This window comes from Flavobacterium johnsoniae (genome assembly GCF_001879205.1).
Classification (GTDB): Bacteria; Bacteroidota; Bacteroidia; order Flavobacteriales; family Flavobacteriaceae; genus Flavobacterium; species Flavobacterium johnsoniae_A.
Genome location: NZ_MLFK01000008.1, coordinates 57,672 through 115,342 on the forward strand (window position 1 = coordinate 57,672; position 57,671 = coordinate 115,342).

A 57,671-nucleotide genomic window follows, 5' to 3' on the forward strand; every position below is an offset into this window, starting at 1 on the left:
ACTGGATCCGGTTATTGGCCGTGACGAAGAAATCCGTCGTGTATTGCAGATTTTGACCCGTAGAACAAAAAATAACCCAATGCTTATTGGTGAGCCCGGAGTGGGTAAAACTGCAATCGCAGAAGGTTTAGCACATAGAATTGTGGATGGCGATGTGCCTGAAAACTTAAAAGATAAAATCGTTTTCTCATTAGATATGGGAGCTTTGATTGCGGGTGCAAAATTCAAAGGAGAATTTGAAGAGCGTTTAAAATCAGTAGTAAAAGAAGTTACAGCTGCCGAAGGTGATATCGTTTTGTTTATTGATGAGATTCATACACTTGTTGGTGCAGGTGGAGGTGAAGGCGCAATGGATGCGGCTAATATACTTAAACCGGCTTTGGCTCGTGGTGAGTTAAGAGCTATTGGAGCAACGACTTTAGACGAATATCAAAAATATTTTGAAAAAGATAAAGCGCTTGAAAGACGTTTCCAAAAAGTACTAATCGATGAACCGGATACTGAAAGTGCTATTTCAATTTTGCGTGGAATTAAAGAGAAATACGAAACGCACCATAAAGTACAAATTAAGGACGAGGCCATTATTGCAGCTGTCGAACTTTCGCAGCGCTATATTACCAACCGTTTTTTACCAGATAAAGCGATTGACTTAATGGACGAAGCAGCTTCGAAACTGCGTATGGAAATCAATTCAAAACCAGAAGAACTTGATGTTTTGGATCGTAAAATTATGCAGCTCGAAATTGAGATCGAAGCCATAAAACGTGAAAAAGAAGAAAGCAAGTTAAAGATTCTGCACATGGAATTGGCAAACCTGAAAGAAGAACGAAACGAAATCTACGCAAGATGGAAATCTGAAAAAGATATTGTAGACGGAATTCAGGCTGTAAAATTAGAAATCGAAGACTTTAAATACGAAGCAGAACGTGCAGAACGTGATGGTGATTATGGAAAAGTAGCCGAAATTCGTTACGGAAAAATAAAAGAAGCACAGGAACGCCAGGATGCATTGCAAAAGCAATTATTAGAATTTCAATCGGGAACTTCTTTAATTAAAGAGGAAGTTACAAGAGAAGATATTGCTGAAGTTGTGGCAAAATGGACAGGAATTCCGGTTATGAAAATGCTTCAGACTGAAAGAGAAAAACTATTGCATTTGGAAGACGAATTACACAAACGCGTAGTAGGCCAGGAAGAAGCAATCGAAGCGGTAAGTGATGCAGTTAGAAGAAGCCGTGCCGGTTTACAGGATATGAAAAAACCAGTTGGAACATTCTTGTTTTTAGGAACAACAGGAGTGGGTAAGACAGAGTTAGCAAAAGCTTTGGCAGAATATCTTTTTGATGACGAAAATGCCATGACCCGTATCGATATGAGTGAGTATCAGGAACGTCACAGTGTGAGCCGTTTGGTTGGTGCGCCTCCGGGATATGTTGGTTATGATGAAGGTGGTCAATTAACAGAAGCTGTTCGTAGAAAGCCTTATTCTGTAATTTTGTTAGATGAGATTGAAAAAGCGCATCCGGATACTTTCAATATTTTATTGCAGGTTTTAGATGAAGGTCGATTAACGGATAACAAAGGCCGTTTAGCCGATTTCAAAAACACAATTATTATTATGACTTCGAACATGGGAAGCCATATTATACAAGAGAAATTTGAAAATCTAAAAGGAAGTGTTGAATCTGCAACGGAAGCAGCAAAAACGGAGGTTTTAGGATTGTTGAAACAAACCGTTCGCCCGGAATTCATAAACCGTATAGATGAGATTGTAATGTTTACGCCATTAACGGTAGATAATATTTCTAAAATTGTAAGTCTGCAGTTAAAAAGCGTTACAAAAATGCTGGCACTTCAAGGTGTTACTATGGATGCAACGCCAGAAGCAATTGCTTACTTGTCAGACAAAGGATACGATCCGCAGTTTGGTGCCAGACCTGTAAAACGTGTGGTTCAGAGAGAAGTACTGAATCAATTGTCAAAAGAGATTCTGGCAGGAAATATTACAACAGACAGTATTATTTTGTTAGATGCTTTCGATGGGAAATTGGTTTTCAGAAATCAAACCCATATGGAAAAATAATTTTTTAATTTATTTTTTTGAGATAAAACACCAGTCGAAAGGCTGGTGTTTTTTTTATATCTAAAATCCGTGAATAATGAAACTTTTTTCAAAATTCATATAAACCAAATTCTCAGTTTAATTCTCAAATTTACATAACATAAAAACAAACTATCATGAATAATATATTTAGAGGACTAATTGCCGGATATGGCGCAAAAAAATTAGGCGGCGGGTGTTTTGGAACTATATTCGTATTTGTAATTATCTGGCTGTTATTAGGACAATGCAGTTAATTTTTAATCGGAAATTAAATCAAAAGTGTTAGATTCGCACAACCAAAATAAATTGGTATTTAAGAATTAAAAACATATATAATGGCATCAGGTTTTTTCGTACTATTAGACGATATCGCAGCAATTATGGACGACGTTGCAGTAATGAGCAAAGTTGCAGCAAAAAAAACAGCAGGAATTTTAGGTGATGATTTGGCAGTAAATGCAGAGAAAGCTTCGGGTTTTGCATCATCAAGAGAGCTTCCTGTATTGTGGGCGATAAGTAAAGGTTCGCTTCTTAATAAAATAATTATTTTGCCAATAGCCTTTTTGTTAAGTGCCTTTTTACCCGTTGCTATCATTGTAATTTTGGTTCTTGGAGGACTTTTTCTGGCTTATGAAGGAGCCGAAAAAATCTTTGAATTTTTCTTTCCTCATGAGCATGAAGAATCAGAAGGAATAACAAATGAAACTTTTACCGAAGAACAAATTCTGGAGGCTGAAAAAGGCAAAATAAAATCAGCTATAGTAACCGATTTTATACTATCCGTAGAAATCGTAATTATCGCTTTAGGAACCGTTATCGGTCAGCCCCTTACACAGCAGATAATCGTTACTTCAATAATTGCCTTAATTGCAACGGTAGGAGTTTACGGTATAGTAGCTCTTATTGTTAGAATGGACGAAGCAGGCTATAAGCTTATAAAATTTAGCAAAGGAGAGAAAAGCATATCTAAATTTATTGGTAATATATTAGTTAAAGCTCTTCCGTTGGTTATTAAAGGTTTAACAATAGTAGGTACAATTGCATTATTATTAGTTGCTGGAGGCATATTTGTACATTATATTCCGTTTTTTCATCATTTAGTGCCTAAAATCAATATCCCATCTATTATAAAAGAATTTGTAATTGGATTAGTATTAGGACTGATAGTTTTAGGAATTGTAAATCTATTTAAAAAGATTTTTACCAAGAAAAACTAGCAGACATATATCAAAAAAATATAAAAAACACCAGTCTTCAGATTGGTGTTTTTTTTGTTTTATAAGAATCATAATTCATTTTCAAAACAACAGTTTTTCCATTCCAAATTGTTATGCAGCTATGCTGAAATTTTTAAATTTATAAGAAATTACGGGTCTTTTGAAAAATATTTTTATTAAATAAGTTGTTTAATTTCAGTGTTTTAATGATTTTGTTGAAATAATTAACAAAATTAAAAAGCAACCATCTAAGCTGTGTCACATCTTCATAGTAATTAACAATTAATTATTATTTTATATGAAAAGTTTTAGATTAAAATCAGTTTTAGTAGTATTATTTTTAGCAATAGCATTTGTTTCATGCAGCAGCGATGATGATAAAGAACTAGAAACTCCGGTAACAACAAAAACTGCATTTGTGACAGAGGTTAAAGGACCAGCAACAGGAAAAGTAAATGAAGAATTAAGTTATGATGTAACTTATATTGTAGACAACGCTTGCGCAGAATTCGTTAAAATCAGTGATGCAGCGATTGGTTCTGAAAAGGGATTGCAAGTTGAAGTAAAGTATCCAACAGGTGTTTGCACGCAACAAGTTCCAGATCCTAAAAAAACAGTTTACAAATTTAAATCAGCGGCAAAAGGAACTTTTGAAATCAAATTCAAAAAATCAGAAAAAGAATTCTTAACTCAGAAAGTAGTTATTGAATAAGCTTTTTTAGGGATATATTTTTAGGTTATGAAAACCATTTTGCAAAGATTTAATTTTTTAAATTGATGTAAAGTGGTTTTTTTTATGCTTTATTCATTTCAATGTTTTGTTCGATGTTATATAAAAGTTATAGGCTTTGCCATTCCTTTAAAAAATGTTATTTTTGCACTCTAAATTTTATGTCATGTCTAAAAGAAAATATAAAATAGCGGTTATTCAGTTAAATCTGAATGATGTAGCCGAAAACAATCTTAAAAAATGTATCAGCTGGGTAAGAGATGCTGCCAAAAAAGGAGCAGAGGTTATCTTACTTCCTGAATTATATAGCAGTCATTATTTCTGCCAAAGTGAAGACGTAGATAATTTTGCATTAGCAGAGCCGCTTTACAGTACTTCATTTATTGCTTTCAGCGAATTGGCAAAAGAATTAGGAGTAGTGATTATTGTTCCTTTCTTCGAAAAAAGAATGGCCGGAATTTACCACAATAGCGCATATATCATCGATACAGATGGTACAGAAGCTGGTTTGTACCGAAAAATGCACATTCCGGACGATCCTCATTTCTACGAAAAATTCTATTTTACTCCGGGTGACTTAGGTTTTCAGGCAATTGAAACAAAAAAAGGAACGGTTGGAACATTAATCTGCTGGGATCAATGGTATCCGGAAGCAGCACGTATAACAGCTTTAAAAGGTGCTGAGGTTTTATTTTACCCAACAGCAATTGGCTGGCATCCAAAAGAAAAAGAACAATACGGAGAAAATCAATACGGCGCTTGGATGAATGTAATGAAAGGCCACGCAGTTGCAAATGGTGTTTTTGTTGCAGCAGCAAACCGAATTGGTCTTGAAAAATATATTGAAGGTACAGAGGGAATTCAATTCTGGGGAGCTTCTTTTATTGCAGGTCCTCAAGGAGAAATTTTGGCTCAGGCATCTCACGATCAGGAAGAAATCTTAATTGCTGAAGTTGATTTAGACTTGCAGGAAAATGTTCGTCAAAACTGGCCATTTTTCAGAGACAGGAGAATTGATGCTTTTGGAGATATTACAAAAAGAGCGATTGACAGATAATCAATTTATCTAAATATAAAAAAAGGACAAAGCTTAAAAACTTTGTCCTTTTTTGTTTGAAATAAAAAGGCGGTTCTGAAATTTTCAGAACCGCCTTTTCTATATAATTTTCAGAATTATTTTACTTGGAAAGTAACTCTTCTCACGATTTGACGTGCTTCTTTAGAACTTTTGTTCACAGAAGTGTCTTCACCGTTAGCAATTACGTTCAATCTTGAAGCGTCTATTCCAGCATTTACAGCTACTTTTTTCACTGCTTCAGCTCTTTTTCTAGATAATTCAGTATTGTAGTTTGAGTTTCCAATTTCGTCAGCATAACCAATGATGTCTGCAGATTTTCCTGGATTATTTTTCAAATATTTCACTAAGAAATCAACACCAGATAAAGAAGCATTTGTTGGTTTAGATGAATTAAAGTCGAAATACACATTTACATATCCGCCGTTAATTAACTCTTCAACAGTATTGTTTGTAGCGCCGCCACTGCCTTTCTTTTCATAAGTTTTATCTAAATAGCTTTCTAACTCATCTGGCACACCGTTTTGATTAGTGTCAATAGATTGTCCTTTAGTATTAACAGCTACACCTGCGATTGAATTTGGTTCTAAATCGTATAAATCGGCAACACCGTCTTTATCAGTATCTAAAAGACCTGTTTCAACTAAGTCCACTCTTTTTTCCAATTCGCTGATTCTGTCTTCTTCACCAACCCAGTCAGCATGTTTTTCATTTTTACCTAAGTAGAAAGTCAAACCTACAGATGCGTTTAATAAAACTCCGTCAAAAGAACCAGTAGTGGTGTTACCCATTCCATCAAAGTTCCAGTTTTGTCTTCCATTAACAATTCCCGTAAGGTCACCTGTCAATGCAACTCTGTTACTCAATTTAATTTGTCCTGTAATACCTGCGATTCCGTGAGCCATATAATCCTGCCCTCCAAAACCAGTTTCAGTACTAATTTGTGAAACTCCAAAACCACCATGAGCTAAAATACCAATTGTATTTGTCCATGTTTCAAAATTTAAAGCACGTCCTACGTTAATAACCCCTTGTAAACTTGCTCTTACGTAACGGCTTTCAAAATCAGGAGTATTTTTTTTCTCTTTAAATTGATCGTAACCAACATCTAATTTCACCCCAAACTTTGGACTGAACATATATCTTACACCCAAATCACCGTGAAAGAAATTTGCACTTTCGGTAGTATAACCTGGAGTCATAGTTCTGGTAGGTTTGTTAACACCACCATTTAGTTCGATAGACCATTTATTGTACTCTTGATCAACAGATGGTTTAGTAGAAGTTGTAGCCATATTTTGTGCACCTGCGGTAAGTGCTAATAGTAAAAGGGATACGGAAGCTAATTTCTTTTTCATGATATCAAAAATTTAATTTAGTTTTTATTTTTAAACTCTTGACAAATTTATGGCTCGTGTTTCGGAATGTGTTCTATTTGGTCTTACATAATTCCCACTATTTAACTTACAATTCTGAAAATGTGTTAATTAAATTTAAAATTTGAACATAAAAAAAGGGTAAAGTTTAACCTTTACCCTTCTGAAATCTTAAAAATACTGGTTATTTTAAGTCTGGCTGATAGATTTTTATTGTTCCGTCTCCTTCACTGCTTACTACTACTAAGCTCCTTTTTGTAGGACTTTTAGAAGCAGGAATAAAAAGAATTCCTTCTGGGGCGTCACCTGTTTTTACAGTTTGTAAATATTGTGGAGAGGCTGGGTTTGTTACATCATAAGTCATAAAGGCATCTGATCTTTCAAGACCCACAAATAAAATATTTTGATTTCCCATTTTAGCAGCAACTACTGCTTCTGGCTCAGAACCTTTATCATCGCTGCGTTTATCATCATAAGTTCCTAATTCGTTTGTTTTTTTGTCAACATCATTTTTGCTGTCATAAACGATTTTTCCAGTGTTTCCGTTCCAGATAGAAAATGATCTTGCGCCAAAACTTACCATTTCGTCTAAATCTCCGTCACCGTCTGTATCTCCCATATCAGTAACTAGATTTAGTCTCCCTAAATTAGAATCTAGTTTTAAAGTAGCGGCATCAGGAAAAACTGTTGCATCAAGTTTTAAACTTTTCATACGTTTGATGTCTGTATAGGCAGTGTATTCTCTTGCATCGCCTTCATTTGCTGTAACAAAATAAGGAACGTTATTGGCAGAAAAATGACTGATAGCGTCCGGCATAAACATTCCTTTTACCTTCCATGGGCTGAAAGCTACCTTATCGTCACTATCGCTTACATCAATTGCATTTTCGGCAGTATTAAAATCTTTTAAACCTAAAGGATAAATTGCAGTAATAGTTTTTGATGTTAAATCAACCTTTGCAACACCATTATTTTCCTGTAGAGTTACCCAGGCAGTTTTAGAATCATCCGAAATGGTAATGTATTCTGGTTCGATATCCTGAGCAAAGCTATTTGCGAACTTTGAAATTCTAAATCCGTCTTTTGCTAATGTTGCCGCCTGGCCGCTGAAAGAAGCAAAATCAAGAGTCGTAACTGTATAACTGCTGGTGTCTATAATAGAGATAGTTCCGTTAGGATCTTGCGAATAATCTGTATTTGGTTCACCTTCGTTAGCCGTCATAATAAATTTTCCGTCAGGAGAAAATGTAATCATGTCTGGTAAAGCGCCAACTGTTACTTGTTTTATTAAGCTGTAATCGCTTGTGTTGAAAATAACCACTTTGCCGTTTCCTTGTTTGTTTACTGTCGATTCTAAAGCAACAGCCAGTTTTCCGTCAAAAATAGAAACACTATTCGATGCACCTTGATATGTAGTTAAATCAATCTGGCCAATTTTTACCGGTTTTGTAGGGTCGGCTAAATCAATTACATCAATTTGATTGGTTCCACTGTTGTTTACGGTAAAAAGTCTTTTTGTTTTTTCGCAGTAAGCAGAAATTTCCGCTGCCGCTTCTCCGCCAATTTTAATAGAGCCAATTTCTTTAAAAGTGCCCGGGTTTTCATTTACAATAACTTCTGGTTCTTCGTTTTTAGAGTTTTCATCGTTATTACAGCTTGCCATTATCAATAAAGCTGTTAATAATGTGATACTTAATTTTTTCATTTGTTAGTTTTTTAGTTTTGCCAAAAGTAATTAGACGGTTTCGGTCGAATATTAAGCCTTTATTATTTAATCTTTAACTTAATTTTTGGAAGATATTATTTGTGAAATAACAGAGGTTTTTTGTGCAAATGTTTTATAATCCTAACGAATGCTTATCTTTGTACACTTTCAAAATTAGAACCTATTTATGTCAACAAATAATAGAAGATTTCCAGCAGAATGGGAAAAACAGCAAGGGATTGTATTATGTTTTCCGCATAATGGTAATGACTGGCCGGGAAAATACGAAGCTGTTCAATGGGCTTTTGTCGAATTTATTAAAAAAGTAGCTGCTTTTGAAACCGTTTTTTTGGTCGTAGCCGATGAAAAACTAAAAGAAAAAGTGGCCGAAATGCTTGAAAGAGCGCGTGTAAATATCAAAAACGTTTCTTTTATTATTCATAAAACCAATAGAAGCTGGATGCGTGATTCCGGACCGATTATTGTAAAAAATGGTTCAAAAAGAGAAGCTTTAAACTTCAATTTTAATGGATGGGCAAAATATAAAAATTATCAGCTGGATAAATTTGTTCCGGGCAAAGTTGCTGATTTTATTGATGTTCCTCTAACTCAGGTTACATACAAAGGAAAACCGGTAATTGTAGAAGGCGGCGCAATTGATGTAAACGGAAAAGGAACTTTATTAACTTCTGAAGAATGTTTGATGCATCCAACTATTCAGGTTCGAAATCCGGGTTTTACAAAAGAAGATTACGAAGCTGTTTTTAAAGAATATCTGGGTGTAACAAATGTTATCTGGCTTGGAGATGGAATAGAAGGAGATGATACGCACGGACACATCGACGATTTATGCCGATTTGTAAACGAAGATACTATCGTAACCATTGTTGAAACGGATAAAAACGATTCAAACTATAAACCTTTGCAGGATAATTTGAAACGCCTGCAGAATGCAAAATTAGAAAACGGAAAATCTCCTGTAATAGTAGCACTTCCAATGCCAAAACGTGTCGATTTTGAGGATTTAAGATTACCTGCAAGTTATGCTAACTTCTTAATTCTGAATAATTGTGTTTTGGTTCCAACATTTAACGACAGCAACGATCGTGTTGCATTAAATATATTATCAGAATGTTTCCCTGACAGAGAAGTAATCGGAATCAGCTGTATTGATTTTATCTGGGGATTTGGAACTTTACATTGCTTAAGCCAGCAGATTCCTGCATAAAATATAGTAGTCACATATTATAAACAACTTTGGTTTTTTAATCTGTGATGAAATTATCAGATATACAGAGACTTTCTTATATCATTTGAGCTGTCACCAAAAGTGGCAGCTTTTTTTTTATTGTATATTTAACAGACAGATTTGCCATGTGTCGTAACATCCTTCTTATATTCGTATGTTCAACAATGCAGAAATGCAGATTTAATTTTTATATGAAGAAAATATTTTTTATCCTTTCCGTGCTTTCTTCCGGAGCTCTATTTTCGCAGTCTGAGTCGCAGGAAAAACCAGAACTTACATTTGCTACCTACAATGTGAGTATGGAATCTGATAATTATTCTCCGAAAGGCGCAATGGGAAAATCGGAGCAAATATTGATTTATCAGCTTAATTCAGGGCATAATACTCAAATCAGAAATATTGCCCAGATTATTCAGACCGTTAGACCAGACGTTATTCTGTTAAATGAATTCGATTACATTAAAGACCCTGAACTTGGAGTGAAGGCATTCATCAAAAATTATTTAAAGGTAAGGCAGCGCGGAGCAGCGGCTATTGATTATCCTTATTACTATTATTCAACAGTGAATACTGGCCAGCCAAGTCCTTACGATTTGAACAATGATGGAAAGTTGAATAATTTTGGAAATGATGCATGGGGATTTGGTATGTATCCCGGGCAATATGGGATGATGCTTTTATCTAAATATCCTATTGATGTCAAGGCAGTTCGTACTTTTCAACATTTTAAATGGAAAGATATGCCAGGAGCATTGCTTACCAAAAAAGCGGATGGATCGGATTGGTATAGTAAGAAAGCATGGAAGGAATTTCCATTATCTTCAAAATCTCATTGGGATGTTCCTGTAGAGATTGGTGATAAAATAGTTCATGTTTTAGTCAGTCATCCAACTCCTCCTACTTTTGATGGTGATGAAGATCGAAATGGGAAAAGAAATCATGATGAAATCCGATTCTGGAGAGATTACATTTCAGACAATTCGGCTTCGTATATTTATGATGATAAAGGGGTAAAAGGCGGTTTGTCTCTTGATTCTCGATTTGTCATATTGGGTGATCAAAATGCTTCACCAGTTGAAGGAAACGCTATTAGAGAAGGTATAAAGTCTTTGATAGACAGTCCGAAAATTAATAGCGACTTTACACCTGCCAGTAAAGGCGGCGCTGAATATAGTCCTGAAAACACTTTTGGAGTTAATCATACAGCCTTTTGGAGAATGCGAGCTGATTATGTATTGCCATCAAGAGTTGGCTTTAAGGTTCTCGACAGTGGTGTATTCTGGCCTGCAAAAGGTGAATCAATGTCAGAATTAGTTGAAAAACGGGAATCAAGTTCAGATCATCGTTTGGTTTGGATAAAAGTGATTTTGGAATAAAATAACTTTTTCTTTCGATTTCTGGTTAAATATAAAGCATAAAAAAAACCTTGGCTCTCACCAAGGTTTTATATTTTTAGATCTCTTCAGATGCTGTATCTGCTCTTCACTGTCTGATAAATGGAGGCAGAAGCTGACTTGCTACTTCTCCAAAACCAATTCGAACTTCTGCATTTTCGCAAAAACCTCTGATGATTACCGTATCATTATCTTCGATAAATTTACGCTCGCTTCCGTCATTTAATTTCAAAGGATTCTTTCCTCCCCAGGTTAATTCCAGCATAGAGCCGAAACTGTCGGGAGTTGGTCCTGAAATAGTTCCGGAACCCATCATGTCTCCGGAATTTACGCGGCATCCGTTTGAAGTATGATGTGCTAATTGCTGGGCCATTGACCAATACAAATATTTAAAATTGGATTTAGAAACTACAGTTTCTTCCTGTTCTTCAGGCTTTATTGAAACTTCTAAATGAATATCAAAAGCTTTTTTTCCTTTTGTCTGTAAATAAGGCAGAGGCGATGGATCTTGTTTTGGTCCTTTTGTTCTAAAAGGTTCTAAAGCATCCATAGTTACTATCCAGGGAGAGATTGATGTAGCAAAGTTTTTTGCCAGAAATGGTCCAAGAGGCACATATTCCCATTTTTGAATATCGCGTGCGCTCCAGTCATTCAGTAAAACCATTCCAAAAATATAATCTTCTGCTTCATACGTTGGGATATTTTCTCCCATAATATTTACATCAGTAGTAATAAAAGCAGTTTCCAGCTCAAAATCGACTAAACGAGACGGGCCAAAAACAGGATATTTTTCGCCTGCCGGCAGCGTTTGTCCCATTGGTCTGTGAACCGGAATTCCAGACGGAACAATCGTAGAACTTCTTCCGTGATATCCAACCGGAATATGCAGCCAGTTTGGAAGAAGCGCATTCTCTGGGTCGCGGAACATTTTGCCAACATTTGTAGCGTGTTCTTTGCTTGAATAAAAGTCAGTATAATCACCAATTAAAACCGGTAATTGCATTTCGACATCGTCGATATTAAAAATAACAATATCGCGGTCTTTTGTTGAATCTCTAAGCTGTGGATTAGTTTCGTCAAAAATATCAGCGATACGATTTCGAACTAAACGCCATGTTTTTTTTCCATCAGAAATAAAATCATTAAGCGTATCCTGCATGAACATATCATCGGTTAAATCTATTCCTTCAAAATAGTTTAATTGTTGTAAAGCCCCTAAATCTATAGCGTAGTCGCCAATTCTTGTTCCTACAGTAACGACATTTTCTTTGGTAAGAAATACACCGAAAGGGATGTTTTGAATAGGGAAGTCACTATTTTCTGGTACTTCTAACCATGATTTTCTTTTGGTATCGTTGGCGGTTATTGGCATGTGAGGTGTTAATTATTTGTTGAAAAATTACATGTCAAATATATCATAATCTAACAGTATCACAAACGTTTTTTTGTATTTTTGCAGGAAATTAACGAAAAACGAAAAAATGCAACGCGACGAACAAATTTTTGATCTTATTCTAGAAGAAAAAGATAGACAAATTCACGGATTAGAACTAATCGCTTCAGAAAATTTTGTAAGTGATCAGGTAATGGAAGCAGCTGGTTCTGTTTTAACTAACAAATATGCAGAGGGTTATCCTGGCAAAAGATACTACGGCGGTTGTGAAGTAGTTGACGTTATCGAGCAGATTGCTATTGACAGAGCTAAAGAATTATTTGGTGCTGAATATGCAAACGTGCAGCCTCACTCTGGTTCTCAGGCAAATACTGCAGTGTATCATGCTTGTTTAAATCCTGGCGATACTATTTTAGGTTTCGACTTATCTCATGGTGGCCACTTAACTCACGGTTCTCCTGTAAACTTCTCAGGTCGTTTATACCGTCCTGTTTTTTACGGTGTTGATGCTGAAACAGGTCGTTTAGACTATGATAAAATCCAGGAAATTGCAACTAAAGAACAACCAAAATTAATCATCGCCGGAGCTTCGGCTTATTCTCGCGATATGGATTTTGCTCGTTTCAGACAAATTGCTGACAGCGTAGGAGCAATCTTATTTGCTGATATTTCGCACCCTGCAGGTCTTATCGCAAAAGGATTATTAAATGACCCAATTCCACATTGCCATATCGTTTCTACAACGACTCACAAAACATTACGCGGACCTCGTGGAGGTTTGATCTTAATGGGGAAAGATTTCGAAAACCCACAAGGTTTAAAAACTCCAAAAGGAGAAATCAGAATGATGTCTTCTTTATTAGACTTAGCTGTTTTCCCAGGAAACCAAGGAGGACCTTTAATGCATATTATCGCTGCTAAAGCAGTTGCTTTTGGTGAAGCACTTAAAGATGAATTCTTTACTTATGCTATGCAATTGCAGAAAAACGCAAATGCAATGGCTGATGCTTTCGTAAAAAGAGGTTACAATATTATCTCTGGCGGAACAGATAACCACATGATGCTTATTGACTTAAGAAATAAAAATATTTCTGGTAAAGAAGCTGAAAACGCATTAGTAAAAGCTGAAATTACAGTAAATAAAAACATGGTTCCTTTTGACGATAAATCACCATTTATCACTTCAGGAATCCGTGTAGGAACAGCTGCAATCACAACTCGTGGTTTAGTTGAAAAAGATATGGAAACTATCGTAGCCCTTATCGATAAAGTATTAACTGATCATACAAATGAAGACGTTATCGAAGAAGTTGCTGAAGAAGTAAACGAATTAATGAGCGAAAGACCAATTTTTGCTTACTAAGAAATAGTTTCAAGTTTAAAGTTTCAAGTTTAAAGTTTTACGCTGTCTGAAAGACAGTTTGAAACTTTAAACTTTTTTCGTTTAGAAGAGAAAACCTGAAACTTGAAACAAACAAAAAACAAAAAAACATGGGCGTACTAAGATTACAATTGCCAACTGACCCAAGATGGGTAAATATTGTTGAGAAAAACATAGAAGAAATCTTAACAGATCACGCTTGGTGCGAGCAAAAAGCAGCAACAAACGCGATTACGATTATTACCAATAACTCTGAACATCAGGATTTGGTAAAAGATTTATTGGCTTTAGCCAAAGAAGAAATCGATCATTTCGAGCAAGTTCACAATATCATCATTAAAAGAGGATTAAAATTAGGACGCGAGCGTAAAGACGAATACGTAAACGAGCTTTATCAGTACATGAAAAAAAGCGGCGACGGAAGTCGTGTTTCAGGTCTGGTAGAAAGATTATTATTTTCAGCCATGATAGAAGCCAGAAGCTGCGAACGTTTTAAAGTGCTTTCTGAGAATATTCAGGATGAAGAATTAGCCGTTTTCTACAGAGAATTAATGGAAAGCGAAGCAGGACATTATACCACATTTATAACTTACGCAAGAAAATACGGAACAGGAATTGACGTTGAAAAACGCTGGAGAGAATGGCTGGAGTTTGAAGAATCAATTATCAAGAATTACGGGAAAAACGAAACGATTCACGGGTAGTTTTTTAGTTTTCAGTCGCAGTTTTCAGGTTTGTCACGTTGAGCGCAGTCGAAACGCGCTCCAATTGGCTTTTATCTGTGAAATAAAAAAATCCGTTTTAATCCGCGTTTTCGCAAAGCGAATCCGTTTAATCCGTGTTCTTTTTACGCAATAATTTAAATCTAAAAATCTATCCCGAAGCTTCGGGACTAAAATCTAAAATTCTTACATTTGAAAGTAACCAAAATTCAAAGCAATGAGAATAGAAACTGACCTGAAATTAGGATTTAAAGACGTAATGATTCGACCAAAAAGATCAACGCTGAAAAGCAGATCGGAAGTTTCTTTGGAACGAAATTTTAAATTTTTGCACAGCACGACAGATTGGACAGGAATCCCAATTATGGCCGCGAACATGGATACAGTGGGGACTTTTGAAATGTCTCAGGTTTTGGCAGAAGAAAAGCTTTTTACTGCCATTCATAAGCATTATAGTTTAGAAGAATGGAATAATTTTTTAAAGAATGTTTCTCCAGATTTCTACAATTATATCGCAATCAGCACCGGAACCGGAAAAGAAGATTTTGCAAAAATTGGAACTATAATTACTGCAAATCCGCTCCTGAAATTCATTTGTATTGATGTTGCCAACGGTTATTCAGAACATTTTGTTCAGTTTCTAAAACAAACCCGAAAACAATACCCGGATAAAGTAATTATTGCCGGAAATGTAGTAACAGGCGAAATGGTAGAAGAATTACTTTTGGCTGGAGCCGATATTGTAAAAGTGGGGATCGGACCGGGATCGGTTTGTACAACACGTGTTAAAACAGGAGTTGGTTACCCGCAGCTTTCTGCTATCATTGAATGTGCCGATGCCGCTCACGGTTTAGGCGGACATATTATAAGTGATGGTGGCTGTACCACTCCGGGAGACGTTGCTAAAGCCTTTGGAGCAGGTTCTGATTTTGTTATGCTGGGAGGCATGCTGGCCGGACATACTGAAAGCGGAGGAGAATTAATCGAAATAAACGGCGAAAAATACAAGCAATTTTACGGAATGAGTTCGGCAACAGCAATGGAAAAACATGTTGGCGGCGTTGCAGAATACAGGGCAAGTGAAGGAAAAACGGTTAAAGTTCCGTTTAAAGGAAATGTTATCGCTACGGTTTTAGATATTTTGGGCGGTTTGCGAAGCACTTGTACTTATGTAGGCGCATCAAAATTAAAGGAACTTACAAAACGAACAACCTTCATACGCGTAAGCGAACAGGAAAATCAGGTTTTTACAAATTAAAATATACTTCAAAATCAATATGATTAGCATTTCAGAAGCAGGCTTAAACGATATTAAAACAATTCAGGAAATTACAAACATTACCTGGCCAATTACTTACGGCGAAATTTTATCGCAGGCACAATTAGATTATATGCTCGGTTTATTTTATTCTGATGAAGCTTTATCGAAGCAGATCGAGAATAAGGAACAATTGTTTTATTTAATCTCAGATTCAGAATCTATGATTGGTTTTATCGGAATTGAGCATCGTTATAAAAATGAAGCTGTTACTAAAATCCATAAAATCTATCTATTGCCGGAAACACAGGGAAAAGGCTACGGAAAAAAGGTTTTTGAATTTATTGAAGAATTGGCTTTAGAAAACAATTCAAAACAACTTTTATTAAATGTAAACCGCTTTAATACCGCCCTAAATTTCTATAAAAAGCTAGGTTTTGAAATTAAAGAAACAGTTGATATTGAAATCGGCAATGGATATTTGATGGAAGATTATGTGATGGGTAAAGATTTGTAACCAATTTATAATCAGATAATTTTAGTTGAAAGATTATGAAATTTAAAATCACAACTTTTGTGATTTTTTTTATTCTGAAACAAAATAGATAACTCTATCTATTTTAGATTATCTTTGGTAAAAAAGGAAAAATGGACAAAAAAATCAGTGTAAAGGAGCGAATACTGGATACAGCATCTCGTTTGTTTTATCATCAAGGATTTAACAGCACCGGCATTAACCAAATTATTGCCGAAGCTGGTATTGCAATAGGCTCTCTTTACAAACATTATCAATCTAAAAATGATTTGTTGTTTCATTATCTGGAACAGCAGGAAATAGAGTATTTTACTAATCTTGATGATTATTTAAAAGAAGAAAAGCAGCCGCTGCAAAAACTTTTTAAATTAATAGATTACCGTATCAAAGTTCAGGAGCAGGCAAATTACGCCGGCTGTCATTTTATTAAAATTAATGCTGAAATTGGACGGCAAGATAAAAAGATAGAGCAGTTTATTATCTCACATAAACAAAAACAGCGTGATTATATCAATAAGCTGATTGCAGAAATAGGCGCGGTACAAAATCTTCCGATAGAAATAGATGCTTTAGAAAATAGTATCTTTTTGATGATAGAAGGAGCTGTAGTAACGGCGAGTATAAATGGAAATACTAATGATTTAAGGGCTGTAAAAAACATTATTAAACAACTTTTTTAATTTTTTTTAACCTAAAATAGATAGATCATTCTATATATTATGAAAAACAAAAAATACATTTCACTGCTTATTCTTTTACTGGCACATTTGCTTACCATCTTAGATATATTCATTGTTAATATTGCTATTCCGTCTATGCAGCGCGGACTTAACTCCAGTAATGGAAAAATCCAGCTGGTAGTGGCTATGTATATGGTTGGGTTTGCTTCTTTTTTAATAATTGGCGGTAAAACAGGAGATTATTTCGGTAGAAAAAAAGTTTTTATTTTAGGACTGCTGCTGTTTATGATAAATTCCGCAGGTTGTGGTTTTGCTGTAACAACTGACCAGCTTATTACGTTGAGGTTTTTTCAGGGCATGAGTGCAGGGTTAATGTCACCCCAAGTATTATCTTATATACAAGTTCTTTTTACAGATCACAAGGAGCGTACTTATGCGATGGGCTGGTACGGAATTGCGATTGGAATTGGTACTATGCTGGGGCAGTTTTTAGGCGGTTTTTTTGTAGAGTTGGAACCGTTTTTAATTGATCAATCCTGGCGGTATATATTTCTTATTAACATTCCTATTTGTGTTACAGCAATTTTGCTGGCCATTCCTTATCTTGATCATTCCAGAGATGATTCTTCTTCGCAGATGGATTATGGGAGTGCTTTTATATTAGCCATAGGGCTTGCTGTCCTGGTGTTTTCTTTGGCTGTAGGTTTAGAACAAATCAGTCTGGTTAAAATTACACTTCCTGTGTCGATCTTATTTCTTTTTGTTTTTATTTTCAGACAGCTAAAAAGAAAATCAAAGAAAAAAGAACCTTTATTAAATATGGAACTTTTTAGAAACAAGAATTTCAATATGGCCGTGTCAGCATCGGCTCTTTTTATGTTGATGCTGGATGCTTATTTTTTTATACTTGCGGTTTTTTTACAGGACGGAATTCAACTTTTGCCCCTACAGGCAGGCTATTTTATTGTATTTCAGGGAAGCGGTTTTATTCTGGCCTCGTTTTTCTCAGCTAAATTAGTACTGCGTTTTGGAAAAAACGTATTGATTTTCGGCATTATGCTACTGATGTCTGCCCTGATTCTACAGCTTGTTCTTTTTTATTATCAGATAATTGATTACAGAGGATATATTGTAATGCTTTTACACGGTGTTGGTGTGGCACTGGTTTTACCCTCATTTGCTACTATTGCGCTGAAAAATTTGCCTAAAAACAGTATTGGAAATGCATCAGGAGTTTATTCTACTATACAACAGTTATTCGGGGCTTTAGGAATTACCGTTACAGGAAGTATATTTTATTACCTGGTAAAAGCAAATAAAGACTTTGCACACTTTTATAATGCTTTTTTCTATGGAACCTGTATTCATTTATTTTGTTTGATTGGTGTATTGTTGATCTTATTGCTTTTGCCAAAGTCAATACTTCCAAAATATCAGAAAAAGGGCAATGAAGAATAAGGCTGATTGCTAGCTTACAATGACATCATGTTTAAACAAAAGCCCTTTTACTTCATTCAAAGCGAAGACAGCTTTTTTGAGTTTCGTTTTTGATGGATCAATTGTATAATTGTAACTTGTTTTAAAGTCGGCTTTGTTGGCTGTGGCTTTGTCGAATTCAGATCGGTATAAGTCACAGTTTTCAAAAAGAACACCGGTTAGGTCGGCGGCCATAAAATCTACAGCTATTAAACTGCAATTGGTAAATGGAGTTCCTTTTAGTTTTAAAGTATAAAATTTTGAAAAATCAAGAATACAATCGTTAAAGCGAACTTCAAAAATCAATTTATCGCACATGGCAAAATTTACTTCCTTAATCTCGCACCGATTAAAAGTAACGGTTCTAAAAGCCACATAATTAATCTTTGATTCATTAAAAATGCAGTCGTTAAAAATGCAATCTATAAAAGTAACGGCCAAAAAAGTGCAGGCAGAAAAATTACAATTATTAAAAACACAGCATTCAAAATCTTTAAAGTTAAGATCGTCTTTTGCATAAATAATCGTATCGTATTCTTTATCAAGAAAATATTCGCTCTCTTTTTTCAAGTATATTTTGATAATTGTTTGAGGGTGAAAAGATAATAATTTACATTAAAATATGCTTCGTAAATCGCAAATCATTTTTGATTTCATTCACATTTTTAATGCATAATTTGATGTAGCTTTACACTTATTTTTTAAGTTAAAACAGATCAATTTTATCATATGGAATCAACAAGAAAGGAGCATGATTTTTTAGGAGAATTAGAAATTCCTAATCATTTATACTACGGAATCCAGACTTTTAGAGCAGTAGAAAATTTTAATATTACAGGAATTCCTATTTCAAAAGAACCTTTGTTTATCAAGGCTTTAGGATATGTAAAAAAAGCTGCAGCTCTTGCAAATAAAGACTGTGGAGCGCTTGATGCTAAAATTGCCGAAGCGATTTGTTACGGAAGCGATCAGGTAATTTCCGGAAAATTTAACGGAGAATTTGTCAGCGATCTGATTCAGGGCGGAGCGGGAACTTCAGTAAACATGAATGCCAATGAAGTTATTGCCAATATAGGGCTTGAATATCTGGGGCATAAAAAAGGAGAATACAACTTTTTGCATCCTAATAATCATGTCAATTGTTCTCAATCTACAAATGACGCTTATCCATCGGCATTTAGAATTGCGCTATATTTAAAAATGGAAAGTTTTATTAAAACGCTTTCCGGTTTAGAAGTCGCTTTTGCCAAAAAAGGAGAGGAGTTTAAGGAAGTTTTAAAAATGGGAAGAACACAGCTTCAAGACGCTGTTCCTATGACTTTAGGTCAGGAATTTAAAGCCTACGCTACAACAATTGGAGAAGATATTATAAGATTAAAAAATGCGCAGGAACTATTATTGGAAATCAATATGGGAGCAACAGCTATTGGTACAAAAGTCAATGCACCGGAAGGTTACCCTGAAATTTGTGTTTCCTACTTAGCAAAAGAAGTCGGAATTCCATTAACGCTTTCACCAGATTTAATTGAGGCAACGGTCGATACAGGAGCGTATGTGCAGATTATGGGAACTTTAAAACGATCTGCGGTTAAAATTTCTAAAATTTGTAACGATTTAAGACTTTTAAGCTCGGGACCAAGAACAGGTTTAAACGAAATTAATTTACCGGCACGTCAGCCAGGTTCGTCGATTATGCCGGGGAAAGTTAATCCCGTAATTCCAGAAGTGGTAAACCAAACTTGTTTTTATGTAATTGGCCAGGATTTAACCGTGACAATGGCGGCAGAAGCAGGTCAATTGCAATTGAATGTAATGGAACCGGTTATCGCTTTTGCAATGTTTACTTCTTTGGATTATCTTTCAAATGCCATTCAAACTTTAATCGATAAATGTATCAACGGAATTACGGCAAATGTTGATCACTGCTATAATATGGTCATGAACAGTATAGGAATCGTAACACAGTTAAACCCAATTATTGGATACGAAGAAAGCGCCAGTATTGCCGGCGAAGCTTTAAAAACAAATAAAAGCGTGCATCAAATTGCGGTTTTAGAAAGAAAGCTGATTACGCAGGAAAAATGGGATGAAATCTATTCACTTGAAAATTTAATCCATCCAAAATTTATCACAAAGTAGTTTAGGTATTAAAAATATAATAACAAGCCGTCAGTTAATTGATGGCTTTTTTTTGTTATTGATAAAATGAAGTTGTGTAAAGTCTTGAAAATGAATTATATTTACAAATAGGTTTGAATCTGATTTAGTAGAAATTAAAACTTTTGTAAAGTGAAATTCTTAAAAAGCAATTATTTTCAGCATAAAATAAAAACAGCAGTTTTGCTTTTTTATATTTCAATCTGCCTTAATGCTCAAACCGGGAAAGATGCTGAAAATCGAGAAATTTGTCCGCCCAAAACTATTTTTGAAATCTTTAAAAAGAGTGATACAGCCTTAGTTGCTAAACCTGCAAAAAACAACTTTTTTTTGGTAATTCCGGCCATTGGTTCACAGCCTGCAACCGGATTTTTTTTTGGTGCAGTTGCGCAGTATACTTTCAAAGGAAAAGGAGAATCAGATAAATATTCTGTCGCCAATCTCGGAATAACGTATACCCTGAAAAATCAATGGCTGGTTAATGTGAAGAACAATATTCTGCTAAAAAACAATAAGATTTTTTTAAGCGGAGACTATCGGCTTTATATTTTTTCGCAGCCTAATTACGGTTTAGGAACAAATATAGTTCCGCCTCGCCGCGATCAGGAACCGGATTTTAGTATCGATTCGCTGGCTCAGGCCATGGATTATAACTACTTTAAGTTTCATCAAACGGCGTCTTTCGAGGTAAAAAAGAATTTTTATGTGGGTGGGGGTATTAATATAGATTGGTATACCAATATTGATGATAAAGAATTAGATGTTGAAAACGGAAACCTTACGTATCATTATAATTACAGCCAGAAACACGGCTTCGATAACTTAGAATATTTTTTAACCGGAGTCAGTTTTAATGTAGTTTACGATTCACGTGATAATCAGGTTAATTCATCGCGGGGCTGGTTTGCCAATATCAATTATCGCTTTAATCCGGTATTGTTTAAAAATCAGGAATACAGCAATGTTCTGTTTGCAGAATATCGCCATTTTATTCCGCTTTCGCATAAAAATGAACATTATATTTTAGGAATTTGGGCTTACGGTCAATTTGTAACCAGAGGAAAGGTGCCCTATTTAAATCTCCCTGCTATTGGCTGGGATCAGCGAAGCAGGAGCGGAGAAGGCTACACACAAGGACTATTTAGAGGAAACGGGCTTATTTACCTTTCTACAGAATTTAGATTTCCTATTACCTGCAATCAAATGTTAAGCGGCACCGTTTTTACCAATTTTGTAACGGCAAGCAATTCAGATGCAAATACTTCACTTTTTCATGCTATTCAGCCGGCGGCGGGACTTGGCCTGCGATTATTAATCGACAAAAAAACACGAACCAATCTGGTTGTTGATTATGCATGGGGAAACAGTTCAAGAGCTTTTTATTTAAATGCAGGTGAAACTTTTTGATACTTACTTTGTTTAAATGTTTGATTGTTTGAATTTTACGTTTTAAAATGTAGGAAATTACGATAGGAAAACTTAAATTTGAATATCATTTAACTTTCAAACACATAATTTATGAAACAGTACAGTTTATTATTAGTTGTATTTCTGTCGGCGATAGGAATGCAGGCTCAGGATGCAAGGTCTTTTTCGTTTAATTTGTATGGCGGTTATAATTTTTCAGATGAGCTAGATTACGACGGTTATTCTGCAACAATAGAAGATGGTTTTCAATACGGTGCCGGATTTGAGTACTTTTTTATCGAAAACAATTCAATCGAAATAAAATATTTAAGAGCAGATACTAAAATTCCATTTTATGGTCCGGCAGGGAATCAATTGAATGCTGGTGATGACAAAGGAGCGTTCAATTACATATTAGCTGATTATACATATTATTTTGATACAGGTTCTAATCTCTTACCCTATTTAGGTGCGGGTGCCGGGGTTGGGATTGTAGAAACACCTCAAAGTGGGAACGGTACTTATTTTGCCTGGGATGTAAAAGGTGGTGTCAAAATTAAAACCGCTTCATCTGTATCTGTAAATATAAATGCGTATCTAGAATCGATGTCAGCGGCCGTTGGAAACAGTTATTACTGGACATATTGGGGTCCCGTTGGAGTAGAAGATTATGTTTCTACTTTCCAGTTTGGACTGGGGGCTGTAATAAGCTTTAATTTTAAAAATTAAGAATGGAATCAAAACAAATCAAATTAGATAATCGTATAAAAGCAGCTAAATTTTAGTTGCTTTTTTTATTATTGAATTGGAAATGTTCATAATTAAATCATAATTTATAACTGTTATGAATAATATTTTTCATCTCAATCCTTATTTTTGTTGTATATACAAATTAATATGAAGTTACTAATAGTCGAAGACGAACCGAATCTTTTGTCCATTCTGCGTAAAGGATTTGCCGAAAACAACAACGAAGTAAGTGTGGCTCTGGATGGTAAAACAGCCCTCGAGATGATTCATAATTATAACTTTGATGTTGTAGTTTTAGATGTTATGTTACCGGATATTAACGGAATAGAGATTTGCAGAAGACTTCGTGCCAGCAAAAACTTTGTTCCAATTTTGCTTTTAACAGCTTTAGGAACTTCAGAAAATATTGTAACAGGGCTTAACTCCGGAGCTGATGATTATTTGGTAAAACCTTTTAAATTTGGAGAGCTTGATGCTAGGGTAAATGCACTGCACAGAAGAGCGCATCAGGAAACTGATAAAATTGACGTTATTACAATTGGTGATTTAGAAATAAACGGACGTGCGAAAACAGTAAAGAGAGACGGCGAATCGATTATTTTAACCGCGAAAGAATTTAAATTATTATATTATTTAGGAAAAAATGCCGGCAGAATTGTATCTCGGGACCAGATTTTAGATAACGTTTGGGATATTAATTTTGATATGAACACCAATGTGGTAGATGTATATATTACCTATTTGCGAAAAAAAGTAGACAAACCTTTTAAAACCAAACTTATTCATACTATGAAAGGTTTAGGTTATGTTATAAAGCCATAGAATGGATATTAGAAAAAGAATTACTTTTACTTATGTAACGCTTTCTACCTTTAGTACATTGCTATTGAGTATAATAGTATTTGTTTTATTTAGAGAGAATAACCGCTACCACTTTTTAAAGAGACTGGAAGATCGTGCTAAAATTGTAGCCTCGATCCATTTTCAGCACGATCCTGAAAAAATAAAATATTACAGGAATTTAAAGAAAAACGGACTCGAAGAACTTATTGAAGAAGAAGAATATGTTCTTAAAATAAACAGCGCCAATAGTTTTGATTACAATACAAAGCTAAATCTTCCAAACAAATTTTACTCAAATATCCTGGCAACCGGAGAAGATTATTTTGAAGTAAACAGCAAATATTATCTGGGGCAGGTTTTTACAGAAGGCAGTCAAAAATACATTGTAATTGTGGGTGCCCGCGACCGAAGAGGAAAAACGACCACAGTTTATATTGTAAAAATATTGGTTTTTGGCGGTATTGGTTTTATACTTCTGGCATTCTTTTTAGGGCGTTTTCTGGCCAAAAGAGTTATTAATCCGGTAGCCAGAATTACAAAAGAAGTAAATAGAATTAGTGCTTCGAACTTGCATAATCGATTACCAGCCGTTAAAAACTCTGATGAGATTTCAGATCTTACGGAAACTTTTAATGATATGCTGGACAGGCTCGAAACTTCATTTGAAATTCAGGCGAACTTTATTAATAATGCTTCACACGAATTAAAAACCCCTATAACCACTATTATTGCCGAAGCCGAAATTATGCTGCTGAAAGAACGTGACGTGGCAGAATATATAGAATCGTTGCAAAATATCTACAGCCAGGCTTCTAGATTAGGAAACCTGACCGAAAGCTTATTAAAACTTACACAAACCGGTTATGATGGCAATAAACAAGTTTTGGATATCGCCAGAATTGATGAGTTATTATTAGATGTAAAATCAGATTTAGATAAAATTTTTCCGGATAACCGGGTGAGCATCAAACTTAATTTTGCTCCAAAAGATTCTAATCTGCTTTTAATTCCATGTAATAAACCGCTTTTGGAACTTGCAATTAACAACATCATTACAAATGGTGTTAAATATTCTGATAACAATGAAGTATTTGTAACGCTTTCGGCTAATCAGGATGCGATCAAAATTTCGATTAATGATATCGGAATTGGGATTCCGCCCGAAGATATTCCGCATTTGTATGAACCTTTCTTTAGAGGGAAAATTGCGGCTAAATATATAGGTTACGGTTTGGGGCTTCCGTTGGCCTCAAAAATCATCCGCATGCACGATGGTGAGATACAGGTACAATCTGAGCAAAACAAAGGCACAATTGTAACAATCATTTTTAAAAAAGCAAATACTAAAAAGATCAACATTAAAAATTCTAATGTTAGATCTTAGAAAAATCTAATTTAAGATTAAGACCCTTCTAATTTTCAGGTAGTTATTTTGTCTGTATAAACTAAAAGATTATACATATGAAAAATTTCCTGATACCTACTACTTTAAAAGATGATACGATTTCGGCTGTAAAATCAGCAATCAGACAAGCCAAAGATTCAGACTGCGAAATTGTTTTAATGATGGTTTCTGATACTCCAGATGCTTTTTCATCATCTAATTTTTTACGCGAAATGAGAACCGGACTTACCAAAAGTCAGGAAGAAGTTATGGAAACCTGCAGGTATATGATCGATCATACCAAAAACTGCAAAATTAAAATACACAATCAATACGGACTTTCATCTCCAATTTTTAGAGGAATTATTCAGCATTTCTCTGTAAAATTAGTCATCCTGACGCATTCTTATAAACAGGAAACAAAACGTATTCATCAATATTTAGTACAATTGGCAGCAAATCAAAAATGCCCGATTTTACATTTAGGAAACGAGCAGTTCAAAGAAGATTTCACTAAAGCACTTTATATCGAAAACAGCAGCGCTAATATCCATGTAAAAGATGTACAGCAGTTTTTGAACGAAAATTTCTCTTATGAAATCGTGAGCCAGACTTCAAAAATTGATGATAATTATGAGGATGCAGCTCCTTATTTAACCGAAGCGATTTCAAAATATGAAATTGATTTACTGGTAGAAACCCGAAAAGGAGAAAAAATCAAATTTAAAAAAGTAAAAAAACAAAATATAAATGAAAAATTAGGGCTTCCGGTTCTTTCATTATATGAAGAGCTGGTTTAAAGCTTTTTACTTTTTAGTAACTGTTCCTGCTTCTTGTCGACACAATGAATCGATTTTGTAAATCTAAAACTTCATCAATATAGTTTAAGATTATTTATTGAATCTCAGACTAATCCACCAGGAACAAATTACGAAATACTAAACACTAAGAACTAATTGCTAAGAACTAGTAACTAAGTACTAAACATAAGTAATATTAATTAAAACCGAAAATATGTTATTAAGGAAAAGAATACCAATGAAGTACGTTCTCGGGAAAATTAAAGTAGAAGTCACTCTGGTTTTGGCTTACACCATACTATTTGAAATCTTTCATCACTATTTTGTGACCCTTCCCGTAGATATTCCAATTGCAATTCCAACAATGATTGGAACCATTATTTCTCTATTATTAGCTTTTAAGTCTAATCAGGCTTATGACAGATGGTGGGAAGCGCGAATCGTTTGGGGAGCAGTTGTAAACGATTCAAGAACACTAATACGACAAGTACTAACGTTTTATAAAGACCCTGATTTTTCTGTTGAAGCAAGCGAATTCAAGGAAAATTTCGCAAAAAGACAAATCGCATGGTGTTATAGTTTAGGTCAGGCACTTCGAAATAAAGATGCGATAAAACCGCTGAAAGGTTTAATGAGCGATGATGAAATTAAATACATCAGCAATCATCAAAATGTTCCAAACGCCATCTTAATGCTCCACGCACGTGATCTTAGAAATGCGAAAAATGAGAAAAAAATAAACATGTACCAACAAGTTGAAATCGATAATACTTTATCAAGATTATGTGATGAGATGGGAAAATGTGAAAGAATTAAAAACACGATTTTTCCAACAACGTACAGCATGTACATTAGATTGACCTTGTGTTTGTTTATTTTCTTACTGCCTTTTGGCTTAACTAGTGTGTTGAGCTGGTTTGCAATTCCATTAATTACAGCAATTGCCGCTGCTTTTTTTCTGATAGAAAGAATGGCAATTCATTTGCAGGATCCATTTGAAAACAGACCAACGGATACGCCTGTTACGACGATTGCCAATACAATCGAAAAAAATATCAAGCAAATGCTGAACGAATACCAAAGCGAATTTGATATTTTGAAAGAATTTGATTTAAACGATGAGCCTAAGAAAGTCGAAAAAGACGCTTATTTCGTTTTGTAACTTTTTAATTTTGGCCTCTTTAATTAATTGTTGGCCGGACAGTGTGTAGTTGCGCTGTCCGGCTTTTTTATGTCATTCCTTGCAAAGACAAACTTTACAACTGTTTTGCTGCCAATTGTCCTAACGTTTGTATTGACTGGCGCAATTCATTTGTCCATGGAAGGCCAAAACTCAAACGCATGCAATTAGAAAATTGATTTTGAAAAGAGAAAATTCTTCCTGGTGCAATGCTTATGTTATGTTTCATTGCCAGATGATAAAATGCAGCAGTATCGATTTTTTTATCTAATTCGACCCATAGAAAAAAGCCGCCTTGGGGCTGACTCACTTTTGTTCCCGCTGGAAAAGATTCTAAAACTGTATTGATATAATTATTGCAATTGCGATTCAGGATTTGACGAATTTTTCTAAGATGATTTTCGTAACGTCCGTTTTTCAAAAAATCACCCACAACTTCATGCGTAATAGTAGGAGAGGAGAGTGTGTGGTAAATCTTATTTCGAAGAATTTCTTTTTTAAATTTTCCTGGTGAAACCCAGCCCGCACGATAACCTGGCGCCAAAGTTTTAGAAACAGAACTGCAGCAAAGTACAATACCGCTTTCGTCATAGGTTTTACAATTAGTCGGACGACTGGAGCCAAAATACAAATCACCATGAATATCGTCTTCTATCAATGGGATATTATAAAATTCCATCAATTTTACGACTTCCTTTTTATGTTCAACTGGCATCATGCTTCCAGAGGGGTTGCTGAAATTACTCATTAATAAACAAAGGGTAACTTTTTTAGAAGAAAGTGCTTTTTTCAACGCATCTAATTCTATTCCGGTTGTCATATTAGTGGGTAATTCCATAATATAAAGCCCCAAAGATTTAGCCAATTGCAGTATTCCAAAATAAGCAGGACTTTCTGTAATAATAGTATCTCCCGGTTTTGTCAATGTCATTAAACAATGCGATATGGCGCTTGTACAGCCGGGCATGGTTATAATATCGCGTTCTGTTAAAGAACCGCCCCAGCTAAAAGACCAGCGCGCAATTTCTTTTCTTAAGTTCAGATTACCTTGTACTTCTTCATAACTCGTACCGCTGTTGGGCAGTTGCCGCATGGCCTGTACCATTCCTTTGTTGAGTTTTGCAATAGGAAGAAGTTCATTTGAAGGAAAACCTAACGACAGCATTGTAATATCCTTATCCATCATATTACCGTAGACCTGATCGATTAAATCTTCGCGATCAATGTTTTCACATTTTAATATCGGACTGCTGGGCGAAGGTTCCGGAATTGTCCTGGCCGAAATATTACTCACATAATAACCTGACTGAGGACGTGATTCGATCAGAGATCTGCTTTCTACCTCATAATATGCCTTGCTTACCGTACTCATGCTGTAACCCGTTTCGGCACAAACTTCTCTAATCGAAGGCAGTTTGTCACCAACGTTTAAAAGACCTGTCTTGATCTGTTTTTCAATTACATCTGCGAACTGAAGATACAAGTAATTTGAGTTTTTCATAAAATAAACTGTTATGCTGCAATTTACAAAAACTGTATCTGTATTGCTATTTTATTTTTTAGAAATTTGTTTCATAGAAAATTAAACAAACTAAAAATTCGTGAAAACAACAAAATACTACATAGCTGCGATTACCTGTTTTGTAATCTGGGGATTTTTTAGTTTGGTTTTAAAGCCAATACACGACTATGCCTCTTTAGATATTTTATTCTATCGTGTTTTCAGCTGCAGTATTTTAATGCTTCTGATTGCGTTTACATTTCGACGAAAAAAAGTCAACGAAGCCATCCTGACTTTTAAGTCATTGTCTAAATCTGAAAAAAGAAAATCGGCTTTGCTGAATATTGGCGGAAGTGTTTTTTTAATGGCCAATTGGTTCACTTTCATTTATGTTATGAATCATGTCAGCGTAAAAGCGACCTCTCTGGCATATTTGGTATGTCCTATTTTAACCACATTACTGGCTTATTTTATCTTGCACGAAAAACTGAGCAAAACACAATGGACTGCTGTTGGGTTAAGTATTTCCGGCTGTCTGCTTTTGTCTTACGCAAACATAATGGATATGTTTTTTAGTATCATAATAGGATTTACGTATGCTTCTTATTTGGTAAGCCAGCGTGTTAATAAAGGGTTTGATAAATTTATCGTATTAACGTTTCATATTACACTGGCCGCCTTGTTTTTACTGCCATTTTTCCCGGCGTACAGCGGACCGGTTCCAACAGAATTTAAGTTTTATTTCTGTATTGAAACCATTGCCATTTTGTTTACTATTTTTCCGTTGTTTCTCAATTTATATGCGCTTTCAGGAATAAATTCGTCAACGGTTGGGATGCTTTTAAACATCAATCCAATGATTGCTTTTTTACTGGCCATGTTTTTTTATAAAGAACCATTTGGTATCGTACAAATTATAGCATACGGTGTTATTTTTATAGCAGTGTTGGTTTTTAATTCACATCATATTTTTGCCATCAAACAAAAATATATCCTGTCACCAAAAGATTCTCAATAAACATAATCTTATATTTTTTATTGGTTTAAAATATAAAATTACGAGAACCTTAACAGGATTTCTAAACAGGAATGAGTATTTTTCATTCCTGTTTTTTTATGCAGTAAATTTAATGAAGCCACAGATTACACAAATTAATGGGATTACTTTCCAGGTGTAATTTGCAGTTGTAAAAATCCTTTTAATCTGTGTATGCGGCGGCTTAATAATAAAAACTATTTAAAACCGAATCCTATTTATATGAAAAATACCAAACTCCAAGCCTTTACTCCCTTATTTTATTTAGTATGGTCTGATGACTTATTAACGCAGAAAGAATTTAAAACTATTCAGGAATTTATCAATAATCTGAGCTGGCTTTCTCAGGAAGAAAAGCAACAGCTTTTATCTAAGGTTGACATTTCGAATCCGCCTTCGCGAAATGAACTCGCGCAATGGAAATTGGATATTGAAAAAAGCATTCAGGATAAAACTGCTGTAAAATCTATTTTTGATATTGCCGTAGCACTTTCTGATAAAGATTTGGATATTTCATTAGTGGAATCCGATTTTACAAAACTCGAGAATGACCTCGGAATTCTTGGTGAAGAAGCATTGCAGAACTTCAAAACAAAAGCCGATTCATTTACCGCAAATTCGCAGACTACCAGCAATTTTGATATTCAGAAAATAACTGAATTTCTGGACGGAAAAGAAGCGCCGATTATTAAAAAAGTGAAATCAATTATTTCACGGCCTGAATTTGCTTACGAAACTTCTACAGATATCAATGTTTTCCGCCAGACTGTTTACAACTGGTGTAAAATTTTGGCCGATGAAAATCTGGGAAATATGGCTTATCCGAAGGAATATGGCGGAGGAGGAAACGTAGAAGATTATTTTGCGATTATGGAAACGCTGAGTTATCACGATTTAAGTCTGGTGATAAAATTTGGCGTTCAGTTTGGACTTTGGGGAATGAGCGTACAGTCTCTTGGAACCGAAAAACATTATGCTAAATATTTGAAAGATATTGGTTCTTTAAAACTTCCGGGTTGTTTTGCCATGACCGAAACACATCACGGATCGAACGTAAAAGGTTTAGAAACAACAGCGACTTACAATCACAGCGATCAGACTTTTACAATTCACACCCCTAATCAAAATGCGCAAAAAGAATATATCGGGAATGCCGCTGTTCACGGACAAATGGCTACTGTTTTTGCTAAATTAGTTATAGACAATCACGATTATGGCGTAAATGCTTTTATAGTGCCATTGCGAGATACAAACGGAAATACAATAAAAGGCGTTACAATTGGCGATTGTGGCCATAAAATGGGATTAAACGGCGTTGATAATGGTACAATCAGCTTTGATAATGTGGTGATTCCGAAGGAAAATATGCTGGATCGTTTTGCTTCTGTTAATGATAAAGGCGAATTCGAAAGCCCGATTCCGAGTGATAATCGCCGCTTTTTTACCATGTTAGGAACTTTGGTTGGAGGAAGAATCGGAATTCCGCGTTCGGCTTTGGCAGCAGCTAAATCGGGACTAACAATTGCGATTCGTTACAGCGATCAGCGCCGACAATTTGGCCCTGAAGGAGGATCAGAAGTTCCAATTTTGAATTACAGAATGCATCAGCGCAGATTATTACCGCATCTGGCAAAAACATACGCCGTTCATTTTGCGCTTCAATATCTTACCAATAGATTTTTGAACAGGACAGAAGCAGAAATGCAGGAAATCGAAGCTCTTGCAGCCGGCATGAAATCCTATTCAACCTGGAGTACAAGAGATATTCTGCAGGAATGTCGTGAAGCCTGCGGCGGAAAAGGTTACTTATCTGAAAACCGAATTGACGCTTTGAAGAACGATACCGAAATTTACACCACTTTTGAAGGGGATAATACTGTTTTAATGCAATTGGTCGCCAAAAATCGTTTGTCTGAGTTTAGAAAATCATTTGGAGAAATGGGGTCTTTAGGAATCATCAATTATGTATATGAAAATGCCAAGACAGCCATTACAGAAAAAAATCCAATTGCAACCCGAAAAACAGACGACGAGCATTTACTGGATTCTGAATTTCATTTGCAGGCATTTGTTCATCGCGAAAAGACGATCTTAGCTTCGGCAGCACGACGTATCAAAAAACTAGTTGACGGCGGTTTAGAAGCTTATGATGCTTTTAACGTAGTACAGCACCAAATGATTGATGTTGCTCAGGCTTATTTGGAGCGTATTGTTTTAGAACAATTTCAGGAAGCTCTAAAAGCGGTCAAAGACGAAAATTCAAAACAAATATTGACAAAATTATATCAATTATATGCACTTTCTCAGATAGAAAAAAACAAAGGATGGTATCTGGAAGATGGTTATATGGAAGCAGTAAAAACCAAAGCGGTTCGTAAAATGGTAAATCAGCTTTGCTGGGATATTCGCCCCGATGCAGTTGCATTGGTAAATGCTTTTGATATCCCCGAAAGCTGTCTGGCGGCGCCAATTGCAGCTAATTTTTAAACTATTCGCGAGATAAAAAATTATCAATTTTTAAGAAGAAACTTTGTCGAAGTTTTCAGGCTTTGACAAAGTTTTTTTTATAGCAGTGATAAATTTATTTATATCAAAATAGAATTAAATCATGGTTTTATTAAAGTAATTGGATTTTTCAAATTCCTGTACGTTCATAGAGATAACGGGAACTTCTTTAAGTATTGCGCTTAATTTCGTTACAATTACTTTTGATAAATTACTTTTTTGGTCGGTATTTCTTCCTTCCATAATGTATGCAAAAACGTGGATAAAATCGTTCAGCGTGTTTCCGTTGTTATAGTTGCTGAAAGGCTTAATACGTACCTTAATTTCAGATGCAGTAAATAGATCTGTTGATAAAGCCGAATCGAAAACGGCCTGCATTATTTCATCGGCAGATTTTAATCTTATTACATTCTCAGAACAATCAATTATAAAATGTGGCATAATTATTATTTAGGTTAGGTTTTGCTGTAACAAATTTATAAAAATGAGACTTGTAATAATAGTATAAAATATACTTTTCTATAGAAGCTTTATTATATTTGTAACATCTCATTTTATCTTTTAATTGATTTGAAAAATTCTTTTTTGTTTTTTTTTACGGTTCTTATCTGCTTTACTGTCAATGCTTCAGAAAGTACAGATGATATTTTGTCAAAATTAAACCTTGCGTTAAAAAACAAAGAACATTATGTGCAGTTAAAAGAGGAACGGATTTTAAACTTCAAAAAAATTAAATCTGATAATTTAACGAAAGAGCAGGAGTACAATTACAATAAAACATTATATACAGAATACCAAAAATTCAATTCAGACTCGGCTATTTTTTATGTCAAAAAGAATTTAAAGATCGCTTCCGAACTTCAAAATCCTGAATTTACTGCTTTAGCCAATTTACAATTGGTAAACCTTTATTCTTCTTCTGGAAAATACCGCGAATCTGAGGCAATTTTAAAAAGTATCAATAAAAGTAAACTGCCCGTATCATTGCTTCCCAACTATTATGTGGCTTATCGCGAGTTTTTTGAGCATTATGCGGCCAATAGTTATGATGTAAAATACCTTCATCAAATACAAAAATACCGTGACTCATTGTTAACGGTATTAGATCCTAACACATTAAACTTTAAAATTGCTAAAATTCAGCAGGGAATGTCCAAAAAAACCTTGGGCGATTCTCAAAGAAAATTAATGGCATTATTAAAAAATGTAAAAGAAGATGATCCTCAGTACGCGATGATTACATATTTACTCGGGAATATTTACGAAGCAACGCATCAAACTGAACTAAGAAAAAAATATTTTGCGCTCTCGGCTACGGCAGATCTAAAAAATGCTAATAAAGACAATGCTTCTCTTCAGGAACTGGCTTTGGTTTTTTATGAAATTGGTGATGTAGACATGGCTTATAAACTCACCCAGTCGGCTATTGAAGATGCGCTTTATTGCAATGTGCAATTTAGAACATTGCTGATGTCTGAAGTATATTCGATCATTAATACAGTTTATTTGGAGAAAGAAGCAAAGCGAAAAACAGAACTACAGCTTTATTTAATTTGTATCAGTCTGCTTTCTGTCTTTTTAATTTTGGCAATTATTTATGTTTACAAGCAAATGAAAAAGGTTTCCAGAATTCGTGGAGAACTTTTTGAAACCAGCCAAAAATTAGCCGAATTAAACCAAAATATCACCGAAACAAATAAACAGCTGCAGGAACGTAACGCACAATTATCAGAATCAAATCATATTAAAGAAGAATATATTGCGCATTTTTTCAGCCTTTGTTCTACCTATATCAATAAGTTAGAGAATTACCGCATTATCTTAAATAAGAAAGCAACGGCCAAACAATTTGACGAAATTTACAAAATGCTCAAATCGACTACTTTGGTTGATAACGAATTGGAAGAATTATATAAAAATTTCGATATTATTTTCCTTAACTTGTATCCAACATTTGTAAAAGACTTTAATGCACTTTTAATTAAAGAAGAACAAATCGTTTTAAAGCAAGGGGAATTGCTAAATACAGAACTTCGTATTTTTGCTTTAATCCGACTTGGAATTACAGACAGTGTTAAGATAGCGGCATTTCTTCGTTATTCTTTAAGCACAATTTACAATTATCGAACAAGAGCTCGAAATAAAGCTGCCGTTTCCAGAAATGATTTTGAAGAATTGGTCATGAAAATAGGTTTAATTACGTTGAAAATCTAAATATTTATTTTAAAATCACTACTTTTTTTAGGGGGTGTTTTTGTTCAAGTAATTGTAAATCAATATTTTATTTTTTATAATCACTACTTTTTTTCGTTTAAAAATGCAACACGAACTATAACGTTTTAGCTTTACAATATTATTAAAAGCTGCTATTACCCATAGTATCTTTAAATTATTGAATGCTTAAAATAAATAATAGTTATGTTTAAAAACGTTAAAACAATCGTTGTTTTAGTTTTATTGAGTTCATTCGGATTGAATGCACAAAATAAAGTTCCGGTTTATCTTGATGATAAAAAGCCAATTGATGAGCGTGTAGAAGACGCACTTTCGAGAATGACAACCGAAGAAAAAATTGCCATGATTCATGCGCAGTCTAAATTTAGTTCACCAGGTGTAAAACGCTTAGGAATTCCGGAAAACTGGATGACCGATGGACCACACGGAATTCGTGCCGAGGTAAAATGGGACGAATGGGATCAGGCAGGATGGACAAACGATTCTTGTATTGCTTTTCCGGCGCTTACAGCACTTTCGTCTACATGGAACAAAGAATTGGCTTCTTTATATGGTAAATCTATTGGAGAAGAAGCACGTTACCGTAACAAAAACGTATTATTAGGACCAGGTGTTAACATTTACAGAAGTCCACTAAACGGGCGTAACTTCGAGTATATGGGAGAAGATCCGTTTTTAGCTTCAAAAATGGTTGTTCCCTATATTAAAGGAGTTCAGTCAAATGGAGTTGCAGCCTGCGTTAAACATTTTGCTTTAAACAATCAGGAAACTAATCGTAATTCGGTTGACGTAGTTGTTGACGATCGTACACTGTACGAAATTTATCTTCCAGCTTTCAAAGCTGCGGTTCAGGAAGGTGATGTTTGGTCAATCATGGGGTCTTACAATAAATACAAAGGGCAGCAATGCTGTCATAACGAATATTTGTTAAACGATATTCTTCGCGGAGAATGGGGTTTCAAAGGTGTTGTAGTTTCGGACTGGGGGGGTGTTAATGATACTAAACAAGCAATCCACAATGGTCTTGATATGGAATTTGGTTCTTGGACCAATGGATTATCGTGGGGAACAAGTAATGCTTATGATAACTATTATTTAGCAAAACCATATTCTGAAATGATCAGAAAAGGAGAAATTGGAACAAAAGAGTTAGACGAAAAAGTACGTCGTATTCTTCGTTTATCTTTCCTGACAACAATGGATAGAAATCGTCCTTTCGGATCTTTCGGAACAGAAGAACACGCTATCGCTGGACGCAAAATTGCCGAAGAAGGAATTGTTTTATTGCAAAACAACAACAACATTCTTCCAATCAATCTTTCTAAAACCAAAAAGATTGCTGTAATTGGAGAAAATGCAATCAAAATGATGACTGTTGGCGGAGGAAGTTCTTCTCTTAAAGCGAGATACGAAATCACACCGTTAGAAGGTTTGAAGAAAAGAATTGGAAATCAAGCTGAAATCGTATACGCAAGAGGTTATGTAGGAGATCCTACAAGTAATTATAACGGAGTTGTAGCTAAAGTAAGTTTAGAAGATAAACGTTCTCCTGCTGAATTAACCGCAGAAGCTTTAAAAGTTGCTAAAGATGCGGATATTGTCCTTTTTATCGGCGGATTGAACAAAAGCCCAAATCAGGATGATGAAGGACATGATCGTAAAGAATTAAATTTATCTTATGGTCAGGATAAATTAATAAGCGAATTAGCGAAAGTAAACAAAAACATAGTTTTCGTAAATATTTCCGGAAATGCAATAGCAATGCCTTGGATTAAAGAAGTTCCGGGAATTGTTCAGGGATGGTTTTTAGGAACTGAGGCTGGAAGTGCTTTAGCAAATGTTTTGGTTGGAGATGTGAATCCGTCTGGTAAATTATCTTTCACTTTCCCAGTAAAATTAGCTGATAATGGAGCTCACGCTTTAGGCGAATTTCCAGGAGGTGATTCAGTAAAATACAATGAAGGTATTTTTGTAGGTTACCGTTGGGCTGATAAGCAAAAAATAAAACCATTGTTCTCTTTCGGACACGGATTAAGCTACACGACTTTTGCTTATGGAAAAGTAACAGCTGATAAAAAACAACTTTCAAGCAGCGATAAAATTACATTTTCAGTTAAAGTAAAAAATACGGGAAGCAAAGATGGTTCTGAAGTAGTACAGCTTTATATCAGCGATTTAAAATCTTCTTTACCGCGTCCGGTAAAAGAATTAAAAGGTTTTGAAAAAGTTGCTTTAAAAGCGGGAGAAGAAAAAACAGTAACATTTACAATCGATAAGACAGCTTTAAGTTTCTTTGATGATAAAAAACACGACTGGGTTGCAGAACCTGGAGCTTTTGAAGCAATTGTTGGTGCATCATCAACAGATATAAAATCAAAAGTGGGATTCTCACTTCAATAATTTCATTATTTCTAAATTGGTTGGTTAGTAAAAGCTGCAATGTAAAAAGTTGCAGCTTTGCTTTTGTCTAAAAAAAGATAAAAGTTTTGCCATTTATATAGTCAGAAAATTAAGTTTTGTGAGACTTGAATAAACTTAATATCTTAACGGGCGAAAAAAAAATCCAATTCCAAAAAAGAGCAGAGCGATTTTTTAACATCTAACATCTAACATCTAACATCTAACATCTAACGTTTAACCTAACCAATAACCACTTTATGAGTTCTATTTCAGTTGATATTCAACCCAAAAAGCATTATGAAATTCTGGACGGCCTTCGAGGAGTAGCGGCTGTATTAGTTGTAATTTTTCATATTTTCGAGGCTTTTAACGAAGGAAGCCGTTTTAAACAAATTATGAATCATGGCTATCTGGCCGTAGATTTCTTTTTTCTTTTATCAGGATTTGTTGTCGCATACGCTTATGATGATCGCTGGGCAAAATTAACCCAATGGGAATTTTACAAACGACGCCTAATCCGTTTACAGCCTATGGTTATAATGGGAATGGTGCTTGGAGCCATTTTCTACTATTTTCAGGAATCAAGTGTTTTTCCGCAGATTGCGACAATGCCCGTTTGGAAATTACTTCTAACGATGGTCATTGGATTTACACTGCTTCCAATTCCGCCGTCGATGGAAATTAGAGGCTGGGGAGAAATGCATCCTTTAAATGGTCCGGCATGGTCGCTTTTCTTTGAATATATAGCGAATATTTTGTACGCCTTGTTTTTTCGCAAATTTTCGAATAAAGTACTATCAGTTTTCGTACTGATATTTGCCGGACTTTTAATTAATTATACCGTTTTTGGACCAAAAGGAGATGTTATTGGCGGCTGGTCTTTTAATCTGGAGCAGATGAATGTTGGTTTTACCCGTTTGTTATATCCTTTTTTTGCCGGAGTACTGCTTTCGCGTTTAGGAAAACTAATCCACATAAAAGGTGCTTTCTGGGTTTGCAGTCTTATGATAGTCGTTATTTTTTCAATACCAAGAATTGGCGATGAAAATACTTTGTGGATGAATGGTTTGTATGAATCTATTTGTATTATCTTTTTATTTCCGCTCATTGTTGCTATTGGAGCTGGAGGTGAGATTAAAAACCCGATTTCTCTTAAAATATGCAAAGTTCTGGGCGATATCTCTTATCCAATTTACATTATTCACTATCCGTTAATTTATTGGTATATGGCGTGGGTAATTGAAAATAAGATTCCTCTAAAAGACGGTTATCTTCTAGGAATAGGAGTTTTATTGGCCAGTATCACAATCGCTTATTTATGCTTAAAATTATATGACGAACCAGTTCGCAATTGGCTTCAGAATAAATTTCAAAGAAAAAAAAGTTCTTAAAGAGAGGGCAGAGGTTCAAAGGCTCAAAGAAAAAACTTTGCCCGCTTTGAACTTAAAAAAAATGAAATTCTAAATTTTGTTAGTTATAGATTTTCAAATAAAGGGATGAAATTTCATGTTTTCATCCCTTTTGTTTTTTTGTAGAAAGGCTCAAAGACTCAAAAACTCAAAGGTTCAAAGGTTCAAAGGGACAAAGGTTCAAAGGTTCAAAGGAAACAATTTTGTTCTTTCAGTAAACAAAAAGGATGAAACTTTTAAAGTTTCATCCTTTTTATATTTAGTCCAATAAGGAAACCTTTGTCCCTTTGAACCTTTGTCCCTTAAAAAAAGTTTATTCTAAAACCAATGCTCCCAAAGCTTCTTTACTAAAACCTTTTAATTGATCTGTTTTTCCGGCTTTGATTTTTGCCACCCAGTTAGGGTCAGATAAAAGAGGTCTTCCTACGGCAACCAAATCAAAATCACCTCTGTCGAAACGTCTGTTTAATTCTTCTAAAGAAGTTGGCTGTGAACTTTCTCCGGCAAATGCACCAAAGAAATCACCAGAAAGACCAACAGAACCAACAGTAATTGTAGGTGCTCCTGTTACTTTTTTAGCCCATCCTGCAAAGTTTAAATCAGATTCTTCAAATTCAGGTTCCCAGAAACGACGCTGCGAACAGTGTAAAATATCTACTCCGGCATCAACAAGAGGAGTAAGCCAGGCTTCTAATTCCTGCGGATTTTTGGCTAGTTTATAATTGTAATCAGAAGGTTTGAATTGAGAAAAACGCATAATAACAGCAAAATCATTACCCACTCGTTTTCTGATTTCTTTTACCACTTCAATCGCAAAACGATTACGTTCCGGTAATGTTTTTCCGCCGTAAATATCTTCACGTAAATTCGTTTCGGCTCTAAAAAACTGGTCAATTAAATAGCCGTGTGCACCGTGAATTTCGATCGTATCAAAACCTAATCTTTTAGCGTCAGCCGCAGCTTTACCAAAAGCAAGTATAGTATCTTCAATATCTTTTTCAGTCATGGTCACACCATTTCTAAAATCAGGACGGTTTAACCCGGAAGGGCCTTCAAAAGGAACTGGAGGCACCCATCCTGAATGGTGATTATCCATAATTCCCATATGCCAGATTTGTGGTCCCATCTGCCCGCCTGCAGCGTGAACTTCATCGATCACTTTTTTCCATCCGTTTAAAGCCAAATCTCCGTAAAAATGCGGCACATTAGCATCATTAGATGATGAAGGTCTGTCGATAACAGTTCCTTCAGATAATATTAAACCAACTTCTCCTTCAGCTCTTTTCTGGTAGTAAGAAGCTACTTCATCAGTTGGAACTCCATTTGGAGAAAAAGAGCGCGTCATTGGCGCCATTACGATTCGGTTTTTTAAATTTAACGTTTTCAGGTTAAATGGCGAAAACAGGTTGTTTGTACTCATAGTAATTTACAAATTAGATTGAATTAATTTACTGAGTGCTTCAAAGGCACCTTCGTTACGTTTATAGTAAGTCCATTGCCCAACGCGTTTCGATTCTATAAAACCGGCGCGTTGTAAAATAGACAGGTATTCAGATACAGTTGATTGGGTCAGTCCGGCTTTGGCCTGAATTTGTCCCACGCAAACGCCGTGTTCAAAACCGCCGTGTTCCAGCTGGCCGGGAAAGTTTATTTCGGGTTCCTTAAGCCATTCCAGCATTTGTAATCTGGACTTGTTAGATAATGCTTTAAAAATTTCTATATTTTCCATGGTGCAAATATATCGACTTTTCCCGATATACCAATTAAGTAAAAAAATATTTAGCACAAAATTAAGATAGGAGGATTGATTGCAGGAAATATTGCGGGAAGTATTTATATTTGTCTCATCTCGCAAAGTCGCAAAGACGCAAAGTATATACACGAACTTGTCGTTTCGACGAAAGAAAAATCAAACTTGAAGCTCGCCAAAAATTGCCGCCATTCTTAACGGAATTTCTAGTGTGATTTCTGTTTCCTTGAAATGACCAAAATGAGAAAACTTTGGATCTTTACGACCTGGAGAGATTTAACTCAGATAGCCCCAATTTATCTAAAAAAAAACTTAATAGACTATGAAAAAAACATTACTTATTTTAGGATTCTTATGTTGTGTGTTAACCAGTTCAAAAGCTCAGGTTGTAGGAACTGATATTGGCGATATTGCGCCAGAAATCGATCTGCCGGATACAAAAGGAAATCTTGTTGCACTTTCGTCTTTAAGAGGTAATTTGGTTTTAGTTGATTTTTGGGCTTCGTGGTGCGGACCATGTATTAAAGAACAGCCCTTATTATTAAAAATGCATAATGCTTATCCGGATAAATTTTCAATTTATGGTGTTTCTATGGATACGAAGAAACCGTTGTGGTTAGCTGCAATTGCAAAATCAAAGTTGCCGTGGACAAACGTAAGTGATTTAAAATACTGGAAATCTCCGGTTGTAGGAGATTATATGCTTCAATCTGTTCCTTTGAACTTTTTAGTAGATAAAAACGGAATTATTGTTGCGAAAAATATTCATGGAAAAGCGCTGGAGGACATGGTTAAAAGTATTATGGAATAGGGTTTTGTAATATTTAAGGTTTCAAGTCTGTTGTTTCAATTTGCGGTTAAGTCATCAATCTGAAACCTGAAACCTGAAACCTGAAACCTGAAACTTGAAACCTGAAACTTGAAACTTGAAACTTGAAACCTGAAACTTGAAACTTGAAACTTGAAACCTGAAACTACAAACCTAAAACTTAAAACCTGTACCAATTTTCACTTAGATAAAGAATTAATGGAATCAAAATTAAGTATCGCTGCATTCCGATCCAGATTAAAAAATAGTACAGAAATTGGTTCTCCAAACGTATTTTTAGGACAGTCAAGAATATTTCCTCTGTCGGGACCAGCAAAGCCTTTTTATGGATTTTTTGATGATAAAAGTTTTAGTTTAACTATAAATTCGGCAAAGTCCACAGCAGTTTTTCTTGTAAAAGGAAACTACGAGGATGTTGATAATAAACTTCACGTAAATTATAGTGTAGAACCCATCAGTAAACTTCAATCTGCGTGGGTAAAATTTGCACCAATAGTTTTGATAGTGGCGCTTAATATCTTTTTTCTGTTTTTTGCACGAGGACTTAGGCGAGCGTCTACAATTGTTAATCTGTTTTTGCTTTTTATGGCTTTCTATTCGAGATGGAAAGAAGAAAGAAAAAGAAAAAAATTAGAGCAAAAGTTTGTAAGTGTTTTTGAAATAAAAAGATAAATAAACAATAGAATATCTTCATCAAACCTGAAACTGACAAAGATATTCTAACCTGAAACTTTAAACATGAAACTAAATATTAATCGCCCCCTGTCCGGATGCGATCATATAGGCTTCTTTTAAAGTTTCGGAGTAGGTAGGGTGAGCGTATGAAATTCTAAACATATCTTCGTCAGTCACTTCATATTCCATTCCGATAACACCTTGGGCGATTAAGTCTGCAGCTCTTGGGCCGATAACGTGCATTCCTAAAAGTTCTCCATACTTAGGATCAGACAGAATTTTAGAAAAACCGTCTTTTTCCATTGCCGCTCTTGCGCGCGCACTGGCAGAGAAAGGAAATTTTCCAACATGATATTCAATTCCTTTTTCTTTTAATTCTTCCTCGGTATAGCCAACCGAAGCCACTTCCGGCCAGGTATAAACAACACCTGGAATCAATTTATAATTGATATGCGGTTTTTGACCGTTGATAGTTTCAGCAACAAAAATACCTTCTTCTTCGGCTTTATGTGCGAGCATGGCTCCGGCAACAACATCGCCAATAGCGTAAATGTTTTCCGCTTTAGTCTGAAGTTTTTCATTGGTTACGATTCGGCCTTTTGAATCCGTTTCGATAGTAGTATTTTCTAATCCTAAGCCTTCTGTATAAGGTTTTCTTCCCACGGCAACCAGGCAGTAATCAGCGGTAATTTCCTGCGGATTATTGGATGCATCCAAAAAGCTCACTGTTGCATTCTTGCCGTTATTTTTAGCCGATTGTACTTTGTGGCCCAATAAAATCCTGATGTTCTGTTTGGTGAAAATTTTCTTCAATTCTTTGCCAAGATCTTTGTCCATTGTTGGAATCAGGCTGTCAAAATATTCAATTATGGTAATTTCAACACCAATTCGCGCATAAATCGAAGCCATTTCTACACCAATTACACCTCCGCCAATAATAACAATGCTTTTTGGTTTTTCGGGTAACGAAAGTGCTTCTGTTGAAGTTATGATTCGTTTTTTATCAATTTCAACTCCGGGAATTGTGGCTGGTTTAGAGCCTGTTGCAATAATAAAATAGTTTGCAGATATTTTAGTCGAATGGCCGTCGTTGTGTTTTACACTTAATTCTGAGTTGTTTAAAAAAGAGCCAATTCCTTCAAAGACTTCAATTTTATTCTTCTTCATTAAAAAGTTAAGTCCGGCAATATTTTGTTCGACAACTTCACCTTTTCGTTTTATTAGCTGTTTGAAATCTAAACTCAATTTTCCGGTTAGAATTCCGTGAGCGGCAAATTTTGTTTCGGCAGTATGATAATGTTCTGTGCTGTCCAGTAAAGCTTTTGTGGGTATGCATCCTACATTTGTGCAGGTACCGCCCAATGCTTTGTATTTTTCTACAAGTGCAGTTTTGTAGCCCAATTGCGAACAACGAATCGCCGAAGCATAACCGCCGGGACCTGAACCTATAACAATGATATCAAATTTTGTTTCCATAAATGATTTTTTAAAATAGTTAAAAGGACATCTTAGACTTAAACTTTAAGCAATCTATATGCCTTATTTTAAGTCGATGAAATTTAAGTATTTAAATCGTATTCTGGAAGTTAATTTATTGTATTTCGTTATTTAAAAACTTGAATTTATGATATTTAAGAATTTTAAAAGCATAAAAAAAGTCCAAATCGGGTGAATTGGACTTTTTGATTGTTTTTTAAATGAGTTAATCGTTTTCTGAAGTATTTTTCTTTACACCGCCAAAACTCGTTCTCATCATTTCTCTAATTTGAAATTGCGTTTTATTTCGCGTTACGCTTTTCCATTGGTCAAAATCATAAATATGAATTTGATCTGCATAAGGATTTGTTACAAAGAAAAGTCTTGATATTGAATATTTGTAATATTTTAATTCATGCGAAATGTGGCGGTCGGGTACGACAATAAGAATCGTATCCCAGTCTAGAAAATTCTTAGGGACATCCTCTCTTTCTGTTAAACCAAGAGATTCAAAAAAGGCCACAATCTTTTGATCATTATTCTTATCGATCTTTTCATCGATACGTTTAATGGTGCTCAGAAGCTTTTTTTCATCTTTAATAACACTCATATAATCTCTGTTTTTTAAATTTTTATATAAAATTACATCAAATCAAAGTCATTTTGAAAAGTATCGCCAATAGAATGATTCTAAATTTTTAATAACCATTTTCAGGCTTCTAACAGATATTTATTGTGTGCTTTTTGATAAAATACTATTAATTTAAACCGTTTTAATGCTCTATTTTTATCGTTCTAACTTTTCCTAACCACGTTTATATGAAAATTGTTTACTTCAAAAGAATCATTCTGTACGGCATTTTTTTGATTTCCTGTATGGCATTTGCCCAAAATAAATCAGAAAGAGAATTGGTTTTAATCGATAAAGACTGGCGTTTTTCGTTTGGCCATTTATATGATACAGAAAAAGATTTTGGACATGCAACGGGTTACTTTTCATATTTAACCAAAACCGGATTTGGCGATGGCCCGGCAGCGAAAGATTTTGATGACCGCGCCTGGCGAAGGCTTAATTTACCGCACGATTGGGCAGTAGAACAGGGTTTTAGCGAAAGCGGCAGTTTCAGCCACGGATTTAAAACTTCGGGAAAAGGTTTTCCGGACAAAAGCATTGGCTGGTATCGAAAAAAAATCAACATTCCCGAAACAGATAACGGTAAAATAATTTCCTTAAAATTTGATGGTGTTTTTAGAAATTCAAAAGTGTTTTTTAACGGCTATTATTTAGGAACAGAAGAAAGCGGTTATAACGGATTTGAATATGATATTTCGGCTTATGTAAATTATGGAGGTGAAAATACGATTGTTGTTCGTGCCGATGCCTCAATGGAGGAAGGCTGGTTTTATGAAGGAGCGGGAATTTACAGACATGTTTATTTGCAGAAGACAAACCCAATTCATGTTGCAGCAAACGGAACTTATGTAACTGCAGAAATTAAAAATAAGAAGGCTGAGGTTCGGGCCGAAATTACGATTGAAAACAAAGGAAACTATAAAGGTTCGATTGAGGTAATTCAAACTATTTTTGACGTTTCAGATAAGCAGATTACAAGCGTTTCTGAAAATATAGACGCACCTAAATTTTATAAAACAGCCCATTATACTTCCGTTTTAGAGGTAGATAAACCTCTTTTATGGGATATTGATTCACCCAATTTGTATCGTTTAGTAACGCAGTTAAAACAAGACGGAAAAATAATAGATCATTATGAAACTCCTTTTGGAATCCGAACGATAAAGTTTGATCCGGAAAATGGATTTTTTCTGAATGGAAAGTCTTTAAAATTAAAAGGAACAAACAATCATCAGGATCATGCCGGAATTGGAACGGCGCTTCCGGATGAAATGCAGTATTACAGAATTAAAAAATTAAAAGAAATGGGGTCGAACGCATATCGCTGTTCGCATCACCCGCCAACACCAGAACTATTAAAAGCTTGTGATGAACTCGGAATGCTTGTTATTGATGAAACCCGTTTAATGGGAATTAACGATTATCATTTAAATGATTTAAAGCGAATGATGGAACGCGACCGCAATCATCCGAGTATTATATGCTGGTCTGTAGGAAACGAAGAATGGAATATCGAAGGCAATATTGTGGGCGAGCGCGTGACTAATGTCATGCAGGATTTTGCAAAAAGTACTGACTCTACAAGACCGGTTACGGTAGGAATAAGCAGCGGATTTAAAAGCGGGATTTCGTCGGTAGTAGAAATTATGGGCTATAATTATCTCGGAAACGGCGATATAGATGCGCACAGAAACCAGTTTAAAAATCAGCCCGGAATGGGAACGGAGGAAGGTTCGACTTTTGCAACGCGCGGCATTTATTTTACGGATGATGTAAAACACTATCAAAGTGCCTACGATCGAAAACCCCGCCCAAGTTTTTACAGCATTGAAGAAGGATGGAAGTTTTATGCTGAAAGGCCTTATCTGGCCGGAATGTTTATTTGGACCGGTTTTGATTATCGAGGCGAACCAACACCTTATGGCTGGCCGTCTGTAACATCTTATTTTGGAATGATGGATGTCTGCGGTTTTCCAAAAGATAATGTGTTTTATTTAAAATCATGGTGGGGAACGCAGCCCGTTTTGCATATTATGCCACACTGGAACTGGAGCGGGATGGAAGGCAGGGAAATTGATGTCTGGGTGTATTCGAATTGTGATGAAGTAGAACTTTTTCTAAATAAAAAAAGTCTCGGCAAAAAGAAAATGGAACTCAACAGCCATTTAGAGTGGAAAGTAAATTACACACCCGGAACTCTGGAAGCGATTGGATATCAAAATGGAAAAAAAGTACTTATTGAAACTCAAAAAACAACTGGAAAACCAGAAAATATTAAACTGTCCTTAGACAAAGAAAATCCTTCTAAAGGAAATGTTTCTGTTATTACCGTAGAGGTTACGGATAAAAACGGTTTACACGTTCCAACGGCTGATGATGAAATTACATTTTCTATAAAAGGCGGAAAAATTCTAGGAGTAGGAAATGGCGATCCTGCTTCTTTAGAAAAAGATCAGTTTATTGATGCTGTTTCGTTAATTCAAATAAAGAATTTTCAGGAACAAAAAAGAACTGTAGTTGCTTTGCCTAATGAATTGCAAAACTATCCGGAAAACGACTGGAAAACGGCTTTTAAAGACCGGGATTATAAAAACCAGGCACCGTCTTACATTTACCGCGGCGAATTTGATTTGAAAGACAATCAGTCTTCCGATATAGTGAATTTCTTTTACAAAAAAATAGGTGTAGAAACTGCCGTTTTTATCAATGGAAAAAAAGTAAAGCCAAGTGCCGGGGACTCTCAAAAGTATATTTTGGATTCCAATATTTTAAAACAAGGAATAAATACAATTTATATCGCAGCAACACCCTTGCAAAAAATAAAAGACTGGGATGTCATGAATACAGATCCCGGAATTATTCAGGTAATAACACCAGATGAACCATGGAAAAGAAAACTTTTTAACGGTTACGCCCAAATCATTATTCAAAAAGAGGAAACAGCAGATGAAATCGTTTTGTCGGCGTCTGCCAAAGGATTGCGGGCGGGAAGTTTGAAGAGATAGAGTTTCAAGTTTCAGGTTCTGCCTTTTTTAGTTATCAAACCCGACAGTTCCGAAGCCTTGGGATAAAACGTGTCGGGTTTATTTTTTACTTTGTTAATGATCAGAAATTATCATGCTGGTTTTTGGTTTTTTAGATTTGTTCATTACAAATAAAAGCAGTGGCAAAGTCACTACAAAAAACAAACCAACTAGAAAGAAAGCATCTCTGTAACTTAAAAGCGAAGATTGTTTCATTACGATGTTTTCCATGAGTTTTAAGGCTTTGACTTTAGATTCGTTATAAGTAAAACCTCTGTATTGAAAGTATTTGATGTAAGCGTTTAAACGATCCATTGCCAAAATATTATTTGGATTAATATCTGAGATTAATTCATTTCGATGTGCGGCAAAACGATGTGCAACGTAAGTATTTATAATAGATACACCAAAAGAACCGCCTAATTGACGCATCATATTATTGAGCGCGGCACCTTGTCCAACATCTTTATCATCTAAGGAAGAAACTGCCAGCATGGTAAGCGGTACTGTGAGCAGCGCCATTCCTAAAGCACGAAAAACAAGAGAGGCTGCGACTTCGGCGGCACTTGTGTTTAAAGTCATTCCGGACATTCGCCAATTAAAATAGATAAATAACAAAAATCCTGCTGCAATAATAATGACGGGCGAAACACCTTTTTGCAGCATAGTACCGCATATTTTTAAAGCCAGTAAAGCAAATAATGCGCCCGGAAGTAAAAGTAATCCGGTTTGATAAGGTGAAAAACTCAAAAGGCGCTGTGCCACAACGGGACTTATATAAATAGAAATAAACATTCCAAATCCGGTTACAAATGTTAGTATTGCCGCAATACTCAAAGATTTGCTTTTAAGCACCCGAAGATTAACCACCGGTTTTTCTATTGTTAATTCCCAATAAATAAAAGCCAGTAGAGTGGTGACGGCAATAATTGTTAGTACAACAATATATTTGGTTTCAAACCAATCTTCGACTTCACCTCTTTCTAATACAGTTTGCAAAGCGCCAATTCCTATGGCGAGAAGCGCAATACCGGTCCAGTCAACTTTGGATATTTCTGGTTTTACAGCAGGTTCACGCAAAAGAAAAAAACAAGATATGGCAACCAAAATTCCAATAGGAATATTGATAAGAAAGATCCAGGGCCAATCGTAATTTTCAGTAATATACCCGCCCAGTGTGGGGCCAATTGTTGGTCCTATGAAAATTCCGGCTCCAAATAAAGCTCCTGCGGTTGATTGTTTGTCTTTTGGGAAAAGTTCAAATACAATTACCTGAGAAATAGATAACAAGGCACCACCGCCTATTCCCTGAAAAAACCGGAAAAAGACCAGCATCCAAATATTAGACGAATGTCCGCACATAAAGGAGCAGACAGTAAATAAAACTACAGAACCAATATAATAATTACGTCTGCCCAGATTGGCACTTAAAAAACTGGTTATAGGAATAATAATTACGTTTGCAATGGCATAAGCTGTGATTACCCACGAAGTATCTTCGAGTGTTGCACCCAAATTTCCGCTCATGTGCGAAAGAGCAACATTTACGATAGAGATGTCAATCAATTCCATAATGGCGGCAAGAATGACAGTAATAATAAGCAGGTTTCGGTTTAAAGGCGTCATAAAATTATTTTTATACCAATCGGTATATTTTTGTTCAAAAAAAATAAATCTAAAAAAACAGTTGTCTTACTATAACATCTTTTTTACAACGTTAGTTTTAAATAAATTAGAAGTTGCTCTGGCAATTAATCTAGTTTCGCTGGCATTCCAGATTTCACATTGTGCATTTACCATTTGGCGTCCTTTTTTTATAATCAATGTTTTGGCCAGTATGGTATCGCCAATGTATGCAGGAGCAAAATAATCAACCACAAGATTTATTGTGGTGTAAAAGCTGTCTTCATTAAGAGAAAACATTGTTGCACCAATGCAGTCATCAGCAATCGCGGCGGTAACGCCGCCGTGTAAACTTTTAATTGGATTTGACATTTCTTCGCGAATCAGGTATTTAAAAGTTACCGTTCCTTCTTCGGCAGCTAGAACTATGGGTTTCATCCAGAGCATAAAAGGTGATGGTGAAGCTGTGAATTCTCTGTCGATATGATCTTGCAGAACTTGTAATCTTGTTTTTGTTTCCATTTTGGTTTTATGTTTATTTTTATACTGATTGGTATATTTTTTTATAAAAAAAGGGTTTTCAGATTCCCTCTATTGTAAATCTTCTATTATTTTATTTAGCGAAAGCATAATTGTCGATAAGTTGGATAAGTCTCCGGTTATTTTAGTAATCATGACTGCGCCTTCAATAATGGCAATTATCGTTAAGGCTGTTTTTTCAGGATCAATTGCTTTGGCTTTAAATTCACCTGCAGCAATTCCCTGCTCAATAAAATAAACTAGTTTTTCTTTCCAGGCCAAAATGACGCGTTCGACGTTTTTTTTAAGAACCGGATGCGTATCATCAGCCTCTGTGGCGGTATTTATAATAGGGCATCCGCCTTTTGTAACTCTTAATTCATAATAATCAGAATAGAGGCGGGGATAAACTAATAGTTTTCCTTTAAAAGTGGTTTCTTTTTCAATTTCGCTGCTAAAACTCTCCTGAAGTTTCTTGACATTAAATTTAAAAGCCGCTAAAGCTACTTCGTCTTTATTTTCAAAATTGCCATAAATGCTTCCTTTTGTTAATCCGGTTGCTTCGGTAATATCACTCATAGACGTGCCGCTGTACCCCTTCATATTAAAGATAGGTGCAGTTTTTTCTATTATAAATTGTTTGGTTCTTTCAGCTTTTCCCATGATGTACAAATTACAGAGCAAATATATACCGATTGGTATAATTAAAAAAGCTTTTACTGATTTTTTTTAACCACAAAGCACATCAGCATATACGCAAACCGATAAAACCTGAAATCTGAAACCTGAAACAAAATAAACAAAAAGAAATATATTTGATTTTCATAACTTTGCAAAATGAAAGAGGTAGTAAATTGTCAGGCCATAGAGCTTGGGATAAGTGATTTAAAGTTAAAAGGCTTTAAAGTATACGAAATAACAGGTGATTTAAGCAAAATTCCAACCTACAATCGTCGTGATTACTATAAGATTTGCATCAATACCAGTAAAAGTCTTATTCATTATGCTGATCGGGGAATAGAAACTGATGGAACGATTTTGTTTTTTGGAAATCCGATTATTCCGTATTCGTGGGAAAATATTTCGACAGAATTTCACGGATATGCCTGTGTTTTTACTGAAGAATTTTTGAAAGCAGGAGATCGTTCAGAAACACTTCATGAATCGCCATTATTTAAAATTGGAGGCACCCCGATTTTTAACTTAAGCCCTGAACAAAAAGTATTTATAGATTCTTTGTTCGTGAAGATGATTGAAGAACAGGCAACCGATTATGTTTTTAAAGATGATTTAATGCGCAATTACATCAACCTGATTATCCATGAATCGATGAAAATGCAGCCTTCTGAAAATTTCTTTAAACATAAAAATGCTTCGTCCAGAATTACGTCTTTATTTTTGGAATTATTAGAAAGACAATTTCCAATTGAAACCAAAAACGAACCGCTTACTTTAAAAACGCCGCAGGATTATGCGCAGAGCCTTGCGGTACACGTGAATCATTTAAATCGTTCGGTAAAAGAAGTAACAGGAAAGCCAACAACGGCGCACATTACCGAAAGAATTATAAATGAGGCGAAAGCATTGTTGCAGCATACAGATTGGAGTATTTCGGACATTGGTTATTCGCTGGGTTTTGAATATCCGAGTTATTTTAATAATTACTTTAAAAGGCTTACAGGAACGGTTCCGAAATCACTTCGAATGTAAATTGTTTCAATTTCTTAATTTTTTGTTTGAATATTGTTATTTCCGGAAAGCATTGCTATATTAATTTTGTCTTCAAATTACAGTATTAATCATTTATCAGTTTTTAACAGACTAAATAAATACTTCATAAAGCGCATTCTAGCTTTCCTAAATTTAGTTTTCTGATTCTGATAATTCCAAAACAAGAAATTTAATGAAAGAATCAGACCATCAATATATGGATAGCATTTTTCCTAAGGGAGATTTAGCCCCAGCAGACTATTTTACCGGAAAAGCCTATGTAAAAATGCTTGTTCCAAATGATGCGGCCCTTAATACCGCTGTAGGAAATGTAGTTTTTGAAGCCGGAGCGAGAAACAACTGGCACACACATCCGGGCGGACAAATTCTAATTGTAACGCATGGAACAGGATATTATCAGGAGGCTGGAAAACCAATTCAACTGCTTCAGGCTGGAGACGTTGTAAATATTCAGCCCGAAATAAAACACTGGCATGGTGCGTCGCCCGAAAGTGAATTTACACACATCGCCATAAGCACAAATACCGAGAAAGGAATTGTAGACTGGCTCGAACCTGTCACAGATGAAGAATACCACAGTTTTAAATAAAATCAATCTCAAAAAATAAATAAACTATGCCGACAAATTATGCAGCCATTATCGAAGAAGGAAAAGTCCCTAGCACATATATGACGGGTGAGGTTTCCTATAAAAAACAAAGCAGTGATATTCATCCCGAAAACACTGTAATTAAGGAAGTAACTTTTGAGCCCTGCTCAAGAAGTAATTGGCATAGTAACGCAAGTCTGCACATGCTGATTGTCAAAGAAGGAACTGGTTATTATCAGGAAAGAGGCAGCGCAGTTCGTATGCTTCAAAAAGATGAAGTAGTAACGATTTTGCCTGGAGTTGAACATTGGTACGGAGCAACTCCATTTGAAAAGTTCTCCTATGTTGCCATTATTACAGAAATTGACAAGGGCCACGGACTTTGGCTTGAGCCGGTAACCGACGGAGAATATTTTCTATTAAGCAGTCATTAAATAGAGGTTCTAAGATGCTAGGTTCTAAGTTTTTTTCTTTGAACCGTTATCTCTTTGAGCCTTTGTACCTAAAAAAAAGTAAAACCCCTTAAGCAATTCAACTCTTAAGGGGTTTCTTAAAAATAAATAATAACCAATTAAATTTATTTTACTTTTTGTCAAGATTTTGTTTCAGCAGTTTAGCATGTTCTAAATGTGAAGTCAAACCCGCAATACTGTTAGTTGCCCAAAGCTTAATGTCTTCGTCCTGCGCATCTTTAGCTGCTTTTTGAAGTTTATCAATTGCTTTTTGGTGGCCATCGATCATCATATCGGCGAATTTTTTATCAAAATCAAGACCTGATTTTTCGTTTAGTTTTTTATATTCTTCCTGACCTTCTTCAGTAAGAGAAGTTGGAAGAGTAAAGTTTTTTGCTTTTGCTAAGGCACTTACTTCAGATGCTGATTTGGTGTGCTCATCAACAAGCATTTTACCAAATTTTTTCACTTCGGCATTCGTTCCTTTTTGCTGTGCCAGTTTTCCAATTTCGATTTCAGCTAAATTAATTTCGGCCTGATCTACTAAGAATTCCGAATCATCTTCTTTGTTGTCAATAGAGTCAAATTTGGCTTCATTAGCATCTTCTGCAACTTCTTTTGGATCTTCTTGTTTCGTTTCGTTTTTGCAAGATTGCAAGAATAATATAATAAGTCCTGCTCCTAAAATTGCTTTACTGGCTAATAGTATCTTTTTCATGATTTAATAGTTTAAAATGTTATGATGTAAAATTATTCAGGAAGACGCAGGATTGCCTTACAGGATTTTGAAAGATTGTTATATGATTTGGATGCTGGGATAATTAACAGTCATACGTAATATTATTTGGTTTACTTATTATACTTATTACTGTAATATGGTTTTGAAAAGAAGAAAGTCTAAAGTCTAAAGTATATAATCTACAATCCTAATTATGAAAGTTATAAGCAAAATTGTATAACAGGAAAAACCTTCTTTTGAGGAACTTTGATATCACCATAAAACTAATATCAATTAATCTAAATTTTTAAGTCATGCCAGATCCAAGAATTAAAAATGAAGCACAATACGAAGCTCTTGTAAAAAAGGGGTATAGTAAAGAAAAAGCAGCGCGTATTGCCAATACGCCAGATGCAGGTGAAAAAGGCGGAAAAGCAAAGCCTTATGAAGAATGGACAAAACAAGAACTTTATGAACAAGCTCAGAAAGTGGGTGTTTCAGGACGCTCTTATATGAACAAAAAAAGTTTGATTAAATCACTTCGAAATAATTAAAAATAAAACCACAGATGTCACAGGTTCTTGCAGATTATGCGGAAAGAGTAAAGGAGTTAGAAAAAATCTTTTGAATCTGTGACATCTGCGGCAAAACAAAAATTAAAACGACCATGAATACTGCCAGAACTCAAAAACTAATGACCAAACTTATCAAAACGCCGCATTTGGTGTTAGATAAATTAGAACTAGTTTATGTAAGCAATCAAAATTTACCAATTGAAAGATGTCAGGGAGAAGATGGTTTTATCTATAAAAAAAACGGACGCTGCATTAAGCAAAAAAGTGAAATAAAACGCTTTAATAGTTTGGTTTTACCGCCAGCCTGGGTTAATGTGAAAATTTCAGATTTATCAAACGGACATTTACAAGCGGTTGGTTTAGATATTAAAAACAGAAAACAATATCGTTATCATCCAAAATGGAACCTGATTCGCAATCAGACCAAGTTTTATAAAATTGCAGAATTTGGCCAAAAACTTCCTTCCATACGAAAACAAGTTGATATCGATTTAGAACAGAAAGAATGGTCAAAAGAAAAGGTAATTGCACTTGTTATTCGGTTAATGGAAGAAACGCATATCCGAATTGGAAACGAAAAGTACGCTAAAGACAATAAATCCTATGGACTTTCGACTTTGCGAAAAAGACATATCAATATCAATAAAAATTCCCTTCGATTTGAATTCATCGGAAAAAAAGGAAAACAGCATACTATTACGACCAGAAACAAACAATTGATAAAACTGGTAAGCCGATGTGAAGAAATTCCGGGTTGGGAAGTTTTTAAATATTACGATAAAAACGGCGACAGGAAAGTTCTTGACAGTCATATGGTTAATGAGTATCTGCACAACATTTCGGGCGAATATTTCAGCGCCAAAGATTTTAGAACCTGGGCGGCCTCAATTATATTCTTTGAAAATTTGATGGAACTTGGTGTTTCATCAGATGAAAAAGAAATCAAAAAAAATATTGTACAGGCTTATGATGCCACTGCAGAAGCACTTGGAAACACAAGAAATGTCTGCAAAAACTATTATGTTCATCCTTTATTGGTTACCACTTATGAAGATGGAACGATTCAGCCCTATTTTGATAAAGTCAAAAAGAGCCGAAGCACCAAAAAGTATTTTTCGCGCAGTGAAACTGCCTTTGCAGAATTGATCGAAAATTATCAGGTCAATTTAATGTGATTATGGCTTTATTGCGCTATAAATTAATTGTTTAGAGTTAATGCTTCTCTTTAAAAAGTGTGAAATTTGAGTAACAAACAAAATCGTTATTAACTAAAATCTTATTATTATGTTACGTTGGACAGTCATATTTATTATTCTGGCAATCATTGCGGGAATATTTGGTTTTGGCGGAATTGCCGCTGGAGCCGCTAGTATAGCAAAAATTTTATTTTTTATTTTCTTAGTATTATTTATTATCTCGCTTATCAGTGGAAGAAGAAGTGTGTAATACAGAGAATTCAGTAAAATAAGAACGAAATTAAAAACGACACATATATCTCGGTAAATGTGTCGTTTATCTTTTAAAATATTTAAATTATGGGAACTAAAAGCGGTGCTTATCAAGACGTTTACATTAAAAGGGAAGACGAAATGGTAAGCTTAAAAAATGATGTAACAGATTTTTGTGAAAAATACATAAAACCTGTACATCCTGAAAACTGGGATTGGTCGACGCGTGATTTCGAAAATCCTGAAAATGATCCTACAATTGCCGAAGCAAGAGCTGTTGCAAATGTAGTTTACAAGGATTTATTAGACGGTAATAATACAGAAGTCGATCTTTCAACGATGGATAATGTTGAGGCTATAAAAGCATATTTAAACCCGAAAAGCAAATATGCCGATTTTAATATGGAAGAATTTGCTTTTGCCTTAAAAGTAGAACTGGAGCATGGAAAAATAAGAGATGTAAATGTAACTAACAATCATCCCTTTTTAACTGCAATGATAGCACTTGCCCACATGACCGAAAGTCTTACGTATTACAAACGACTGAAAGTTATGGAAGCTGAAGGTGAGATTTACGAAATAATGCGAAAAATAGAAAGTGCTAAAACCGGAAGAGAGGAATGGTACAGAGAACTTGGCAAGGCCGAAAAAGAATTGACCGAAGCCAGAAGCGGATTAGTAGAACGTTTGCAAAAAATGGATGATATTCCGACTTTAGAAAAAATAGGCGATTAGAATTTTAAATCGCATAAAAAAGCCGTTAAGTTTTAATTCTTAACGGCTTTTTTGTTTCGTTTCGAAGTTTAAAATCTTCTTTTATCCTCTTCGATATAGTCATCGTCATTTTCTTCCTGAACGTCATCTTCTATATATTCGCTTTCTTCCTCATCATCAAAATCCTCTTCGTCGTCTATGTCTTCCAAATCTTCCTCGGTTTCATTAAAATCGTTCTCAAAAGTATCGGCAGGATTGTCAAATTCGTCATTTTCCACTTCTTCATCAAGGTGTTCTTCGATGTATTCGTCTTCATCCTCATCATCAAGATCATTTTCATCTTCCAGAACAACTTCGTAAATCTGGTCTGTATTATCTTCCAGATCTCTGTCTTTGTGGAAATCATCATCCAAATCATCCAAATCGTCGTCGTAAACGGCCGATTCCTGGTCTGGATTAGGTTTGTTAGGGTTGTGCCCATTTCTTACCGTATAACCGCGTTCTGCGTCTTCTGCACGGCTGTTTTGGGTTTCTCTTGTATTTAAATCGTAAAGTTCCTCGTTCATAACCGTATTTCTGTCAGAACTATTTGGATTTCCGGGATCTCTCGGAAAAGTGCTGTTGTTTTTATCTGTAGTATTCATGATGTTTTATTTTAAATAGTTATACATACAAATCTAATTCTGAAAGCTAAAGATTTTCTTATAGAATTGTTTGATGTAATTGCATAATTAACAGATGTTTAGAATACAAATTAATCGGAGAATGATATAACCCCGCAGATAATCAACACGGTAATTTTATAAAATATTAATCATTAAAAAATTATTACCATGAAAACTACAGATAGTAAGAAACAAACAACAAAGAAAGACGCACCAAAACAAACAACTCAAAAAGGTGTAACTAAGCCAAAATCAAATGCCGCTGCAGGTTTAGCTGAATTATTTGAAGACAGCCTTAAAGATATTTACTGGGCAGAGAAAGCTTTGACAAAAGCATTGCCAACCATGGCTAAAAATGCAACTTCACCAGAACTTATTGATGCCATAAACGGCCATTTGACAGAAACCCAAGAACAAATAACCCGTTTAGAAAAGGTTTTTGAACTTATTGGTAAAAAAGCAACAGCAAAAAAATGCGATGCAATGGAAGGCCTAATCGAAGAAGGAAAAGGAATTCTGGAAGAAACCGAAATTGGAGTAGTTCGTGATGCCGGAATTATTGCAGCAAGCCAAAAAATCGAACATTATGAAATCGCTACTTATGGAACGCTGAGACAGTTTGCTGAAACTTTGGGTTATGAAGAAGCCGCAGCTTTGTTGGAGCTGACGCTCGATGAAGAAAAAGGAGCTGATAAATTATTGACAGAAGTTGCTGTAAATGCCGTAAATCTTGAAGCTGCTGAAGCAGAATAAGATTGAAAATATCATACTAAAAGTGCAGTCTTAAAAAAACTGCGCTTTTTTTTCATTAAAAATTTAAAACTAAGATTATGCCCGAAGGTCCATCAATATTAATTTTAAAAGAAGAAGCCCAGCAATTTGCAGGTAAAAAAGTAATCGAAGTTTCTGGAAATTCCAGTATCGATCTGGATCGTTTAAGAGATAAAACCATCTTATCCGTTAAAACCTGGGGAAAGCATTTTTTAATTTGCTTTGAAGATTTTACAGTCAAAATCCATTTAATGATGTTTGGAACCTATCGGATTAACGAAAAGAAAGAAAGTGCACCAAGGTTGCATTTAGCTTTTTCAAATGGAGAAATCAATTTTTATACCTGTTCTGTAAAAATTTTGGAAGGTTCAATTAATCAGTATTATGATTGGAGCGAAGATGTTTTAAATGAAAACTGGAATCCAAAAAAAGCAAAGATGAGTCTGGAAAAAATTCCAAATGAAAAAATCTGCGATGCCATTTTAGAACAGAATATATTTTCGGGAGTAGGGAATATTATCAAGAATGAAGTTTTGTATCGGTGTTTTATTCATCCGGAATCTGTGGTTGGGAAAATACCTCACGAAAAAATAGACGAGATTATTGCCGAATGTTCGATTTACAGTTTTGAATTTTTGTATTGGAAGAAGAAATTCGAACTCAAAAAACACTGGCTTGCTTATTCTCAAAAAGAATGCAAAAGATGTAATTTGCCTTTCATCAAGAAACCAACAGGGAAGAAAAACCGACGAAGTTTTTTTTGTACAAACTGTCAACAGCTACATATATGAAAAACGAAATTTTAATAGGATGCTCAAGTTACAATAATCGTTATTGGAAGGGAATTTTCTACCCTGACAATCTGACATACTCGGGGTGGTTTGAGTTTTATTGCCAGTACTTTAGCACGTATGAGTTCAACGGAAGCTTTTATAAGTTTCCAACGCTTAAAATCTTTACCAATTGGTATAATAAAGCGCCTGAAAAATTTTTATTTTCGGTAAAAGCGCCCAAAGAAATTACGCATATCAGGCAATTTCAGGACTGCGAAAATCTCCTTTCAGAGTTTTATAATGTCTGCGAAACAGGTTTAAAAGAAAAATTAGGATGTGTTTTATTTCAGTTTGCACCCAGTTATTCTTTTAGTTCTGAGAGATTACAGCATATTATAAAGAGTTTAGACCTGAAATTTAAAAATGTTGTTGAATTTCGTCATACTTCGTGGTGGAATGATGAGGTATGGAATGCTTTTTTAGAAAATGATATCACGTTTTGCAGTGTAAGCCATCCTCAGTTACCGCAGACTATTTTCAAAAATTTTCCGCTTATTTATATTCGTCTGCATGGAATTCCTAAGATGTTTTACTCTAGTTATTCATCTAAAGAATTACTTCATATAAGAGATGAAACTAATTCAAAATCAGGATTTATATATTTTAATAATACAGCAAGCGAGGCGGGTATTCTGAACGCATTGGAGATAAAGAAATTGGTTTTGTGAATTTAAACGTAAAGAGCGCAAAGAAAAAAAACGCAAAGCATGCAAAGAAAATAATCCTTAGCTGACTTTGCGTAAA

The 57,671-nt window shown here is 35.1% G+C and carries 52 protein-coding genes (1 of these 52 only partly in view); 37 read left to right on the forward strand and 15 right to left on the reverse strand.

Annotation, left to right across the window (positions count from 1 at the left end):
* The 4 genes from clpB to BKM63_RS15210 form a co-directional block, all read left to right on the forward strand.
* Positions 1 to 2,083 carry the 3' portion of an ATP-dependent chaperone ClpB gene (clpB, locus tag BKM63_RS15195; RefSeq protein ID WP_071637437.1) on the forward strand. 521 nt of this gene lie to the left of the window's left edge, so 2,083 of the gene's 2,604 nt are visible here — the last part of the coding sequence; the start codon falls outside the window, past its left edge; the stop codon is at positions 2,081 to 2,083.
* A 356-nt stretch (positions 2,084 to 2,439) separates the two neighbouring features.
* Positions 2,440 to 3,321 carry a DUF808 domain-containing protein gene (locus BKM63_RS15200; protein WP_071637438.1) on the forward strand — a complete coding sequence of 294 codons (882 nt, stop codon included), beginning with the start codon at positions 2,440 to 2,442 and terminating at the stop codon, positions 3,319 to 3,321.
* Positions 3,322 to 3,619: 298 nt separating this feature from the next.
* Complete coding sequence (locus BKM63_RS15205; protein WP_071637439.1) at positions 3,620 to 4,033, forward strand: hypothetical protein; 414 nt, start codon at positions 3,620 to 3,622, stop codon at positions 4,031 to 4,033.
* A gap of 184 nt (positions 4,034 to 4,217) precedes the next feature.
* Positions 4,218 to 5,108: a carbon-nitrogen hydrolase gene (locus BKM63_RS15210; RefSeq protein ID WP_071637440.1), complete on the forward strand. Its 891-nt coding sequence runs from the start codon at positions 4,218 to 4,220 to the stop codon at positions 5,106 to 5,108.
* 116 nt (positions 5,109 to 5,224) lie between these two features.
* On the opposite strand, the gene BKM63_RS15215 is transcribed toward BKM63_RS15210, so the two are convergent.
* Both BKM63_RS15215 and BKM63_RS15220 read right to left on the reverse strand, forming a co-directional pair.
* Positions 5,225 to 6,484 carry an OmpA family protein gene (locus BKM63_RS15215; protein WP_071637441.1) on the reverse strand — a complete coding sequence of 420 codons (1,260 nt, stop codon included), beginning with the start codon at positions 6,482 to 6,484 and terminating at the stop codon, positions 5,225 to 5,227.
* A gap of 202 nt (positions 6,485 to 6,686) precedes the next feature.
* Positions 6,687 to 8,207 (reverse strand): choice-of-anchor I family protein, encoded by a 1,521-nt coding sequence (locus BKM63_RS15220; protein ID WP_071637442.1) that lies wholly within the window; start codon positions 8,205 to 8,207, stop codon positions 6,687 to 6,689.
* Positions 8,208 to 8,394: 187 nt separating this feature from the next.
* Between BKM63_RS15220 and BKM63_RS15225 the strand changes: the two genes are divergently transcribed.
* Together BKM63_RS15225 and BKM63_RS15230 are read left to right on the forward strand one after the other, a co-directional pair.
* Positions 8,395 to 9,435, forward strand: a complete 1,041-nt coding sequence (locus BKM63_RS15225) for an agmatine deiminase family protein (RefSeq protein WP_071637443.1) — start codon at positions 8,395 to 8,397, stop codon at positions 9,433 to 9,435.
* Between the two features lie 212 nt (positions 9,436 to 9,647).
* Positions 9,648 to 10,832, forward strand: a complete 1,185-nt coding sequence (locus tag BKM63_RS15230) for an endonuclease/exonuclease/phosphatase family protein (protein WP_071637444.1) — start codon at positions 9,648 to 9,650, stop codon at positions 10,830 to 10,832.
* A gap of 106 nt (positions 10,833 to 10,938) precedes the next feature.
* On the opposite strand, the gene fahA is transcribed toward BKM63_RS15230, so the two are convergent.
* Complete coding sequence (gene fahA / locus BKM63_RS15235) at positions 10,939 to 12,222, reverse strand: fumarylacetoacetase (RefSeq protein ID WP_071637445.1); 1,284 nt, start codon at positions 12,220 to 12,222, stop codon at positions 10,939 to 10,941.
* Between the two features lie 109 nt (positions 12,223 to 12,331).
* Here fahA and glyA point away from each other — a divergent pair, with 109 nt between their 5' ends.
* The 6 genes from glyA to BKM63_RS15265 all read left to right on the forward strand — a co-directional run bounded on the left by glyA (position 12,332) and on the right by BKM63_RS15265 (position 18,277).
* Positions 12,332 to 13,606 carry a serine hydroxymethyltransferase gene (gene glyA / locus BKM63_RS15240; protein WP_071637446.1) on the forward strand — a complete coding sequence of 425 codons (1,275 nt, stop codon included), beginning with the start codon at positions 12,332 to 12,334 and terminating at the stop codon, positions 13,604 to 13,606.
* A gap of 128 nt (positions 13,607 to 13,734) precedes the next feature.
* Complete coding sequence (locus BKM63_RS15245; protein ID WP_053472194.1) at positions 13,735 to 14,328, forward strand: tRNA-(ms[2]io[6]A)-hydroxylase; 594 nt, start codon at positions 13,735 to 13,737, stop codon at positions 14,326 to 14,328.
* Between the two features lie 235 nt (positions 14,329 to 14,563).
* Entirely contained in the window at positions 14,564 to 15,604 is a 1,041-nt protein-coding gene (locus tag BKM63_RS15250) for a GMP reductase (protein ID WP_071637447.1), read from the forward strand.
* 19 nt (positions 15,605 to 15,623) lie between these two features.
* Entirely contained in the window at positions 15,624 to 16,121 is a 498-nt protein-coding gene (locus BKM63_RS15255) for a GNAT family N-acetyltransferase (RefSeq protein WP_083572246.1), read from the forward strand.
* 131 nt (positions 16,122 to 16,252) lie between these two features.
* Positions 16,253 to 16,819, forward strand: a complete 567-nt coding sequence (locus BKM63_RS15260; protein ID WP_071637448.1) for a TetR/AcrR family transcriptional regulator — start codon at positions 16,253 to 16,255, stop codon at positions 16,817 to 16,819.
* A 39-nt stretch (positions 16,820 to 16,858) separates the two neighbouring features.
* Positions 16,859 to 18,277 carry an MFS transporter gene (locus BKM63_RS15265; RefSeq protein ID WP_071637449.1) on the forward strand — a complete coding sequence of 473 codons (1,419 nt, stop codon included), beginning with the start codon at positions 16,859 to 16,861 and terminating at the stop codon, positions 18,275 to 18,277.
* Positions 18,278 to 18,286: 9 nt separating this feature from the next.
* On the opposite strand, the gene BKM63_RS15270 is transcribed toward BKM63_RS15265, so the two are convergent.
* A complete protein-coding gene (locus BKM63_RS15270) occupies positions 18,287 to 18,865 on the reverse strand; it encodes a pentapeptide repeat-containing protein (protein WP_071637450.1) in 579 nt (192 codons plus the stop codon).
* A 159-nt stretch (positions 18,866 to 19,024) separates the two neighbouring features.
* On the opposite strand from BKM63_RS15270, the gene aspA reads away from it, so the two are divergent.
* The 7 genes from aspA (at position 19,025) to BKM63_RS15305 (ending at position 26,798) form a co-directional block, all read left to right on the forward strand.
* The gene (aspA, locus tag BKM63_RS15275; RefSeq protein ID WP_071637451.1) at positions 19,025 to 20,434 is read left to right on the forward strand and encodes an aspartate ammonia-lyase; all 1,410 of its coding nucleotides are present in this window, start codon (positions 19,025 to 19,027) and stop codon (positions 20,432 to 20,434) included.
* Positions 20,435 to 20,584: 150 nt separating this feature from the next.
* The gene (locus BKM63_RS15280; protein WP_071637452.1) at positions 20,585 to 21,859 is read left to right on the forward strand and encodes a BamA/TamA family outer membrane protein; all 1,275 of its coding nucleotides are present in this window, start codon (positions 20,585 to 20,587) and stop codon (positions 21,857 to 21,859) included.
* A gap of 111 nt (positions 21,860 to 21,970) precedes the next feature.
* Entirely contained in the window at positions 21,971 to 22,588 is a 618-nt protein-coding gene (locus tag BKM63_RS15285) for an outer membrane beta-barrel protein (RefSeq protein WP_071637453.1), read from the forward strand.
* Positions 22,589 to 22,756: 168 nt separating this feature from the next.
* On the forward strand, positions 22,757 to 23,431 hold the full coding sequence (locus BKM63_RS15290; protein WP_071637454.1) for a response regulator transcription factor: 675 nt from the start codon (positions 22,757 to 22,759) through the stop codon (positions 23,429 to 23,431).
* Between the two features lies 1 nt (position 23,432).
* Positions 23,433 to 24,836, forward strand: a complete 1,404-nt coding sequence (locus BKM63_RS15295; RefSeq protein WP_071637455.1) for a HAMP domain-containing sensor histidine kinase — start codon at positions 23,433 to 23,435, stop codon at positions 24,834 to 24,836.
* A 77-nt stretch (positions 24,837 to 24,913) separates the two neighbouring features.
* Entirely contained in the window at positions 24,914 to 25,636 is a 723-nt protein-coding gene (locus BKM63_RS15300) for a universal stress protein (RefSeq protein WP_071637456.1), read from the forward strand.
* A 214-nt stretch (positions 25,637 to 25,850) separates the two neighbouring features.
* Complete coding sequence (locus tag BKM63_RS15305) at positions 25,851 to 26,798, forward strand: bestrophin family protein (protein ID WP_071637457.1); 948 nt, start codon at positions 25,851 to 25,853, stop codon at positions 26,796 to 26,798.
* Positions 26,799 to 26,892: 94 nt separating this feature from the next.
* Here BKM63_RS15305 and BKM63_RS15310 read toward each other — a convergent pair whose 3' ends face one another.
* The gene (locus tag BKM63_RS15310) at positions 26,893 to 28,317 is read right to left on the reverse strand and encodes a PLP-dependent aminotransferase family protein (RefSeq protein ID WP_071637458.1); all 1,425 of its coding nucleotides are present in this window, start codon (positions 28,315 to 28,317) and stop codon (positions 26,893 to 26,895) included.
* 100 nt (positions 28,318 to 28,417) lie between these two features.
* Between BKM63_RS15310 and BKM63_RS15315 the strand changes: the two genes are divergently transcribed.
* Together BKM63_RS15315 and BKM63_RS15320 are read left to right on the forward strand one after the other, a co-directional pair.
* On the forward strand, positions 28,418 to 29,335 hold the full coding sequence (locus BKM63_RS15315; protein ID WP_071637459.1) for an EamA family transporter: 918 nt from the start codon (positions 28,418 to 28,420) through the stop codon (positions 29,333 to 29,335).
* A gap of 240 nt (positions 29,336 to 29,575) precedes the next feature.
* Entirely contained in the window at positions 29,576 to 31,840 is a 2,265-nt protein-coding gene (locus BKM63_RS15320; RefSeq protein WP_071637570.1) for an acyl-CoA dehydrogenase, read from the forward strand.
* A 114-nt stretch (positions 31,841 to 31,954) separates the two neighbouring features.
* On the opposite strand, the gene BKM63_RS15325 is transcribed toward BKM63_RS15320, so the two are convergent.
* Positions 31,955 to 32,299 (reverse strand): 5-carboxymethyl-2-hydroxymuconate Delta-isomerase, encoded by a 345-nt coding sequence (locus BKM63_RS15325; RefSeq protein WP_071637460.1) that lies wholly within the window; start codon positions 32,297 to 32,299, stop codon positions 31,955 to 31,957.
* A gap of 144 nt (positions 32,300 to 32,443) precedes the next feature.
* Here BKM63_RS15325 and BKM63_RS15330 point away from each other — a divergent pair, with 144 nt between their 5' ends.
* The 3 genes from BKM63_RS15330 (at position 32,444) to BKM63_RS15340 (ending at position 37,884) form a co-directional block, all read left to right on the forward strand.
* Positions 32,444 to 34,072 carry a DUF6377 domain-containing protein gene (locus BKM63_RS15330; protein WP_242661156.1) on the forward strand — a complete coding sequence of 543 codons (1,629 nt, stop codon included), beginning with the start codon at positions 32,444 to 32,446 and terminating at the stop codon, positions 34,070 to 34,072.
* 204 nt (positions 34,073 to 34,276) lie between these two features.
* The gene (locus tag BKM63_RS15335; protein WP_071637462.1) at positions 34,277 to 36,493 is read left to right on the forward strand and encodes a glycoside hydrolase family 3 C-terminal domain-containing protein; all 2,217 of its coding nucleotides are present in this window, start codon (positions 34,277 to 34,279) and stop codon (positions 36,491 to 36,493) included.
* 257 nt (positions 36,494 to 36,750) lie between these two features.
* The gene (locus BKM63_RS15340) at positions 36,751 to 37,884 is read left to right on the forward strand and encodes an acyltransferase family protein (protein WP_071637463.1); all 1,134 of its coding nucleotides are present in this window, start codon (positions 36,751 to 36,753) and stop codon (positions 37,882 to 37,884) included.
* A gap of 331 nt (positions 37,885 to 38,215) precedes the next feature.
* Here BKM63_RS15340 and BKM63_RS15345 read toward each other — a convergent pair whose 3' ends face one another.
* Positions 38,216 to 39,322, reverse strand: coding sequence for an NADH:flavin oxidoreductase (locus tag BKM63_RS15345; RefSeq protein ID WP_071637464.1), 1,107 nt, complete (start codon positions 39,320 to 39,322; stop codon positions 38,216 to 38,218).
* 6 nt (positions 39,323 to 39,328) lie between these two features.
* Positions 39,329 to 39,631, reverse strand: coding sequence for an ArsR/SmtB family transcription factor (locus tag BKM63_RS15350; protein WP_071637465.1), 303 nt, complete (start codon positions 39,629 to 39,631; stop codon positions 39,329 to 39,331).
* A 343-nt stretch (positions 39,632 to 39,974) separates the two neighbouring features.
* Between BKM63_RS15350 and BKM63_RS15355 the strand changes: the two genes are divergently transcribed.
* Together BKM63_RS15355 and BKM63_RS15360 are read left to right on the forward strand one after the other, a co-directional pair.
* Entirely contained in the window at positions 39,975 to 40,463 is a 489-nt protein-coding gene (locus tag BKM63_RS15355; RefSeq protein ID WP_071637466.1) for a TlpA family protein disulfide reductase, read from the forward strand.
* Between the two features lie 216 nt (positions 40,464 to 40,679).
* The gene (locus BKM63_RS15360) at positions 40,680 to 41,153 is read left to right on the forward strand and encodes a hypothetical protein (protein ID WP_123907082.1); all 474 of its coding nucleotides are present in this window, start codon (positions 40,680 to 40,682) and stop codon (positions 41,151 to 41,153) included.
* 72 nt (positions 41,154 to 41,225) lie between these two features.
* On the opposite strand, the gene lpdA is transcribed toward BKM63_RS15360, so the two are convergent.
* Positions 41,226 to 42,632 carry a dihydrolipoyl dehydrogenase gene (lpdA, locus tag BKM63_RS15365; RefSeq protein WP_071637468.1) on the reverse strand — a complete coding sequence of 469 codons (1,407 nt, stop codon included), beginning with the start codon at positions 42,630 to 42,632 and terminating at the stop codon, positions 41,226 to 41,228.
* 226 nt (positions 42,633 to 42,858) lie between these two features.
* The gene (locus BKM63_RS15370; protein WP_071637469.1) at positions 42,859 to 43,242 is read right to left on the reverse strand and encodes a hypothetical protein; all 384 of its coding nucleotides are present in this window, start codon (positions 43,240 to 43,242) and stop codon (positions 42,859 to 42,861) included.
* A 209-nt stretch (positions 43,243 to 43,451) separates the two neighbouring features.
* Here BKM63_RS15370 and galA point away from each other — a divergent pair, with 209 nt between their 5' ends.
* Positions 43,452 to 46,271, forward strand: coding sequence for a beta-galactosidase GalA (galA, locus tag BKM63_RS15375; protein ID WP_071637470.1), 2,820 nt, complete (start codon positions 43,452 to 43,454; stop codon positions 46,269 to 46,271).
* Positions 46,272 to 46,364: 93 nt separating this feature from the next.
* On the opposite strand, the gene BKM63_RS15380 is transcribed toward galA, so the two are convergent.
* From BKM63_RS15380 to BKM63_RS15390, 3 genes are all read right to left on the reverse strand, one after another.
* A complete protein-coding gene (locus BKM63_RS15380; protein ID WP_071637471.1) occupies positions 46,365 to 47,915 on the reverse strand; it encodes a DHA2 family efflux MFS transporter permease subunit in 1,551 nt (516 codons plus the stop codon).
* A gap of 69 nt (positions 47,916 to 47,984) precedes the next feature.
* On the reverse strand, positions 47,985 to 48,434 hold the full coding sequence (locus BKM63_RS15385; protein ID WP_071637472.1) for a PaaI family thioesterase: 450 nt from the start codon (positions 48,432 to 48,434) through the stop codon (positions 47,985 to 47,987).
* 69 nt (positions 48,435 to 48,503) lie between these two features.
* On the reverse strand, positions 48,504 to 49,094 hold the full coding sequence (locus tag BKM63_RS15390) for a TetR/AcrR family transcriptional regulator (RefSeq protein WP_071637473.1): 591 nt from the start codon (positions 49,092 to 49,094) through the stop codon (positions 48,504 to 48,506).
* 174 nt (positions 49,095 to 49,268) lie between these two features.
* Here BKM63_RS15390 and BKM63_RS15395 point away from each other — a divergent pair, with 174 nt between their 5' ends.
* The 3 genes from BKM63_RS15395 to BKM63_RS15405 all read left to right on the forward strand — a co-directional run bounded on the left by BKM63_RS15395 (position 49,269) and on the right by BKM63_RS15405 (position 51,185).
* Complete coding sequence (locus BKM63_RS15395) at positions 49,269 to 50,141, forward strand: helix-turn-helix domain-containing protein (RefSeq protein ID WP_071637474.1); 873 nt, start codon at positions 49,269 to 49,271, stop codon at positions 50,139 to 50,141.
* Between the two features lie 193 nt (positions 50,142 to 50,334).
* Entirely contained in the window at positions 50,335 to 50,751 is a 417-nt protein-coding gene (locus BKM63_RS15400; RefSeq protein WP_123907083.1) for a (R)-mandelonitrile lyase, read from the forward strand.
* Positions 50,752 to 50,777: 26 nt separating this feature from the next.
* A complete protein-coding gene (locus BKM63_RS15405; RefSeq protein ID WP_071637475.1) occupies positions 50,778 to 51,185 on the forward strand; it encodes a cupin domain-containing protein in 408 nt (135 codons plus the stop codon).
* A 148-nt stretch (positions 51,186 to 51,333) separates the two neighbouring features.
* Here BKM63_RS15405 and BKM63_RS15410 read toward each other — a convergent pair whose 3' ends face one another.
* The gene (locus BKM63_RS15410; RefSeq protein WP_071637476.1) at positions 51,334 to 51,921 is read right to left on the reverse strand and encodes a DUF4142 domain-containing protein; all 588 of its coding nucleotides are present in this window, start codon (positions 51,919 to 51,921) and stop codon (positions 51,334 to 51,336) included.
* Positions 51,922 to 52,235: 314 nt separating this feature from the next.
* On the opposite strand from BKM63_RS15410, the gene BKM63_RS15415 reads away from it, so the two are divergent.
* From BKM63_RS15415 to BKM63_RS15430, 4 genes are all read left to right on the forward strand, one after another.
* On the forward strand, positions 52,236 to 52,475 hold the full coding sequence (locus tag BKM63_RS15415) for a DUF7218 family protein (RefSeq protein WP_071637477.1): 240 nt from the start codon (positions 52,236 to 52,238) through the stop codon (positions 52,473 to 52,475).
* A gap of 113 nt (positions 52,476 to 52,588) precedes the next feature.
* Complete coding sequence (locus BKM63_RS15420) at positions 52,589 to 53,671, forward strand: DNA topoisomerase IB (protein WP_071637478.1); 1,083 nt, start codon at positions 52,589 to 52,591, stop codon at positions 53,669 to 53,671.
* A 109-nt stretch (positions 53,672 to 53,780) separates the two neighbouring features.
* Positions 53,781 to 53,942 carry a DUF1328 family protein gene (locus BKM63_RS15425; protein WP_035644678.1) on the forward strand — a complete coding sequence of 54 codons (162 nt, stop codon included), beginning with the start codon at positions 53,781 to 53,783 and terminating at the stop codon, positions 53,940 to 53,942.
* 89 nt (positions 53,943 to 54,031) lie between these two features.
* Positions 54,032 to 54,679, forward strand: a complete 648-nt coding sequence (locus BKM63_RS15430) for a DUF5661 family protein (protein WP_071637479.1) — start codon at positions 54,032 to 54,034, stop codon at positions 54,677 to 54,679.
* A 68-nt stretch (positions 54,680 to 54,747) separates the two neighbouring features.
* Here the strand turns inward: BKM63_RS15430 and BKM63_RS15435 are convergent, their stop codons facing one another.
* Positions 54,748 to 55,302: a hypothetical protein gene (locus tag BKM63_RS15435; protein ID WP_071637480.1), complete on the reverse strand. Its 555-nt coding sequence runs from the start codon at positions 55,300 to 55,302 to the stop codon at positions 54,748 to 54,750.
* A 189-nt stretch (positions 55,303 to 55,491) separates the two neighbouring features.
* Between BKM63_RS15435 and BKM63_RS15440 the strand changes: the two genes are divergently transcribed.
* From BKM63_RS15440 to BKM63_RS15450, 3 genes are all read left to right on the forward strand, one after another.
* Positions 55,492 to 56,076, forward strand: a complete 585-nt coding sequence (locus BKM63_RS15440) for a ferritin-like domain-containing protein (protein ID WP_071637481.1) — start codon at positions 55,492 to 55,494, stop codon at positions 56,074 to 56,076.
* A 77-nt stretch (positions 56,077 to 56,153) separates the two neighbouring features.
* On the forward strand, positions 56,154 to 56,885 hold the full coding sequence (locus BKM63_RS15445) for a DNA-formamidopyrimidine glycosylase family protein (protein ID WP_071637482.1): 732 nt from the start codon (positions 56,154 to 56,156) through the stop codon (positions 56,883 to 56,885).
* Complete coding sequence (locus BKM63_RS15450) at positions 56,882 to 57,595, forward strand: DUF72 domain-containing protein (protein ID WP_071637483.1); 714 nt, start codon at positions 56,882 to 56,884, stop codon at positions 57,593 to 57,595. The genes BKM63_RS15445 and BKM63_RS15450 overlap by 4 nt, the downstream gene beginning before the upstream one ends.
* The last annotated feature ends 76 nt before the right edge of the window (positions 57,596 to 57,671 follow it).

Bases quoted from the DNA above. Each gene is read 5' to 3' on its own strand.
- BKM63_RS15200 (WP_071637438.1), top strand. From the start codon at position 2,440: ATGGCATCAGGTTTTTTCGTACTATTAGACGATATCGCAGCAATTATG.
- BKM63_RS15205 (WP_071637439.1), top strand. From the start codon at position 3,620: ATGAAAAGTTTTAGATTAAAATCAGTTTTAGTAGTATTATTTTTAGCA.
- BKM63_RS15210 (WP_071637440.1), top strand. From the start codon at position 4,218: ATGTCTAAAAGAAAATATAAAATAGCGGTTATTCAGTTAAATCTGAAT.
- BKM63_RS15215 (WP_071637441.1), bottom strand. From the start codon at position 6,484: ATGAAAAAGAAATTAGCTTCCGTATCCCTTTTACTATTAGCACTTACC.
- BKM63_RS15220 (WP_071637442.1), bottom strand. From the start codon at position 8,207: ATGAAAAAATTAAGTATCACATTATTAACAGCTTTATTGATAATGGCA.
- BKM63_RS15225 (WP_071637443.1), top strand. From the start codon at position 8,395: ATGTCAACAAATAATAGAAGATTTCCAGCAGAATGGGAAAAACAGCAA.
- BKM63_RS15230 (WP_071637444.1), top strand. From the start codon at position 9,648: ATGAAGAAAATATTTTTTATCCTTTCCGTGCTTTCTTCCGGAGCTCTA.
- fahA (WP_071637445.1), bottom strand. From the start codon at position 12,222: ATGCCAATAACCGCCAACGATACCAAAAGAAAATCATGGTTAGAAGTA.
- glyA (WP_071637446.1), top strand. From the start codon at position 12,332: ATGCAACGCGACGAACAAATTTTTGATCTTATTCTAGAAGAAAAAGAT.
- BKM63_RS15245 (WP_053472194.1), top strand. From the start codon at position 13,735: ATGGGCGTACTAAGATTACAATTGCCAACTGACCCAAGATGGGTAAAT.
- BKM63_RS15250 (WP_071637447.1), top strand. From the start codon at position 14,564: ATGAGAATAGAAACTGACCTGAAATTAGGATTTAAAGACGTAATGATT.
- BKM63_RS15255 (WP_083572246.1), top strand. From the start codon at position 15,624: ATGATTAGCATTTCAGAAGCAGGCTTAAACGATATTAAAACAATTCAG.
- BKM63_RS15260 (WP_071637448.1), top strand. From the start codon at position 16,253: ATGGACAAAAAAATCAGTGTAAAGGAGCGAATACTGGATACAGCATCT.
- BKM63_RS15265 (WP_071637449.1), top strand. From the start codon at position 16,859: ATGAAAAACAAAAAATACATTTCACTGCTTATTCTTTTACTGGCACAT.
- aspA (WP_071637451.1), top strand. From the start codon at position 19,025: ATGGAATCAACAAGAAAGGAGCATGATTTTTTAGGAGAATTAGAAATT.
- BKM63_RS15285 (WP_071637453.1), top strand. From the start codon at position 21,971: ATGAAACAGTACAGTTTATTATTAGTTGTATTTCTGTCGGCGATAGGA.
- BKM63_RS15290 (WP_071637454.1), top strand. From the start codon at position 22,757: ATGAAGTTACTAATAGTCGAAGACGAACCGAATCTTTTGTCCATTCTG.
- BKM63_RS15295 (WP_071637455.1), top strand. From the start codon at position 23,433: ATGGATATTAGAAAAAGAATTACTTTTACTTATGTAACGCTTTCTACC.
- BKM63_RS15300 (WP_071637456.1), top strand. From the start codon at position 24,914: ATGAAAAATTTCCTGATACCTACTACTTTAAAAGATGATACGATTTCG.
- BKM63_RS15305 (WP_071637457.1), top strand. From the start codon at position 25,851: ATGTTATTAAGGAAAAGAATACCAATGAAGTACGTTCTCGGGAAAATT.
- BKM63_RS15310 (WP_071637458.1), bottom strand. From the start codon at position 28,317: ATGAAAAACTCAAATTACTTGTATCTTCAGTTCGCAGATGTAATTGAA.
- BKM63_RS15320 (WP_071637570.1), top strand. From the start codon at position 29,576: ATGAAAAATACCAAACTCCAAGCCTTTACTCCCTTATTTTATTTAGTA.
- BKM63_RS15325 (WP_071637460.1), bottom strand. From the start codon at position 32,299: ATGCCACATTTTATAATTGATTGTTCTGAGAATGTAATAAGATTAAAA.
- BKM63_RS15335 (WP_071637462.1), top strand. From the start codon at position 34,277: ATGTTTAAAAACGTTAAAACAATCGTTGTTTTAGTTTTATTGAGTTCA.
- BKM63_RS15340 (WP_071637463.1), top strand. From the start codon at position 36,751: ATGAGTTCTATTTCAGTTGATATTCAACCCAAAAAGCATTATGAAATT.
- BKM63_RS15345 (WP_071637464.1), bottom strand. From the start codon at position 39,322: ATGAGTACAAACAACCTGTTTTCGCCATTTAACCTGAAAACGTTAAAT.
- BKM63_RS15350 (WP_071637465.1), bottom strand. From the start codon at position 39,631: ATGGAAAATATAGAAATTTTTAAAGCATTATCTAACAAGTCCAGATTA.
- BKM63_RS15355 (WP_071637466.1), top strand. From the start codon at position 39,975: ATGAAAAAAACATTACTTATTTTAGGATTCTTATGTTGTGTGTTAACC.
- BKM63_RS15360 (WP_123907082.1), top strand. From the start codon at position 40,680: ATGGAATCAAAATTAAGTATCGCTGCATTCCGATCCAGATTAAAAAAT.
- lpdA (WP_071637468.1), bottom strand. From the start codon at position 42,632: ATGGAAACAAAATTTGATATCATTGTTATAGGTTCAGGTCCCGGCGGT.
- BKM63_RS15370 (WP_071637469.1), bottom strand. From the start codon at position 43,242: ATGAGTGTTATTAAAGATGAAAAAAAGCTTCTGAGCACCATTAAACGT.
- galA (WP_071637470.1), top strand. From the start codon at position 43,452: ATGAAAATTGTTTACTTCAAAAGAATCATTCTGTACGGCATTTTTTTG.
- BKM63_RS15380 (WP_071637471.1), bottom strand. From the start codon at position 47,915: ATGACGCCTTTAAACCGAAACCTGCTTATTATTACTGTCATTCTTGCC.
- BKM63_RS15385 (WP_071637472.1), bottom strand. From the start codon at position 48,434: ATGGAAACAAAAACAAGATTACAAGTTCTGCAAGATCATATCGACAGA.
- BKM63_RS15390 (WP_071637473.1), bottom strand. From the start codon at position 49,094: ATGGGAAAAGCTGAAAGAACCAAACAATTTATAATAGAAAAAACTGCA.
- BKM63_RS15395 (WP_071637474.1), top strand. From the start codon at position 49,269: ATGAAAGAGGTAGTAAATTGTCAGGCCATAGAGCTTGGGATAAGTGAT.
- BKM63_RS15400 (WP_123907083.1), top strand. From the start codon at position 50,335: ATGAAAGAATCAGACCATCAATATATGGATAGCATTTTTCCTAAGGGA.
- BKM63_RS15405 (WP_071637475.1), top strand. From the start codon at position 50,778: ATGCCGACAAATTATGCAGCCATTATCGAAGAAGGAAAAGTCCCTAGC.
- BKM63_RS15410 (WP_071637476.1), bottom strand. From the start codon at position 51,921: ATGAAAAAGATACTATTAGCCAGTAAAGCAATTTTAGGAGCAGGACTT.
- BKM63_RS15415 (WP_071637477.1), top strand. From the start codon at position 52,236: ATGCCAGATCCAAGAATTAAAAATGAAGCACAATACGAAGCTCTTGTA.
- BKM63_RS15420 (WP_071637478.1), top strand. From the start codon at position 52,589: ATGAATACTGCCAGAACTCAAAAACTAATGACCAAACTTATCAAAACG.
- BKM63_RS15425 (WP_035644678.1), top strand. From the start codon at position 53,781: ATGTTACGTTGGACAGTCATATTTATTATTCTGGCAATCATTGCGGGA.
- BKM63_RS15430 (WP_071637479.1), top strand. From the start codon at position 54,032: ATGGGAACTAAAAGCGGTGCTTATCAAGACGTTTACATTAAAAGGGAA.
- BKM63_RS15435 (WP_071637480.1), bottom strand. From the start codon at position 55,302: ATGAATACTACAGATAAAAACAACAGCACTTTTCCGAGAGATCCCGGA.
- BKM63_RS15440 (WP_071637481.1), top strand. From the start codon at position 55,492: ATGAAAACTACAGATAGTAAGAAACAAACAACAAAGAAAGACGCACCA.
- BKM63_RS15445 (WP_071637482.1), top strand. From the start codon at position 56,154: ATGCCCGAAGGTCCATCAATATTAATTTTAAAAGAAGAAGCCCAGCAA.
- BKM63_RS15450 (WP_071637483.1), top strand. From the start codon at position 56,882: ATGAAAAACGAAATTTTAATAGGATGCTCAAGTTACAATAATCGTTAT.